The sequence below is a fragment of the Chloracidobacterium sp. genome (genome assembly GCA_025057975.1).
GTDB lineage: Bacteria > Acidobacteriota > Blastocatellia > Chloracidobacteriales > Chloracidobacteriaceae > Chloracidobacterium.
This window is the reverse complement of sequence record JANWUV010000019.1, coordinates 1-57,671: the sequence shown is the minus strand read 5'-3', so window position 1 is coordinate 57,671 and position 57,671 is coordinate 1. Positions and strand designations below refer to the sequence as shown.

The window sequence follows — 57,671 nt, the reverse complement described above, 5'->3', positions numbered from 1 at the left end:
GTTGACCCAAGCGTGCGCTAGCGCGCGTTCCGAGAAAACGCGCTAGTTTACGACGTAAAGATGAAACCCGCCGTAGATGGCGAAGCGATCCTGAGCGAAGAGTTCCATCGAGCGTTCACGCTCGTACCGGACACGCGCTCGTAAGTCGGGCGGCAGCGCCGCTTCCACCGGCGAGGCTTCCGGCGCGGTACGGAAGATGACTCGTGAGCCCGGCGGCGCCACCCGTACCACCTCGCGCCACAGCGCAACAATCTCCTCGTCTTTCATCCAGTCTTGCGCGTCAAGAAACACAAAGCGGTCATAGGCTCCGGCCGGCTGCCGGCGTAAGTGAGCCGTCAATGATGTGACCTCCGTCGTCACCCGCGCGACATTGGCGCGCAGCGTCTCGAAATGTTCCGCCTTGAGGTATTCGGGAATGGCCCGACGGTGTTCGGTGTCGTAGCGCCGCGCCAAGGCCTGCCACGCAAAATAGTTCTCCTCAATGGGAAAGTCGCAGACAAAGCGCCGAACACGCCGCCGATACATCGCCAGAATGTTTTCCGGCGTTTCACGACGCATCGCTTCGTACTGACGCGGCGGAATACCGAGACCAAACACGATGAACGGCAGCTTTGACAGCGCCCGCACTAACCAGTGGTCGAAGTAGCGACCAATAGTGGCGTCAAATACTTTGGCGCGCTCAACCGGATCGGTCAGGCCAATGATGCGGTCGGGATAAATGCCCATCAGATGGGCGAGCTTCTCTAGAAAGCGGAGGTAGAAGCCGTTGCGCGCGTGGTCGTAAAGATTGTCCGCAAAGAAGTGAATGCGCCGCTTCCCAAATATCGTCAGGCCTTCCCAGAAGGCGCGCGTCGCCTCGTCAAGGTGTGGACTCAAATACACATCGTACGCTGTGACATTGCGCGCATCGTTGGCTGCGCCAAACATCCGAAAGAAGGCTTCGTGGTCTGGTAAGTGGCGGACGGCGGCCAGCTTGAGGCGCAACAGAGCTAGGTGATAGCGGTTTAGGTCAACGGCTGTAATGTGCGCCGGGCCATGCACCAAGTAGTTGAGAACATTGCAGCCGCCGGATGAGATCGTCAGGATGCGGCTTTCCGGCGTGAGTTCCAGCGCCGCCAGATCAACCTGCGGGTCTTCCCAGATCTGGTTATAGACGAACGCATCGAAGTAAAACGTAAACAGCCGTTCCAGCAGACCCTGCTTGGAGGTAATGGGGCTTTGGTGAACCGCCGCACGGAGGAGTTGAGCCGTATCAGTCGCCACAGACAAATACCCTCACAAAGACGTTCAAGATGCGTGCGCCGCGCTCGGTAGGGCGGTTTCAAACAGCGCGATAAACGCATAGCGCCCACCCACCGCTTCAATCGTCAGGTTGCCTTCGCCCCGATCACGGCGGGCGGCTAGCTCGTCCAGAATTTCCGGACGCGGCGTCACGTCAAAGCGTCGAACCCACGCCCCCAGCAGCTTTTCAAACCACCTCGGCAGTTCCTTCTGGTCCCAGAAGTCCACCACGCCCAGCCAACCGCCGGGACGAAGGCTGGCGAGCGCCGCTGCAACAGCCGCCCGCCAGTCGGGAATCATCGAAAGCGAATACGAGAAAAAGGCAATGTCAAACGGCGTATCAAGGCCGAACACCGCCCGGTGGTCGAAGCCTTCGGCGGCGGCGGTCGCAACGACGACATTCTCTAGTCGGCGGCGGCGGATATTGGCGCGCGCCGAAAGCAACATTTCGCTAGAGATGTCCGCGCCGTAAAACTGCGCCTGCGGATGCCGGCTCGCCAAAATGACCAGATTTCGCGCCGTGCCGCAACCAATTTCAACGACGCGCATGCCGGGTCGCACCGGAAGTCGAGCCAGCAGGGTGTCGCGTCCAAACAAAAAGTACTTGCGGGATAAGTCGTAGATGTATCGTTGCCGCCGATACATCGCATCCATCTTTGCGGCGTGGGTGTTCTTCATCAGGCACCGGGGGTAAGGCGCAGATAGGTGGTAATCTCGGTATGTCACCAGCGTAACTTAGTCGGACGCACAGACCGCCGTCAATTCGCCGTCTGTTGTTTCGCTAAGGCTTCGGCGAACATCTTGCTAGCTGTTGTGATACCGTTTTCGACCGCCTGTCGCGTCATGGATTGAGTGTCGGCTTTCAGGAGGTGCTCCGTGCTATGCGTGCTTCGCAACTCACAGCCAAGCTATACCTTGCTGTCGCCTTGTTACTGTGCGGGATTGGTTTCACGCCGGCGCAGTCACCGACCGGCGGAGCGGATCAAACCCGTGACGCCTTCATCCGTACGCGCCCGGCCACAGCTAGGTCAACCCGTCCGGTCAGCGCGCGCCACCGGCCGGCCAAAACTGCGCCATCCACACCTGAACCGCTGGGCTTCGGCTACACGCTCTATATCAGAAATCGTCATGGCCTTCCCGAACGCGCTGATCCCAGCCAAGTTTTCTCCACTGGGGACGAAATTCGCTTCGTTGTGGAAGCCAATCAGGATGCATACCTGTACGTTTTCAACGCCGACTCCAAGGGCACGCTGCGGATGATCTACCCCCACGCGCGCCTGCAAAACGGCGACAACTTTATTCGCGGCCACGTCCCCTACCAGATTCCTTCCGCCAAAGAACCCGACCCAGAGGCGCAGTGGTTCGTCTTTCTGACGCCAGGCGAGGTGCGTGAGAAAATTGTCTTTGTGCTGTCGCGGTCGCCGTTGCCGGACATTCCGACCAACGAGCGACTGATCCAAGCCGTCCGCCAGTCGGGTCATGAAGTGTGGACGCCTCCGGCGGGTGTTTGGTCGCGCGTTGTGCTGGCGCTGGAACAGCCCGTCAAGCGGACGCTGCTGCGGCAGGAGTTCGGACGCCTGCAAGAGCCGGCTGAGGCGTTGGCGATCACCCGTGAAATCGGGTTGCGTCCTAGTGCGGCGGCGCCGTCCGTCATTCATATGAGCGAATCGGCTACGGTGGACGTGCTGGCTACCGGTGTGGAACTCGTCAAGCGATAAGTAACGACTTTGCCGCTGCGCCGATATGGGCGATGTGACACAGCTTTTGATGGACTGGCAAGCGGGCGATAAAAGCGCGCTGGCGCGTTTGATGCCGATCGTGTACGGAGAACTGCGTCGCATTGCGGCGCGCGCCATGCGGCGTGAGTTGGTTGGACACACGCTTCAGCCGACGGCGCTGGTCAACGAAGCCTATCTGCGTCTTATTCGGCAGGAGCGCGCCGACTGGCGCAATCGGACGCACTTTTTCGCCATCGCGGCGCAGCTTATGCGGCGCATCCTCGTTGATCACGTTCGCGGCAAGAAACGTCTTCGGCGCGGCGGTGAACAGGTTTTGGTCACACTGGAGGAACTGGGTGGTGTGGCTTCACCCGACACGGTGGGCGAAGTGGACGTGTTGGCGCTCGATGAAGCGCTGAACAAGCTGGAACGTCTGGCGCCGCGCCAGTGCCGGATTGTTGAGCTGCGCTTCTTCAGCGGACTGACGGTGGAGGCGACGGCCGAGGCGCTCGGCATCTCACCAGTGACGGTCAAGCGGGAATGGGCGGTGGCAAAGACGTTTCTGTACCGGGAACTCCGGCCGACACGCGGAGGATGACCGCCATGACACCGGAACAGTACCAACGCATCACGGATGTTTTCAGTCAGGTCATTGAAGCGCCGCCCGACAAGCAAGCCGAACTTTTGGCGGCGCTCTGCGCCGGCGACCAGACGCTCCGGCGGGAAGTGGAGTCATTGCTCCGCGTTCATCCTGCGGCCCGGAGCTTCATTGAAAAGCCGCTTCAAGTGTCTCTGCCGGACGAGTTACCGACGGTTCACGACGTACTCCACACGCAATCCTTCTTTCATCTAGACACCGAACAACAGGCGCGCGGTTCAAGCGTCAGCGACCGCTACGTCGTCGAGCGGGAGTTGGGACGCGGCGGCAACGGCGTCATCTATCTGGCGCGCGACCAACAGCTCCATGGGCGGCTTGTTGTCGTTAAAGTGCTGCTCGACAAGCAGCAACATGACCCCCTGGCGCAGCGCATGTTTGAGAGTGAGAGCGAGGCGCTAGCGCGAATCGCCCACCCTGGCGTGGTCAAGGTTTTGGATCGCGGCCGTCTGCTTTCAGGGCAATCCTACTTTGTAATGGAGTACATCCGAGGCGTCACGCTCCGGGATGTTCTCAAAGAGCGCAGTTTGTCGCGGGCGGAGATCGTCGACATCGTCACTCAGATAGGTCGTGCGTTGGGCGCGGCGCACCGCGAAGGCGTCTATCACCGCGATCTCAAGCCGGAAAATGTCATGCTGGAGGACTTGGGCGACGGCGCACTGCACGTTAAGTTGATTGACTTTGGAATCGCCAAAGTCACCAACTCGGTCGTCGGTCAGGAGGCGCCGGACGGCTTGGTTGGGACGTTGCCCTACATGGCGCCGGAGCAAATGCTGTCCAGCGGATGCTCGGCCGCAACGGACATTTACGCGCTGGGCGTCATCGCCTATGAACTGTTGGCTGGCGAACGCCCGTACAAACCGGCGTTGTCCACGCTCCGCGACGCCATTCAGTCGTTGACGGCCATGCAGCGCGCCGGTTTCGGCTCGCGTTTGCGCGAGCGGTGTCCTGACCTGGATGAGGAAGTCGAGCGGGTGCTCCGCAAGGCGTTGGCGTATGACGCTGAAGCGCGTTACGCAAGTGCGGAGGCGTTCGTCAACGCCTTCCTGCAAGCGATGGAAATCTCAGCGCGGCAGGAGGCGGCAGTGCGCGCCCTCGAAGAAGAACCGACCATTTCAATCTCCAATCTGCCTCCAGTCGGCGGTGCGGCCGAGGCGGCGGCGGTTGGCGAGACCGTGATGGTGACAACCGGCGATGCGCCTCCGCACGTCCCATCCGCTCAGGGAAAATGGGTGGAGCGCTTAGTGGTGGCGGCGAGCGTTTTGATACTGGTGACGGCGGTCGTTGGCGTTCTGCTGTGGAGAGGACGGCCGATCAGCCACTCGGCGACGGTTGAAACCAAAATGCGGCCACAGCCGACGCTCGATGCGATGCGCGCCGTCCCGGTGCGGACGCCAGCGCTCACGTACGACATCGAACTTGTCATGCCAGGCGATCCGCGCCGAGGAAAAGCGACATTCAATCCTGAAGACACCGTACCGGCCGGCAAGGACATTGTGTTTCACATGACGCCGCATCGCACTGGCTATCTCTACATCTTTGCGCCGTCCAACGGGCGGCTGACGGCGTTTCGCGTTCCCGATGAACCCTCCCCGGCCGAATATCCGCTGACGTTTCCCAAGGACGCCTCGATTGGTCTGACGCGCACGGCCGTTACTCGGTTCACCGTCATTCTCGCAAGCGTCAAGCTGACGGTCTTTGACGGCTTGCGTCCGGGGCAGGCGCTTTCGGCGGCCCAGCAACGGGAACTGGCGACGCTGGTGGAACGCTTGACCCCACAGACGGTAGTCACTGGCGACGGCCTCCGACGAGCGGTACAGTCACCGTCCGCGGCCGATCCGGTGGTGTTTGAAATCGTCGTTCGACACTAGACGCGCGCACTGCACAGTGGTTGTCCGTTCAAAAACGCCGCCATGGGTGTCTTGGCTGTGGTGCTCATGTCCGCCTGCACGGTTTGCTGGCTGGTTGGTCTAACGCCCTTGTGTACGCCGGCCCAAGCCAGTCAGACGCCGGGAAGCGCGTCGCTGGAAAGTTTGGTACGGAAAGCCGAGACGCTGGTTCAAGCGGGGCAGTATGATGCTGCGTTGCAGGCAGCGCAGGAAGCCGTCGCCGTGAGCGAAGCCGCCACCGGCGGGTCGCCGCCTCTCACGGCGCGGGCCTACCGCGCCCTCGGCTTGGCGCAGGCTTACAAGCAATCTCCGGAAGCCGAGGCCGCGTTGCGGCGAGCGCTGTCCATTTGTGAAGCGCACTTTGGCGGAGAGCATCCGGAAGTCGCCCACAGTCTGGCCGGGTTAGCCTTGTTCTACCGGCTGCGCGGCGATTATCGGGCGGCCGAACCGCTCTACCGGCGGGCGTTGGAGGTGATGGAGAAAACCTGCGCCCCGGAGCATCCCGATTTGGCCGCGATCCTCAACAGCGTCGCGCTGTTTTACAAAGTCAAAGGCGACTACACAGCGGCTGAACCCCTTTACCGCCGCGCCTTGGCGATTCGAGAAAAGGCGCTTGGCGCAGAACACCCGGATACGGCGGCGACACTGAACAACTTGGCGGAACTGCTTCGGGCGCGGGGGGACTACGCCGCCGCCGAACTGCTCTACTACCGGGCGCGCGCCGTTTGGGAAAAAACACTAGGGGCGAAGCACCCGCATGTCGCCACGGTTTTGACCAACCTCGCACTACTGCACAAGGATCGGGGTGATTACCGTCGCGCTGAAAACGACTTCCGGCAAGCCCTGACGTTGCGTGAAGCAATCTTCGGCCCAGAACATCCTGAAGTCGCTACGGCGGCTTCCAACTTGGCTGAACTGTACCGCGTACGCGGCGATTATGCCGCCGCCGAGCCGCTTTACCGTCGGGCCGTCGCTATCCGCGAGCAAAAACTAGGACCGGAGCATCCCGAACTGGCCATAAGTTTCAACAACATGGCCGCGATGTACCGCGACCGGGGCGACTACGCGACGGCTGAACCGCTTTACCAGCGCGCTCTGAGCATCTGGGAAAAGGCGTTAGGGCCAAACCACCCGCTAGTTGCGCATGCCCTCAACAATCTAGGTGATCTATGCCGTTTGCAGGAGCGACTGGCGGCGGCCAAATCCCTCTTTGAACAGGCGCTTCGGATTCGTGAAAAAGCCCTTGGCGAAACGCATCCGCTCGTCGCCAGTACGCTGGCCAACCTTGGGGCGGTCGAGTCAGCGCTGGGCGATGACGCGGCGGAAGCGACGCTCAAACGTGCGCTAAACATTGCTGAACGGACTGCCGGCCTCGACCATCCGCTGACGGCGTCGGTGCTCACTCATCTAGGCTGGTTGTACCAACAACGCGGCGACTACGCTGGGGCGGAGGCGCTTTACCAGCGCAGCTATCACATCCGCGAAAAAGCATTGGATCGGGGACATCCCGACTTGGCGCTGTCAGCGGGGCGTTTGGCTTGGCTTGATTTGGCTCGCGGACGCCCTCGGCAGGCCGGTGACTGGCTGGCGCGCGTCTCCGAGTTGTTAGAGGCCGACTTTCGGCGGAACTTGGTTGTCGGCTCTGAGCGGCAAAAGACGCTCTACGTGCGACGCAGCAGTCAGTTGGCCGAAGCGACGGTCGCTTGGCAGGTGAAGTACTTTCCCAAGGAGGGGCCGGCGGCGCGGCTGGCCTTGTTGACCATCTGGCGTCACAAAGGGCGGGCGCTAGATGTTTTAGCTCATCAGACAGCCGTCCTCCGCGCGCGCGCCGACCCCGACGACCAACGCTTGCTGGACGACTTGGAAGCAATGCGCAATCGATTGACGCAGTTGGCCGGAAAGGCCGAGTCCCAAGTCGAACGCGCGCGTTTGGAGCGCGAGATTGAACGACAGGAAAGCAAACTAGGAGAACGCTTCACGCAGCTTGGCGCGCAGCTCCAGACCGTTTCCTACGAGGCCGTCCGAGCGGCGCTCCCCAAGGACGCCGTGCTGATCGAGTACTTTGTCTATCGTCCGCTTGACCCTGAGCGCCCAGGACGACTGGCGGCGGCGTATCACCTTGCAGCCTATGTTCTATCGTCGGGTGATGGTGCGCCGCGCGTCGTCGAACTAGGGGCGTTGGAAGCGATTGCGTCGCGCATTGAAACCTTTCGTTGGGCCTTGCAGGAGCGGCGGCCGGACGTGCGGACGGCGGCGCGCGCATTGGATGAAAAACTCTTCGCCCCGCTCCGACCGTTGCCGGACGGAACCCGGCGGCTTTTCATCGCGCCGGATGGAGACGCCAATCTGATTCCTTTTGAGGCGCTGGTTGATGAGCAAGGGCGTTATTTGGTTGAGCGGTACACCATCAACCTGCTGACAAGCGGGCGTGACTTGGCGCGCATCAGAGGTCTGAAAAGCAACACAAAGACCCAGCGTGGGTTGGTGTTGGCCGACCCGCGCTATGACCTAGGTGGCGGCCCGGCGGTGCATCCAGCTGATGGGCTACGGTCAGTGGATTTCCAGCTGGCGGACTACCCACCGCTGCCAGGAACGCGGCGCGAAGCCAGCTTGTTGCAGGGGATGTTGCACAACATTGAAGTGGTTTTCGGCGACAAGGCGACTGAAGCGCATTTGAAGGCGACGCGCGCGCCGTGGTGTTTGCACGTCGCCACCCATGGCTTTTTTCTACCTGGACGGCGCATCGGACAGGCGAACGTTGAGACAAGGGAGCTTGGAATGGCGGCTGAGGGTGCCGTCGCTGAGGAAAATCCGCTGTTGCGGTCGGGCCTTGTCTTGGCGGGCGTGCGGCAGGGACAAAGCGGCGCGGGTGAAGACGGCATTCTGACGGCGCTTGAAGCCGCCGGCCTCGACCTTATGGGAACACAGCTCGTCGTCTTTTCCGCCTGCGAGACCGGTCTTGGCGAAGCACGCCCCGGAGAGGGCGTCTATGGACTGCGGCGGGCGCTGGTCGTGGCCGGTGCGGAGACGCAAGTGATGAGTTTGTGGAAGGTTTCCGACGCTGCGACGACCGCTCTGATGGGCGACTACTACCGTCGTTTGGCACGTGGCGAGGGACGGGCGGACGCGCTTCGGGCGACGCGGCTAAAGTTTCTGCGCGGCGACATTCGTCCTCAAACAGGCGATCTCAAACGTGAACTGGGGTTGTCGTCGTCTCACTTAGAGCAGCGGCCGGCTACCGATTGGCGACACCCGTATTACTGGGCTGCCTTTGTCGTCTCTGGCGACTGGCGTCCGCTCGACGCTGGGCGCTAAAGCAGCAGTTTTCCATGCGACAGACAGCCGACACCCCGTATGAAGCGCTACAGGCGCGCCATGCGAGGTTGCGTATGTGATTGATTTTAGGTGTAAAAGTGAGGCTCTCAGCTGGTTCAAGCGTGTCATCAGCTTGCCCGGGCGCGACAGCCGTCATTCTGGATGAGGTTTTCGCTGGCGCATTGGCCACAGCGTGGGCCGGAGAGCGACCCGTCATCCTAGCTTCGCGGTGATCCGTTCATCAGCTGTTAGATAGCATTACCCCTCTCCCTGAAAACCGCTCTAGCGTTCGGCGCTGTACGCGAAAACGCCTAGGCGCTGGAAGGCGTCCAGAGCGGTAGCGCGACGATTTCCGGCCGTTTGCGAAGACGGCGCTCCCGCCACGCCAGAAACGGTAAAAACCACTGCGCCATCCGCATGCGCCGGAGCGCCGCATGGGGGTCAACCAGATGGGTTGTTGGCAACTGCGCCCCACTGGCCTCAAACACAACACTCAGAGGCAAAACCATCTCGTCTTGCAACCGGATAAGGCGCGCCAGTAAATCCGCCGCCGGACTCGCTAACGGACCGAAACCGTAACGCGGCTGCGTCGTGCCGAAGATGTACAAATTGCGCGTCCGGGGCGGGATGACGCCGGCATAAAGCTGCGCCGTACTGCCCTTAACCGTTACCAGTCCCGGCGGCAGGAACGGAAAACTCACATAAAAACCCGTCGCACACACGACTAGGTCGTACTCGTCGGCTGCGCCATCCACGAAATGGACGGTGCGTCCATTGAAACGCGCCACGTCGGGGCGCGGCCGGATGCGCCCGTGCTTGAGGTAGTACAGGAGTTCGGAGTTGACCGTTGGATGACGCTCGAAGATTTTGTGATCCGGCTCTGGCAAGCCGTACTGCGCGTATCGCCCCACAATGACGCGCAGCAACAAGCGCAGCAGCGCCCTTTGCGCCGGGACAGGTAGCCACCCGCGCATGATTTCCACGGTTGGAATGCCAAGCATCGTCTTGGGCAAAAACCAGTAGCCGCGTCGCAGGCTTAGGTGGCTGCAAACGGCGACGCGCGCCGCTTCCGAGGCAATGTCGCAGGCCGAGTTGCCGCCGCCGATGACCAAGACACGCTTCCCGACAAGCTGCTCGGGTCGCTTGTAGTCTTTCGAGTGTATCCATTCGCCGGTGAACTGCCCCGGATAGTCGGGGAAGCGCCGGTCCCAGTGATGTCCGTTGCATACGACGACGCCTTTGTAACGTCGTTCCGTCCCGTCGGTGAATTGGACACGCCATGACCAGTCCTCAAGCGGCGTCGCCAGACTCACTTCCCGCCGAAACTCGATGTTGGCGCGCAACGCAAAGTGTCGGGCGTAATCACACAGATAGGCCAGCATTTGGGCGCGGCTCGGAAAGTCCGGGTAGTGCGCCGGCATCGGATATTCAGGAAACGACGTGGTTTTACGGGACGAGATGATGTGCACCGTTTCATAAACCCCATGCCGCCAGTTGCCGCCGACGTCCTCATCGGCGTCAACTTGGTCGTACGGTATGCCGGCCTGTTTGAGCGCGCGCGCCACAACCAGTCCCGTTGGCCCGGCCCCAATGACCAACAAATGGTTTGTCCGGTTCTCCATCAGGCTCCTGTCCATCGCCGTCACAACGGCGGTCGTCTATGCGCCGGTGGGCGCAATCGTCAACTGTTGATGCAATCCCCAACCCAGATCACATGTCCGCAGCGCAAGCCGATATACGGTGTCCTCGCGCGACGGATGCCAAGCATAGAGTTCGCCCGCCTGCGCCCGAATCAGTTGCTCGGTAAACAACGTCAGATGCGCGAACGTTTCATCCACAGTCGCCGCGCTCAGCCGATAACCACGGTCAAGCTCCAGCAACATGTGGAACAAGTCCGCGTTGAGGCGCAACCGTAAGGACGAATCGCCAGATGTGCGGTGCGTCAAGTAGGCGCTTTGATGCAGCCCGCTCCGCTGGTCAGCCGCCGCAAACGGATTCACCACTTGGAGGTCGGCCTCCAGATGGAAATCAGCTACCTGGACTTCCACCCAGAAAACCGTCTCCGTTGGTGTCCGCGACTGAACCCGTAACGGCGCAACCCCGGCGCGGGCGTAGGCGACCGGCGGCAACGACTCGACCCGCGACAGCCCGTGACACAAATGCGCTGTCAGTTCCCGTTTTTCCTTTTCGGAAAGAAAGGGCAGGCGGCGTAGAAGGTCAAGATGCCGGCCGCGCGCCACGTCAAGCCGCGCGTCAGGTCCGCCCGCCGCCGTCACCTCGGCGTCTGTCCACTCGAAGTAGGCTCGCCGTCGTGCATCCGCCAGATCACGTGCAAAGCCGCGCCGCACCGCCTTGAGCAGAACCCGGTCAAGCCGCGCTTGGGCTTCTAGGGCCGGATCAAGCGCCGTCAACTCTTCCAGCAGGCGGCCCTGACGGTGCTTCGTCGCCGCCGCGAACGCGCGCGCCCAATACGGCGGGTAGGGCTTTTCGTCCCAGTAGGTTTTGCAGGAGGCCGTACCGAATAGGATGTACACCAGCGCCCCGCGTAGGTCTCGGACAGTGATGTGCATCCGGCCGCGCAAATGCACTGCTTGAAACGCCGCGTAGAGGCGGCGGCGAGCTAATCGCCGGCGTTCAACGTCGGGGACGACGCCCGGTAGATTAGCTGGGCCGAACAACCGCGCGGCGCGAAACACTTCGCAGTGCGGCTGGGCGATGCAGCTGTGACACTTCGACCAGATTGCGTCGGCCTGATCGCCGCCGTAGAGCTGATCCACCAGCGTATCCAGAAAAGCGACATCCAGCGTCCCGTCCGAGGTGAACGCCCCAACCAACGCGCGCCGGTTCAAGTGAATGAAGGCGATGTGCGGCGCGTCCACTGGACGCCCTTCTAGCAAAGCGCGCAGTGTCGCCGCCAACGGCGTCTGTCGGCGTTCAGCCCATTCCAGCAGGCGACCGTCGTTGATCGCCAGCAGGCGCACCACGTCCGCGTCCGGCGCGCGGCCGTCGGCGAACGGCGCAAGAAAATCGTCCAGCGCCGCGTCGGAAGAGTGGTCATCCCAAGCGGCCGAGCCGTCTAAGTTCATCTCAACCTGCGGCCCGCCCGCCGCCGGGCGAAACGCCACTAAGCCCGGCTTGGCGCGCGGTGGAGTGTAGCCCAGCAACTCAGCCAGGCGCTGAAGCAACGCCGTCTTACCGTCGCCGGCGTTGCCGCAGAGGATGATTAACCGATGACGCCGGGCGAGAATCGCCGCCTTGAGGGTGTCTTCAAAGCCGGTTGGTACGTACGTTCGCCGAGCGAAGTCACTGTCCAAGCCGTGGGTTTCACGGTTGCCGCGCCGCGACCCGGCGTATGCCTGCTGGACTTTGTCAAGCCATTTCAACCTCTTCCGCCCTTTTTGTTCGGACGCCATGGCTGTACGGTTGGTTGTCAACGGCGGCGCTCCGCCTCGGCCTCATCAAATAGGCGACACAGGACGACTTGGCCGCCCTCGTCGAAGTAGAGTGCGTGAAACTTCGGCAACGCCTTGAGTTCGTCCGCTAGCGTCCGTTGCCGACTGGACGCCGCGACGTTTTGGGTCAGCGCTCGTGCGTCGGCTTCGTTGACGCGCAGGACGAGCTGCCGCCCGATAGCGGAAAACAAGCTGCGATCAAAGTCGCGCGCTTCCTGCGACGCCAGCACCAGTGAGACGCCGAATTTGCGGCATTCTTTCGCCATTGTCGGAATCAGCGTCAAGCGGCGCGCGCGGTGGGCTTCGTCAAAAATGACGGCGTGTGTGATGCGCGCCGCCGGACCACGCCGGAACATGTCCTTGTAAAGCTTGTAAAGCACCAGCGTCGCCAGCCCGGTTTGCAGCGTCTCGACCGGTTGCCGGTGCAGCGGGACGATTACTGGGCGTTCCCGCGTCCACAGACTTTGCGGCTCTTGGCCGAGTGGGGCGTCGAAAAAGCCGTAGTCCTCCAGTTCATCCAAGCGCGCCAACAGGTTACGCAGGCCGGCGTCGGGGCGTGGCGTCCGGCGCAGCAGATCAACAAAGCTTCTGAAGGGCGGAATACCGCCCGTTGTCGTATCGTCCCACCCCGCCGCCCGAAAACTCTCAACAATCGCCTTTCGTAACGCATTGAGCTGCAACTCGCCCAAATCTGGGTAGATCGCTGCGAAAATGTCTCGAACCATCCCAGCGACTTGGACATAAGCTCTCGGTGTTGCATGGTCGTTGATTTCCAAGGGGTTGAAATCTAGACGGCCCACTTCAATGAAGTCCACGCGGCCGCCAACCGCCATTTTTTCGTCGAAATCCGGCGCGTAGGAAAACACAATCGGACAAATCCCCTGCGCGTACATCCGGCGCGCAATGTTGACAAGACAGGTCGTCTTGCCCATGCCGGGCAAGCCAACCACCAGTAGGTGTGGATTGCCCTGAATGGTCAGCCGCCAGTTGACGGGAGCGCCGTCCGGCGTCCAGCCCAACGGAATCATCACTTCCTCATAGTCCCCACCGGTCGCGTTGGATGCCGGCTCCCGTACGAGCGCCGGATCGCCGTCACCTGTGAAGCCTCCTGCCGCATGCCGGTTTAGTGCAGGTAGGTCAGTCGTTGCAGCTTGGCGGACTTCATGGTGCAGCGGCTGGGCTGGCGAGTGCAGTGGGCGTCCGGTGAAGGTCGTCCCGTGCGGCCCGAAACAAAACGTCGGCACAGGCCAGCCGGCGTGCGAAAGCTCTAGTGGACGCACTTTGTCAAACGCTGGACAAAATACCCAACCTCGGTCGCCTCCTTCGGGCGTATCAAACTCATAGTCGCCAGCAGCGGCAAACGCACGGTCAAGTTCAGCGCAGAGCGCGTCATACGCTGCCGCTTCAAGGTGATGCCGTACCGACTTGTCGGCATAAGACTTGATGACGCGCAAAAGACGCGCCTGATGCAATGCACGGAATGATTTCGGAAGTGACCTATCAAGGTAGTGGGCGCGAAAACGCTCTCGCGTCACTTCGACTTGGGCGCGAATGTCGGTCAGCAATTTTGCTTTCTCTTCAGCCGAAAAATCGGCTAAGTGACGCCGGTACTTGACTTCGATGACGCGCATCTGCAACCGCGCGTCGGAAGCCAAGGAAACGTACAGGAAATCCGCCCGGCGTTCTGGGCCCCGGTTAGTCTGTGACCGATTGGACGCGGGCAGTAAGTCGCGGACATCGTCTAGCGGAACGAGGACGCCCTGCCGCAGAGACACCCAGCAAGGGTCGTCGGCTTCGGCGGCAGCGCAAGACGCGGAGGCGTAGGCCAACGCCAGCAACTCTTGCGCCGGCGGCCGTGCGCCTGCCAATCGAATCGGCAGCCGCCGACTCAACGCCTTAAGTCGCTCCAGCAGAAACTGCGCTGCCGCTGCGTCTTCCGGCAGGCCGACCTGCTTGAGCAACTCGCCCAGCAACTCAACGACTTCCGTCATAAGGGCGGTTGAGACAACGATCCGTGCGTCGCCTAAGTCGTCGCGCTCCGGCAGGTAGTCAATGACATAGGTTTCATAAGCGTCTGGGTGCGCCCGTGGATGATCGAGGTATTCCGCCCCGGCGAAGCGGTCAAACGTCACCACCCAGTCGCACAGCGCATGCAGGCGATCAAGTTCGGCTTTGCTCTCCGGCGACAGCGCCGCCCGCAATATCGGTGATGCCCCTGGCCTCCCCAGCGTCAGCCAAGCCGCGATCCCGCGTTGAAGTCGCCGCAGGCGCTCGGTATGAACTTCTCCGGCCGGATGGACGGCCGTTTTTTCATCGTTCGGTAGGAAAGCCTCCCAGGTAGGCGTCGGTGACGCGCGATACGTTCGAATCAAACCTGAAAGCAAGCCGTAGAACGGCTGGGCGTCGCCTTTGAGCGGCGGGCGAACCGCCGTGGCGACCGCCGACGCAAAGGCGTCGAATAGGACGCCCAGATGAGCCGGCGTTTCCGGCAGCGCCACCGGCCGCTGCGCCCACTGGAATGTGGGTTGCAGGTGACCTCCAACGCCCGGCCGCACCTCTGTTATCCACCGGTCTTCCGCTGGAATGGCGGCGCGGCCACGGGCGCGGCGACGGATGGTGATATGGTCAAGAAAACCACCATCAATCCTCGTTCCACCAGGCGGGGCGTATAGCTCAAGCATGAAGGTGAGCGCCGCTTTATCCGGCGACGGTTCAGCGTCATCCGTCTCCGACGCCGGCGACGCCTCTTGCGCCGCCTGGGCCCAACCCAGTGCGCGAGTGATGGTCCTTCCGTCCCCGGCGCGAAGGGCGTGGACGTGCAAGCGTCGTTGGTATGGGTGTCCGTCAGCGTAGGCTTTGATTTCCGCCCCCAATCGCTCGATGATGCGCCGATCAACCGTTTCCGGCGGTACAGCGTCATCGGGGCGTTCTTGGTTTTCCAACGCGCGCGCCAGCAATAGACAGTCGGCTTTCGGCTCAGTTGCGTTAGCGCGCGTCATGGCGACGGCATGCAAGCTAAGCGTCTCAGCGAAAACAAAAGCCGGCGTGTTGTCGACGCCGGGCAGCCAAGCCGGAAACCAAGCGCCGTCCAGAACATGGAATTCCCGGCGGATGGCTTCAGCGGGAGCGCCTTCCGTCCATCGGGCGTGAAAGAGCAGCGCGTCATACGCCGTGAGCCATGCCAGACGCAACGGATGCAACGGGGAGACGATCAGACCGACGGTTTGGTTGTTCGACGTATAAACCTCAATCGTGCCAACCAGTGGCAGCGGCGGCCCGTTGAATGCCTTTTGGGCGGCGACGGCTTCCAGCAACTCGCCCCAAGCGTCGAGATACTCGCCGATGATTTGAGTCGAGGGCGCCCCTTCGGCGTAACACAGCCCGTAAAGCCCGACGCGGCGGACGTACTCCGCCAAGCGTCCGCTGGCGCTGCAGACTCGATGCCAAGCGCGCATAGGCGTCCCAACGATGGGGGAGTAGGGGACAAATTCGATGTCGCGCGCCCACCGTCCGGAGGCGCGTATCATCAACCGCCACCGTCCAATCTTTTTCCCGTGGTGGTTTGACCACAATCTAGCGACTTCACGGAGCAGCGCCGGCGCGCTGATGCTCAACCGGCGGTTGCGGCTAACAATTAGCGTCGCCCACCCTGTCATTCCTTCCTCGGTGAGGTCGTTTTTGAGCGCCTCAGCGACGGCGGCTGGTTCGTCGAGTTCAATCAGTCCTTCGCTCAACGTACGGACGCGCCTTCCAACTGCACGCTGCACGGCGGCGACTTCCACACGGCCGGAACGGATGACAAACGACTCGCTTTCCGCCCGCTGACCTTCGGCCTCCACCACGACTTTAGCCCGCACCCATACCGAGCCGTTCAGCGCCAAGTCGTCGGCCGTGAAGGCGGTCTTTTCCTCAGCCTTGCCGGTATGCGTCACTTCGCGCTCGGCCAGCGTTTCGTCTAGATCGCTCACGACGGCCACGCGGTACTGAACGCTTTGCGGCTTGAGCGTTTCCGGTAGGACACGCCATTTGACTGTCAGCGGCGGGGCGTCGTCGGCGTCAGGATCAACTACCCACAGCAGCGTTTGATCCGCCGGGTCGAGATGCAAACCTGACCACTTAAGCGGCTGTGCGCCGCGTACACTACGCCAACCAACCAGCTCAATCCTGTCCAAACGATCGTCCGGCGGTTCAAGGTGGAGCGGCCCGAGCCACAAATCGGGACGGTCGCGTAGTCGCCGCAGCGCCTCGTCGGTTGACTGTCCTCGTTGTTCTTCAAGAAAGGCCCGCAGGGCGTCCAAACCTTCCGGTGATGGCGCGCGAACGCCGACTTGCGCCATACGCGCTTCAGGCGTCAAACGCTCGCCGCCAACGCCAAGCAGGGCGTCCGCCATAGTCGCCGCTTCCTTCAGAAGATTTTCTTCATCAGCCTTGCGCTTGATGTTTTGCAAGCGCGAAGCGGCGCAAGGCCACAAGCCAAGCAGCCACAGGTATTCGGGCCACTGTTCGGGATGACCGACAACGCGCGCCAAGAAATCAAACTGAAACCAGCCAGGACGCTGTGAATCGCGCTTTTTGGCCAACGCCAAGACGCGCTTGAGGCTAGGATGGAATGTTTCAGGGATGGCCTCAAAGGCGTGCTTGCAGGCCCTGTCTATGAGTTCTTTTTCACTTAGTTCCGTACCGGCGCTGTAGATGCCGTCCATGCCGGGGCCGGCCTTTTGGGTGTCCACCAGAAAGAGGACTGCCTGCTGTTTGGTCTCTCGAATCGCTACGGCGTGGTCGGAGGTGATGGCGCGCGCCCGTAGGTCATACTGGTCGGCGACGCGAAAAACCTGCCAGCCTTCTCCCTCCAGCGCCTCGCAAAAAAGATCATCGTTCGGCAGGCGGTAAAGCACATCCGGCGATGGGTTGCGGAGGAAGTACACCTTGCCCGGCTTCGCCTTTCTCATCATTTTCTTGAACGCCTCGGCGAGGTGTCGAGCATGCGCTTCCGTCCAGTCGTGGATAGGGGTTAGGGGTTTTTGCGTCATGCAGTACCACCTGTCGTCAATGGCGCAACCACAAAGCGCGCTTGAAGACGCTTCATGGCTTCGGCGTCGCTGACGCTCGCCAGCAGCCCAAGGTCGCGCAGTCGCATTTCAAGGTGCTGTTGGTTTTGATTGAGCAACTTGCCCGGCAGCCTCACCGCGCTGGGCGATGTCACCGTATAAAACCCGTAGCGTTCGCGCGTCATGTTGAGAAAGTGGTTGAAGGTCGCTGGCAGGCGACGGCGTGCGGCATGGGCGCACCAAAGGTGCGCCAAGTAGTCCAGAACATCGTCCGTCAGCAATGTGAGGCGGGGCGGCTGGCGTCCCCCGGCTGCCGCAGCGCGCTTGACGGCCAGGCCGCGCGGATGATCACACAGTAGGCAGGAATCGAACAGCGCAAACCACTTGTTAGCCTGCTTCGTCCCACGCAGTTCCACCAATGTTTCCGCTAACACGCGGACACGCGCATGCGGCGACATCGGCGCGCGGAGTTTTTTCGCCAACATCGGCGCATCATCAGCCCATACCTCGGCGAGGCGCAACGCCTTTCGTCCTAGTTCATCAAGGATGCGCCCTGCGCCCACGCGCCGCTCGAACCACACATCGCCCAGCAAGTTGATGCGTTCGTGCGCATCGGGCGCATCCGGCGGCAGTTGCGGACCAAGCTCCGCGTCGCAGCGCGCTTCGTAATCCAGCAGGCGCAACGTCATCAGCACGGCCGGGATGTTCGCCATTTGCTTGACGGCCTCATCCATAACCTTTTTCGAGGCGGCGCGCAGTTCTTGGTCGCGCCCGTTTGAAGCGTCCAGAAACAGCGGCATGGGGTGTTGGTCAGTGGGTACGCTTCCGGTTTCCGCCCAGTCAAGTATGAGCTGCGCTGTGCTCGTCAGAAGTGTCGTCATCCCGATTGCAAGGGCGGATTCCAGCAGGTTGAGTAGGACGCCGCGCGGCATCGTTTCGCCGTAGGCGCTCATAAACGTCTCTAGGTCGGTGCGAAAGACCCGCGCTGCACGCGCCGCCAACGGCCGCCGATTCACAATGGGAGCAAACCTGCCCACCATGGATTTGGGGGCTCGTTCTAGTAGGTCGGCTAGCCGAATCATCAGCCATTCCTGAAGCGTGACGGGCGTCGTCTCGTCAAAACGGTCGGCCGTCAGGTCGCCAGCCAGGCCATGGACGGTCACGCCGGTGACGAACGGCTTCAGCAGCAGGTTCTCACGAAACCGCGCACCGACGGGGAACGGCGTGGCGAGGCCATCAGGGGTTGGCTCAACAACCGGCCCTGGTTGGTCGGCGAGAAGCGCCACAAGCATTTCCGGCACATACCGCAGGTCGCTACTGTCGGGCGGCAAATCAAGCCGGCTTGCGAAGTAATGAACCGGCAGGGCGCGCTGAATGGGTTCATCCTTTCGCTCCGAGCGGTCTCTGTTTTCGAGGCAAAATCCCAACAGCAGATCGCCAAGGATGGTCTGCGTCGGTGCGTCGTCAAACCCCTGACAGTACCGGCTCGTCGCCAGTCGTGCGGCGACGTGTTCGACAGTTGCACGTTCGCCGAAAACCTCGGCGAAGCGTCCTTGTCCGCGCCGCCGTCCAAAGCGGAAAAGATAAAACAGCGTCGGCAGGACGGCTGTAAGGTCTACGTCCTGAATTGAACACGGCAAAACAGGAAAGTAATCGCCTGTGAGAACAGCGTCGCACCAATCTTTGCCAAACAGGTCGCGCAGACGCGCCTTATAACTGGCTTCGGCCATGGGACGATTTTGTCTCAAAGCCGGGATTTGCGCCTGAGCACAGGCGGCAGGGAGCGTGATAATAGTACAACACAGCTTGCTTTCCAGCCGTCGCGTCTTGAAACACAGGGTTTTTCATCCGGGAGCTTGCTGCGAGTGGCTTCAATCTTCACGGAAGCCACTTCTGCGTAATCAGCACAGATAGCCGCCGCGCCTGAGACGCCGGGCAAACTTTTACGGTGTATCGCAGGGTTTGAATGCGTTATTGTGCGCGGCCAAATCTATTTCCAGATTCCAGCTCAAGGAAGCTCACACCATGACGGCTGCCGTTGCAGAGGCCTCGGAAGAGGCTACGTCAAAAAAGCATTTTTTCGGGCATCCAATTGGCCTGATGACGCTGTTTTTCACCGAACTCTGGGAGCGTTTCAGCTACTACGGCATGCGCGCCTTGCTGATGCTGTACATGACCGCCAAGCCCGAAAGCGGCGGGCTGGGGTACAGCAACGCGCGCGCAGCGCTGATCTATGGCACATACACATCGGCTGTCTATCTGCTGGCAATGCCGGGCGGTTGGGCGGCTGACCGACTGCTGGGCCTTAAGGCCGCCGTGTTTATCGGCGGGATCGTCATCGCCGCCGGCCACTTTACGATGGCTTTCGAGTCGGAAGCCGCGTTCTACACCGGGCTGGTACTGATTGTCCTTGGTACGGGTTTGCTCAAGCCCAACATCAGCGCCATCGTCGGTCGTCTCTACACGCCTGAAGACCGCCGCCGCGACGCCGGTTTCTCGATTTTTTACATGGGCATCAACATTGGGGCGTTCATTGCGCCGCTGGTGTGCGGCTTTCTAGCACAGTCGGAGGTCTGGAAGGCGACTATTGCCCGCTGGGGCTTTCAGCCGAGCGCCAGTTGGCACTGGGGGTTTGCGGCGGCCGGCGTCGGCATGACGCTGGGACTGGTACAGTTCATCGTCGGCTTCAAGTACCTCGAAGGCGTCGGCGAGCGTCCCCAGCGTGAAGACGGGGCGACGACGCCGGTCTGGCAGGGGCTTTTGTCCTACCTCGGCGTAGCGGCGGCTTTGTTCGCCGTAGTTGCCGGGCTCCAGCAACTCCACGGCGTGGTCGTCGGCAAGCTGGGCAACAAGGCCGGCTACGCCTACATTGCACTGGTGTTCGCCGGCATTATCGCGTTGGTCTGGTTCTCGTTCCTGCGGACGTTAGCCGAAGAGGAACTCAAGCGCATGCTGGCGATTGTGTATTTCTTCCTTGCCTCGATTGTCTTCTGGGCGCTGTTTGAGCAGGCGGGATCAAGCCTGAACCTCTACGCCGACCGCCTGACCGACTGCCGCATCTTCGGCTTCGAGTTTCCTTCGAGCTATTTCCAGTCGCTCAACGCCCTGTTCATCATTTTCCTCGCGCCGGTATTTGCGTGGATGTGGGTGCAGTGGGGCGAACGGCAGCCATCCAGCCCACTGAAATTCTCGGTCGGTATTTTGCTGGTTGCCGTCGGTTTCATTGTCGCAGCCGTGGGTGTCGCTTTTCTGGGCGGCGGCCGGTTGAGCCCGTGGTGGCTGGTGGCCGTTTATCTGATTCATACGTTGGGTGAGTTGTGCTTGAGTCCGGTCGGGTTGAGTACGATGACGAAGCTTGCCCCGGAACGCCTAAGCGGTTTGGTCATGGGGATTTGGTTTCTAGGACCGACCTTCGGCAACTACATCGGCGGTCTCATCGCCGGCCACTTTGATGAAAACCGGCCGGAGTCCGTCGGCGCGTTGTTTTACCAAGTAGCGGCGACCGGGATTGCCGTCGCCGTGGTTGCGTTTGTCCTCACACCGTTTATCCGGCGGCTGATGGGTAACGTGCGGTAGCGCCACCGTTTGCGCAGGGGCGCGGTGACCTACGACGACTCGTGGTTGAACATGGACGCCGAAACCCATCCTGAACCGCTGATGCGGGCGTGTTTTGCGGTGCGCCGTCCGTGGGCGGCGCGCACGCTGCGCGTGCTTGTGCTGTTGTTCGCAGCGGCTTTCGTGGGGTACGTCGGCGCGGGCGGTTACTTTTACGCCGTTCAGCACTCGATGGTGTTTCGCGCGGCGGCCCGTGAGGGCAAGGCGCGGCAAAAGTTTCCGCCGCCGCCAGGCGCAAGTTATGTCGAATTTCAAGCCGAACGCGGTGAGACCATCATGGCGCTGTTCGGTCCGGCGCTGGACGCGCACAGCGAAGCTGTCCTGCCCGATGCCCCCCGCCGGCCGACGCTGCTGTTTTTTTACGGCGTTGGCGAGTATCTCAACTATCCGTTCCTGCGCCGCCAGGTGGAGGTTTTTCGCCGCGCCGGGTTCAACGTCTTTGTCCCGGAGTATATCGGGCTGGGGCTGAGCGGCGGCGAGCCAAGTGAGCAGGGGCTGTACGACACGGCGACGGCCGCCTTTGAACACCTCAAACGGCGGACGGACATTGACCCGCAGCGGATTTTCATCGTCGGGCACTCACTGGGCGGCGCTCCGGCGATAGACCTTGCGGCGCGGGTTGAAGCCGCCGGCCTTGTGACGTTGGCGACGTTTACGACGCTGTCGGACATCGCCGCCCTGCGTTATCCGATGTTTCCCGCCCAGTCGCTGACCCGAATTCGCTGTCCCAACATCGAGAAGATCGGGCGCGTACGTTGTCCGGTACTGATTCTGCACGCGGAAAACGACACGACCGTACCGCTCTGGATGGCGGAGGCGTTGGCCAAGGCGGCGTTTGAGGGCGGCAATCGGCGCGTGATACAGATCACTCTACCAGGCGGCAATCACGATACGACGTTTGCGCTGCCAGATGGCGACGCCGTACGCGCGATGCAGGCATTTACCGGCGTTGCTTCGCGCTCTGAAGAAAACTGCAAGGAAACAGTATCCCTGCTCCGAACCGACTTCCGATAAGACCCTAGCCCTCTATTTCGAGAAAAAGAGGCTTCCCAGGCGACTTTGCAGCGGTGCTGTAGAGCCGTCGCCGCTGTTTGGCGTGCAGCGGAGCGTCGCTACACACCAAACGTTTGGTCGCCTCTGAGGTAGGAGCACCGCCGTGCTCGCTGGAGGGCAAGTTCACTGGCGCAACGCCTGCAAGTACGCCTGTGCGTACGATGCAATTAGGTCGGCCCGATCCAGACCGTTCACCGTACGCCGCGCATTGACAAAATCCACTTGGTTGCCGTTGATGTAATCCGACAGCTTCCGGCCGGTGAACGTCCCATCGCGCATGCCGATGACCAAAATCCGCGCCGCGATTTCCGGCCGCGTCGCTAAGTCGGGTTGCCCAACTAAATCCATTCCCAGTCGCCGCGACCAATCCGTGTAGTTGGCGCGGCCGGTGATCTGTACGTAGCCGCGCCCACGGTAGCGATACCCGTCGCCCGGCTGCGTATTACCCAAGTCGCGGCGTCCCTCGTAGCCGCGCTGCGCCGCCGTCGGTCCCCAAATTTCAGTCATCCACCGACCCATGCCGGATTCATACTGCGCCGTTGCTAAAACGTAGGCGGTTTGTTCCAGCGTCAGGCCGGCGCGCTGGGCTTCAGCCAGAATGCGCGGCACGGCGTCCTGCGCGTAGCTACGCAGCGACGCGGGTACGACGTTCAGCACCCGCTGTACATCGTAGGTTGTCTGCGGCGGCATCCCACCGTTGGCCGGAGGCGGCGTCGGGGCGGTTGCTCCACTCAGCGCCCGCGTCAGCGCCGAGCGCGTCAGCGGCCCGTAGTAGCCCGTCGCTGGAACGCCGTTCGCGCTTTGAAACGCCTTCAGCGCGGCTTCCGTGCGCGGGCCAAAGACGCCGGGGCCGGTGTTCATATCGGCTTGGCTCATATAGCCCAACCGTACGAGCGCCGCTTGAAGTTGTTGGACGGCCTCGCCGCGCGAACCGCGCTGCAAATCCACCTGGGGCACGGGCAACCCTGTACGCGGCGGTGTACCGCCGTTCGTTGGGGGCGGCGTGGGGGTGGGTGCCGGATTGTTCCCCACCGTACCCCGGTCGTTGACGAAAAACTGGACGCCGCGCGCGTTGCCAAAGCCATCCTGAAGCTGCCCGTAGTTGAAGTTGCGTGCACCGGCTTGAGCAATCGCCGGGCCGCGACTGGTCATTTCGCCGGGGCGTACTATGGCGATGTGTCCGATGCCGCCGGGATTGCGCCACGACGCCACCACCGGATGGCCTTGATTCGCCAGCCGTTGCGCCTCCTCGGCGCTGACTTCGCGCCAGCCGAACCGTCCGCCATGGGTATTGAGCCACTGGTTGGTTGCGTTGGCGTCCAGTTCGCGTCCGCGCCCAACCGCCGTCGGATTACCATTGGCGTCCACCCAATGCGGGATTTCAGCCCGCATCGCACGGGTTACGTCCCACACGAAAATGTTGCAGTAGGTGTTCCCCTCGCGCCGCGCATACCGCGGATTGACCCCAACGGCGAACTGATTGATCACGTTGTCATAGGTGGCGCGGTTGCGGTTCGCCGGATCGCCTTGTAGCGGCGCATTGATCGGCTCCCAGGCGCGGACGTTGGTCGTCCCCGGCGCTGGGCGCGTCCCGTCATAAATCAGCGCGCCGGGCGGCGTCGGTGGCGTCGGCTGGGTGGGTTGCGTCGGGTTTGTCGGCCGGGTCAAAGTCGGCGGCGGCGTTGGCGATGCGCCGCCGGGAACGATGATCCGCTGACCGGGGTAAATTAGGTTCGGGTTTGTAATGCTCGGATTGGCGCGCAGCAGGGCGTCTACGCTTGTGCCGTACCGCCGGGCGATGCCTGACAACGTATCGCCGATGCGCACCCGATGTTCGCGGGCGGCCGGCGGCGCGGGCTGGGATGGTTGCGTCGGCTGGGTGGGTTGGGCTGGCGTCGTCACCGGCTGCCGACCATTGCCGCCGCCGGGAAGGTTGATGACCTGTCCGGGGTAAATCAGGTTGGGATTGCGGATCTGAAGGTTCGCTTCAATCAACCGCTGCAGGTCAATGCCGTTGCGGGCAGCGATTTCGGAAAGCGTGTCGCCGCTGCGGACGACGTACTGCCGGTCGCCGGTTGAAGACTGTGGCGGCGTCGTGGAGGCGTTGCGCGGGATCGTCAGCGTCTGGCCGGCGTAGATGAGATTTGGATTACGGATTTGCCGGTTCGCTTGAACGATGGTTTGCACCGTCACGCCGTACTGTCGGGCAATGCCGGAGAGGGTTTCGCCTCGCCGGACGACGTGCTGAACACTGTTGGACTGACTCGCCGGGGATGCGCCCCGCGTCGCATTGACTCGCATAACACACACGCCTCCGCTTCGGATGTTTCATTTGTGTTATCGGCGGCGAGTCCGAAATGTTGCGTGTTTGTCAGCGACAACAGGCAATTTTTTCGCGCGGCGTCATGGGTAGGCGGTCGGGTCGTCGTCGTACTTCCAGAACATCCGCCCGTCCAGCTTGACGCGCCGCCGTCCGGTTTCCTCATCCGGCGGCTGCGCTTCGACCTTGAGACGGGTTTCGATGGGGACAAACAGCGATTCGACGCGCAACTCGCCGTCCACAATCTCGGTTTCCGAGGCGCAGGAGCCGGTCGCTGGAACTTCGCGGCCGCCGACGATGACCTCCCGCTCGACGGTTTGCAGGATGAGTTCCGTCCCATCGAGCCGCCAGCTCCCTTCGCGGCGACGCTCGCGGGCGGCGCAGTTCATTTGGCTTGTATGAAAGCAAAAGCGTCCGTCGGAAAAGAATTGATAGGCGTCGTTCCATCCTGCGCCCATAGACGGCGATGCCTGCCAGACGCCGACGAGCATGGTTTCCAAGGTGTTTTTTCCTCCGCGTGGGCGTTTTTGACGTGGCACAGCGTCAACCGGCGGCGCGCTCTGCGAGGCGACGATGCCGCAACCAACCGTCAAGCCGCCGACCAACACGACCAGTATTACCGGCAGGACAGTCCGCTTAGAGCCTAGAGCTGGTGCGCCGCCTGCGCCAGTGGCGCGCCGCAGACCAGAACCGCCCGGATGGGCATCCGCGTTTACGTCATTCACGTTGCACGTCATCTTTTGCGGCGCATCGAGCATCGCATTCTCGCCTCCTCAGCGACAACCGCAAGAGGATCTACAGAGGCAAAGATTAGGTCACTTGAAAAGATTGACCAAGCGGCTGAAACTCCGCAACGTCTTGGTCAGCTAATTTCCGCCGAATCTGTTCAAAACGCATAACGGTTTCAGCCGCGTATAGTCGCTCGCCGCATCGCAGACATATATCTGCGCGCGCACTGCACACGGCGGTGTGGATACCGCCTCTGAGCAGCTTCTCCATGTCTTTCTCAACTACTTCGCCACCGCAAACGGGACACTTGTCAAAAGGCTTCATTGTTCCAACTTTGATCTGCGCTTCCCGTGCGGGCAACACTCATGCCGACGGCGGCGATGTATCTGTTCCTTCTAAAGCATTCTTGAGCATCGCCGTCGGGACGACCACCGCCGCCACAATGAACAGGCAGTAGCCAAGCGCCATCAAGACCGCGCTGCGCTCGCCATATTGGCCGCGCGACAGAAAGAACGTCCAAAATGTCGCCACTGCGACTTCAACGACCGGCAACAGGAGCAGCTTGCGATTGGCGACAGGGTCAAGACCGATTAGAAAGTACGCCGCCGCAATAACGCAAAGCGCAATGCCGTACTGCTGCGTCATCGCCGGGTCTTTGATGTCCCAACGGTAGAGGTTGGCGGCGGCGTCCTGAAAAAACAGCGCCATCAGCCCGTTGGCCAGCTCGACGCCCGCCAAGATGAAGAAAACACCTTGCAGCCAGTAACGGACGTAAGTCGCTGATTTTGAGAACGTGGTGGGATTCGCGCGTTCCATATTTTCAAGCTACATTTGCCCGTGCGCTGGCGACAACCCGCCTCGCCGTCGGCTGCACTGTCACTTTGCCAAACTGGAGTTCACACCCATGACCGAATCGCACGCTATCGAGTCGCACCAGCACGAAACGCGGCGTTTCCCACCGCCGCCCGATTTTGCACAACAGGCCAACGTCACTGCCGAGCAGGCCGCCCAAATGTACGCCGAGGCCGAAGCCGACTTTGAAGCCTTCTGGGCCAAGCAGGCGGCGGCGCTCGACTGGATGACGCCGTGGACGCAAATCCTCGACTGGCGTCCGCCTCATGCCAAGTGGTTTGTCGGCGGCAAGCTCAACATCGCCGCCAACTGCCTCGACCGGCACCTGAAAACGTGGCGGCGCACCAAAGCCGCTATCGTATGGGAAGGCGAGCCTGGCGACACTCGGACGCTGACCTACTGGGAACTCCACCGCGAGGTGTGCCGCTTCGCCAATGTGCTCAAGAAGTTCGGTGTCCGCGCAGGCGACCGCGTAGCGATTTACATGCCGATGACGCCTGAAATCGCCGTCGCCATGCTAGCCTGTGCGCGCATCGGAGCCACGCATTCGGTCGTTTTTGGCGGGTTTTCGTCCGAGGCGCTGCGTGACCGCATTAACGACGCCGGCTGCAAGCTCGTTGTCACCGCCGATGGCTGTTGGCGGCGCGGAACCGAAGTGCGCCTCAAGCCGGCCGTGGACGCCGCGCTCGAACATGCGCCGACGGTAGAAACCTGCATCGTACTGCGGCGCACTGGTTCGAAGGTGGATATGCGGCCGGGCCGCGATCACTGGTGGGACGACATGCTGGAAATCGTCAGCGACGACTGCCCGCCGGAGCCGCTCGACGCGGAACATCCGCTGTTTATCCTGTACACAAGCGGCACAACCGGCAAACCGAAGGGCATCCTGCATACGACGGGCGGCTATCTGACCCAGGTGACGGCAACGGCCAAATGGGTGCTTGACCTCAAGGACGACGATCTCTACTGGTGTACGGCGGATGTCGGCTGGGTAACGGGTCACAGCTACGTCGTCTATGGGCCGCTAGCGAACGGCGCGACGGTGATGATGTATGAAGGTGCGCCGAACCACCCCGAACCTGATCGCTTTTGGCGCATCATTGACCGGCACGGCGTGACAATTCTCTACACCGCGCCGACGGCCATTCGGTCCTTCATCCGGTGGGGCGAACGGTGGGTACTCAAACACCGGCTCGACACACTGCGCCTGCTCGGTACGGTGGGTGAACCCATCAACCCGGAAGCTTGGATGTGGTACCGGAACGTCATCGGGAAGGGGCGCTGTCCGATTGTAGATACGTGGTGGCAAACGGAAACCGGCGGGATGATGATTGCGCCGCTGCCGGGCGCGACGACGACCATGCCGGGAACGGCGACGCGCCCGCTGCCGGGCATCAGCGTGGACATCCGCGCCAAGGACGGGCGCAGCGTCAGCCCGAACGAAGGCGGCTATCTGGTCATCACACGCCCGTGGCCGGCGATGCTGCGGACAATCTGGGGCGACGACGAGCGTTACCGGCGGCAGTACTGGAGCGAAATTGAGGGCGTTTACTTTACCGGGGATGGCGCGCGCCGCGACGAACACGGCAACCACTGGATTATGGGTCGGGTGGATGATGTCATCAACGTCAGCGGCCATCGTCTGGGGACAGCCGAGATTGAAAGCGCGCTGGTGTCGCACGAAGCCGTCGCCGAGGCGGCCGTCGTCGGCCGGCCGGACGAACTGAAAGGTTCGGCGATTGTGGCGTTTGTCACGCTCGAAGGCGGGCGTTCCGGCGATGATGCGCTGCGGGCGGCGCTGCGCGAGCATGTCGCCAAAGAAATTGGCGCGCTTGCCAAGCCGGACGACATCCGCTTTACGGACGCGCTCCCCAAGACGCGCTCTGGCAAGATTATGCGGCGCTTGCTGCGCGAAATCGCCGCCGGCGGGCAAGTCGTCGGCGACGTGACGACGCTGGAGGATTTTTCGGTGCTTGAAAAGCTGCGCGCCGATGAAGAATGAGGCGGAACATGAAGGAATGGTTTGGAAAGCAACAGTGGCGCCGGTGGGCGGCGGCGCTGTGTTTGGCGTGGCTGGGCGTGTCAACGTTGCAGCCGACGGCTGCGCCGGTGGAAAAGCCGCATGTCAAGGCGGAACTCATCGCCGAAACGACAGCGATCCGTCCCGGTACGCCGTTTTGGGTGGCGGTCCGCTTTGAGCTGGAGGAACACTGGCACACCTACTGGCGCAATCCCGGCGATTCCGGGCAGCCGACTTCCGTCAAGTGGAACCTTCCACCGGGCTTCACCGCCGACGACATTCAGTGGCCGATTCCGAAGCGAATTGAAGCCGGCGGGTTGGTTGGGTACGGCTACGAGACGGAAGTACTACACCTGATTCGCATCACGCCGCCCACCGATTTACCGGTCGGCAGGCCGGTGACGTTGGTGGGCAAGGTCAAGTGGTTGGTGTGTAAAGAGGCGTGCATTCCCGGCGATGCCGAACTGAAGCTGACGTTGCCGGTGACGAACGACGCGCCGCTGCCGTCGGCGTGGGTTGAGGCGTTTGCGCGGGCGCGCGCGCAACTCCCCCTGCCGACTTCCGACTGGAAGCTCCGGGCGACGGTTGAGGGCGAGCAGGTGGTGTTGCTGCTGACGCCGCCGAAGCCGGAGATGCTGCTGGCGGAAGCGACCTTCTTCCCCTTTGAAGAACTCATCATCGAGGGCGCGGAGCCACAGACGCTCACGCGGGTCAAAGGCGGCTATGCGCTGCGCATGGCGCGCTCCAAGGTGGCGGAAGCGCCGCCGGCGCGGTTGACCGGTGTGGTGGTAACGCCGAACGGCTGGCGCGGCCCCGGTACAGAGCCGGGCCTCACGGTGGACATTCCCATCGAGCCGCTGACGGCGCTGGGTGATGCGCTTGCGCCGGTCGCCGGAACGACGAAGCCGACCACGCCGCCGCTGAACTGGACAGCGCTTTTGGCGACGCTGGGCGGCGCATTTGTGGGGGGGCTGATTTTGAATCTGATGCCCTGTGTCCTGCCAGTGCTTTCCATCAAGGTGCTGGGATTTGTGGAACAGGCCAAGGCGGGACGCGGCCGAGCATGGCAACACGGCGTCGTCTTCACGGCCGGCGTGGTTTTGTCATTTTGGGCGCTAGCCGGAGTGTTGCTTGCGCTGCGGGCCGGCGGGCGACAGCTCGGTTGGGGCTTTCAGTTGCAGGAGCCAGCCTTTGTCGCCTTTCTGGTCGCTATGCTGTTTGTTTTCGGGCTGGCGCTGCTCGGCGTCTTTGAGGTCGGCGTCGGGCTGACGACCATTGGACAGACGGCGATGCGTCGGGCAGGAGTAGCCGGGTCGTTTTTCATGGGCGTGCTGGCGACGGTTGTGTCCACACCCTGTACTGCGCCGTTTATGGGATCGGCGCTAGGCGTGGCGCTGACGCAACCAGCGGCGACGGCGCTATTGATTTTTACGGCGCTGGCGCTGGGTCTGGCGTCGCCGTACCTGTTGCTGGCGGCCGCGCCGCAGTTGCTCCGGTTTGTGCCTAAGCCCGGTGCGTGGATGGAAAGCTTCAAGCAACTGATGGGCTTTTTGCTGATGGGATCGGTCGTCTGGCTGCTGTGGGTGCTGGGGTTGGAAGTCGGCGTGGACGGCCTCGCCCTAATGCTGGGCGTCATCGTGTTGATTGGGTTGGGCGGATGGATTTGGGGACGCTGGGGCGGTTACGACCGTAAGCCGCTGACGCGCCGCCTCGCCTTCACCATAGCGACAGTCATCATCGTTGGAAGCACAGCAATCGGCGTCAGCGCCATTCGTCAACTGCCGCCTCTGGCGAGCGCGGCTGGCGGTGCGCCAACCAGCAAGAACAGCGCAAGCATTCAGTGGGAACCCTTCACGCCAGCGCGTGTCGCAGAGCTGCGCCGGACCGGTAAGCCGGTCTTTGTGGATTTCACCGCCGCGTGGTGTCTGAGCTGTAAGGCGAATGAAAAAGTAGCGCTAGAGACTGAAGAAGTACGGGCTGAGATTGCGCGGCGTGGGATTGTCATGGTCAAGGCCGACTGGACAAACCGCGACGAAACCATCACCCGCGCGCTGGCCGAGTTTGGGCGCAGTGGCGTACCGCTTTACGTGTTTTATCCACCCAACGGCGGTGAGCCGAAGGTGTTGCCTGAGGTGCTGACGCCGGGGCTGGTACTGGAAACGTTCCGCGCAGCGTCGTAAGCGCCTAGGTCGTTGCTTTGTTGTGCCGGGTCACGTGCGCCTTCCAAGGGGAAGGAGCGCCGCCGAGATGACTTGGCGGTTGTATGCGCGAGTGATTAGTCCACCTGCGACAAGCGCGCCGGCTGCCGGTGAATCTTTTTCGACATTTTCAGCCAATGCGCAGTTACAGATTTGATAAACTTCCGTTTCAAAGAAAAAACGCCCGGCATATGCCGGGCATTTTTATTTTGTGTAAACTAGGATTGTTTTCGGTTTTACTGGTTGGGCGCAGCTTGGGCGGCGGCTACCGTGAAACGGTCGCGCGAGCCGCTAAACTTGACGCTTTTGAGAATGTTGGTATCACCGCTCTGGGTGAGCGCGATTTCGTCGCCGTTGGCCTTACGCTCGTCCAAGGCAACTGTAACTGTCGCTTTTGCAACGACTTTCTTGCCGTCAAGGATGGTCATTTCACCGGTTTCCCTATTGATCTTCACCCTGTAGACGCCCTTCTTCACGACCGTACCATTGACGGATATGTCGCGGTTGAGGGTCAGGGTTTTGGTGATTTCGCCTGCTAGAGCGGAGATACCAAGCAAAGCGGTGAGTGTGAGGCTAAGGGCGAAGGTCTTCCCGAAGAAACGCATAACAGCTCCTGTAAAAGCCTTACGAAGATGACGGTAGGTGCAACCTTGGGTTTGCACCTTACCGGTGTCTTTCGACACCCACCATTAACGAGACTCGACTGGGCCGGGTTCGACAAACTTCCGAAGATTTTTCCGTCCGCCAGTCACTGCGCCCAGCAGACGCGCTTGGTCGCTCAACTCAGAATGACGACTTCTGGCGTTACGACTGACTTGGGGAGAAGCGCTGGGAAGTAGGCGACGATTTCTTCCACTTTGGGGCGTCCCGACCCGAAGCCAGTCACGGTTGGCGGGCCGTTGAGCGCCAGTGGCGCAAGCTCTTTTGTGAATCGCTCGACACTTGCCTGATCCTGTGACCGAACCGCCACGCGCAACACAACTTCAGGAAGATCGCGCGACGGCTCACCGGAAAGGCGCGGGCCGTGACAGGCGCTGACGCCAACGTACTCAGTCCAGATTTCATCGAACGTGAGACCCAAGTCGGCTAGTCGCCGCCGCAGCATGGCGTCCGCCTGTTGCGCCTTAGCGTAGGCGTCAGGCCACGCATAAATCAGGCCCCCGACTGCTTTGTAGCCAGCAAAGTAGCTAGCGGAGACCTTGTAAAACTCGGTCGCCGGCCGTCCCTCAATACCCCACACGCGCACACGGTCGTCGCCTTCCTGCGCCAGCCGAATCGTCGTGAAGTCGGCGATACAGTCAGGCGTGATATAGCTCTTAGGGTCGCCTATCTCGTACATGAGCTGCTCCTTGACTGACGCGACCGTGACGCGCCCACCTGTGCCGGGATGCTTGGTGACGACGAAGCTCCCGTCTTCATTCATTTCGACGACCGGAAAGCCAATGTTGGCGTAGTCCGGCATAGTTTCCCAATCTACGAGGCAGTTCCCACCCGTACACTGCGCGCCGCACTCGATGATGTGTCCGGCGATTGTCCCGGCAGCGAGGCGATGCCAGTCGTCCGCTGCCCAGCCAAATTCGTGAATGCAGGGCGCGAGGGTCAGCCCCGTATCGGTGCAGCGTCCGGTAATAATGACTTGCGCTCCTTGGCGGAGCGCTTCAACGATCGGCTGCGCGCCGAAGTAGACATTAGCGCTTTGAACGCGCTCCCGAACCGCAGATAGCGGCTCGCCGGTGTCGAGGTTTTCAAATCGGTGGCCGGCAGCGATGAGTTCGTCTAGGCGAGGTAGGATATCGTCTCCGGCGACGATGCCAATGCGGAGTTGGCCGGCAAGGCCGTGCTTGGCGGCGACCATTCGCACCGCTTCCGCGCAGGCCTGCGGATTGACGCCGCCGGCGTTGGCAATGACGCGGATGTTCTTCGTCAGGATGCGGGGCAGGATACGGTCCATCAGCGCCACGAAGTCGGTGGCGAAGCCGGCTTTCGGGTTGCGCGACTTTTGTTTCTGCATGATGGACATTGTGACTTCGGCCAAGTAGTCCAGCACGAGGTAATCCACAGGGCCGCCTTCAACGAGCCGAACTGGCGCTTCCAGCCAATCGCCCCAAAAGCCTTGTCCACAGGCAATCCGAATGGTTTTCATAGCGGTAATCCTGTACAGATGACGGATATGGCGCGCGGCGGGCGCGCGCCGGAGGACAAGCTGGACGATACCCAACTCCAACCTTGTGGGAAAGCAGGACGTACATTGGGTGACGCAAACCCGCCACTTTGCCTAGGCAGGGAACATCCCATGCAATCTCTTGGTTACTTTGGCCCTTTTGGGGGTGTCTACGCGCCGGAAACACTCATGCCGGCGCTTGAAGAGCTTGAAGCCGTTTTTCTGGCGGCGCAGACGGACGCCGCGTTTCAGGCCGAACTACAACGCCTCTCGGCTGGATTTTCCGGCCGTCCGACGCCGCTGTTTCACGCCCGAAACCTGTCGCGGGAACTTGGCATCGAGCTGTATCTCAAGCGCGAGGATCTCCTTCACGGAGGCGCGCACAAGACCAACAATGCGCTGGGGCAGGCGTTGCTGGCCAAGCGCATGGGTAAAACGCGCCTGATCGCCGAGACCGGGGCAGGGCAGCACGGCGTAGCAACCGCTATGGCCGGAGCGCTGCTGGGCTTGCAAGTCGAGGTGTACATGGGCGAGGTGGACATGGCCCGCCAGCAGCCAAATGTCTTTCGCATGGAACTGCTAGGGGCAACTGTACACCCGGTCAAAACTGGCGGGCGCACGCTCAAGGACGCTATCAACGACGCGCTACGCGATTGGATGACCAACGTCCGTACAACGCATTATGTTCTAGGGACAGCCGCCGGGCCGCATCCGTTCCCAACGATGGTCAAGTACTTCCAGCGCGTTATCGGCGACGAGGCGCGGGCGCAGATGCTCGAACGGCTTGGCCGTCTGCCGGACAAAGTCATTGCCTGCGTCGGCGGCGGTTCAAACGCTATTGGTATATTCACGGCGTTTTTCGACGATGAAAATGTGGAGCTGATTGGCGTAGAGCCGGCTGGGAAGGGGCTGGAGACAACGGCGCACGGCGCGGTGCTGGCACGCGGCACACCGGGGACGCTCCACGGCATGCGGAGTTATGTCTTACAGGACGAAGATGGGCAGATTCACGAAACATACAGCATTTCTGCTGGACTGGATTACCCATCGGTCGGCCCAGAGCACGCTTACCTGAAGAGCATCGGGCGGGCGCGGTACGAAGCCGCGACGGACGATGAAGCCATTGCCGCTTTTCACCATTTGTCGCGGTGTGAAGGGATCATCCCGGCGCTGGAGCCAGCGCATGCTGTCGCCTATGTCCTGCGCGCGGCGCGGGACTGGCCGCAGGGGACGGTCGTGTTGCTCAACCTATGCGGGCGCGGCGACAAAGACCTCCAGACAGTGATGAGAGTTTCAATCCGCTTGTAGTTTCAATCCGCTTGTAAGCGCGTCTTCAATCCAAAGGGATTGCCTAACCCCCTTTTTTGGGCGTGGATAGGGTTAGCCAACTGGTTGGCCGGCGGGCGGGGTACGCCTGCCGCAAGCCGGCGCCGGCACAGTAAGCGTCTTGGTTGCTGTGAGCAAGCGCTGGCGGCGGAAGCACGGCCGCTGATGTCGGAAACTCTCCGCCGCTACGCCTTTCCTCTAGTACCTCCACTCCGGCGCAGCTTTTTTGGAGAACTCAAGCCGCAGCATAGGTTCGTTGAGTCTCGGCGACCTGCCAAACCCACTCGCATAGTGGGTGCAGCCTACAGCCCAGCGTGAAGCCGCCGCCGGTGGCGACGTCAGGCTTTCTCCACCCTCCCCTAGAGCCTGCGTAGCAGGGACACACCACCATCCCCGCCGAGCAGGTCAGGGGTGAGCGTAGTTTTCCCAGCGCAAGCCGCCGTCGTTCCATTGTCAAAACTCGCTTCCCTGCGCGCTGCCTTTTCAGGCCTCATCGGGCCCGAGTGCTTTGCGCGGTGACAAAACGCCGACTCACTTGCCATTCTCATTCCGAAAACGTGCGCCGCTTTATTACTACTTGGTTTTGCTGGCTTGTCCCTGCCACAGGTGAAGAAATCCCCATGTCGCCTCCGTGCAGGCTGTTTTGCCTAACACGTCGTAGCCGCTTCCCTCGCAGCGCCAGTTGGGGGGACTCGTTCCATTTTTTCGGGAAGTGCAGTAAGACTGCGAATTGTGTTGGGTGTCTCAATCCGAAACACTAAGGCTATCTCCAGAACGCAGTGAGCTGTCACTGAAAGTCTGAACTAGGCTTGTACTTGTGAAGCCACTCCATAACACTCCTCGATGAACTTCCTGCGGTACGGATGTTCGACTTTTCTTATCCTGATTGGTTTAGTTGTTGCGTTCTTGGCCGTCTATGACGCCTTTCAGCCTGACCGTAGCTGGTTGACGGTCGGCGGGATGTTTGTCGGCGGTGTCATAGCGTTTCTAGGTGGAGCGACTGTGATTGAAATTGCCAACGCTCGGCGGCGACGGCGCGGTGAAGCGGAGGCGGCTGAATGGTTGCCGCGTTTGGCCGCCGAATATGGCGTTATCACCGTGCAAATGATTGAAGACCGAACGCCGCTCAGCGCTGCGCAAACACGCCGGTGGTTGGAACGCGAAGTCGCTGAAGGCCGCCTTGAACGGCTTGGTCCGGAACGCTATGCGCTAAAATCCCCACCGCCGTCCGCTTGAGCAACCCGGAAGAGGTGGCAGCCTGCCTCCAAGCCAAAGCCAAGGAAGCCAGCCTCCATGTCGAGCCTGCCGCAGCCCCGCCTGACGCCTGCCGAATATCTCGCCGCTGAGCGGCGCGCTGTCATCAAGAGCGAGTATGTCAATGGCGAAGTCTTCGCCATGTCAGGGGCAAGCGAAGCGCACAACCTCATTGTCGCCAACCTGATTGCAACGCTTCACCCACAACTCAAACAGCGTGATTGCCGGATCTATCCAAGCGATCTCCGTGTCGCCAATCCTGAAAAAAACTTTTTCTATCCCGATGTGACGGTTGTCTGCGGCCCGCCGCGTTTTACCGACCAACAGCGCGACACGCTACTCAACCCGACGCTCATCATCGAAGTGCTTTCCGATTCGACACAGGACTACGACCGGGGTGGTAAGTTCGCGCAGTACCGCAAGCTGCCGTCACTGCGGGAGTACGTAGTCGTCGCGCAATCCACACCGCACGTTGAGCAACATACACGCCAAGCTGACGGACGCTGGCTGCTTTACGAAACGACCGACCTTGCAGCCGTGCTAACGCTCGAAGCGATGGGTTGCCGATTGCCCTTGGCGGAAATCTACGACAAAGTGACCTTCGACGCCGCGTAGCCGGTCAATCTTGCTGAAGGGGGCAATCACCCCAATGAAACACATCATAACGCTGATTCCGGGCGACGGCATCGGGCCAGAAGTGACCGCCGCCACGTTGCGCGTCCTGAGCGCCGCCGGTGTGGACATCACATGGGAACGCTTTCCAGCCGGCGCGCAGGCGCTCGCCGAACATGGCACAACGATTCCCGACGCCTTGCTGGCTTCAATTCGCCGGACGCGCGTCGCCCTCAAAGGGCCGGTCACGACGCCGGTCGGCGGCGGCTTTACGAGCGTGAATGTCGGGTTGCGCAAGGCGCTTGATCTCTACGCCAACGTACGCCCCGTCAAAACGATTCCGGGCGTCAAGACGCGCTACGAAAACGTTGATCTGGTCATCATCCGTGAAAACACCGAAGACCTATATTCCGGTTTAGAACACGTCGTCGTACCGGGCGTCGTCGAAAGCCTTAAAGTCATCACTGAACGCGCCTCAACCCGAATCGCCCGTTTCGCCTGCGACTATGCACGTAAACACAAGCGCAGGAAGGTCACGGTCGTCCACAAAGCCAACATTATGAAGCTTTCCGACGGGCTGTTTCTGGACTGCTTCCGCAAGGTCGTTCAGCACTACCCAGAAGTGCAACCAGAAGAAAAAATCGTGGACAACATGTGCATGCAGCTTGTGATGCAGCCCGAACGCTATGACGTGCTGCTGATGGAAAATCTCTACGGCGACATTCTTTCCGACTTGGCGACAGGACTAGTCGGCGGGCTGGGCGTTGTCCCCGGCGCAAATATCGGTGATGGCATGGCGGTTTTCGAGGCGGTGCACGGCAGTGCGCCGGACATTGCCGGCCGTGGGTTAGCGAATCCGACGGCGTTGATTTTGAGCGCCGTGATGATGCTGCGCTACATTGAGGAAAACGAGGCCGCCGACCGCATTGAAGCGGCGCTATTCGCCGTCCTTGGCGAAGACCAGATCAAAACACCCGATTTGGGTGGGACGGCGACGACGACGGAGTTTACGGAAGCCATCGCCGCCCGCCTGACGGAAGCGACGGCCAACTAGCAGTTTTATTTTGCGCCACCGGTACTCGCTCACCGAACGTAACTGTCCCCCCCGTTAGTGACTGGAAAAGGAGCAGGTTATGTCCTCACTGCGTTACCGATGGAGCGTTGTTGGTTTTGTTCTTGGTTTGTTGACGCTTTTTGGATGGTCGCCACGCCCGGTCGTTTCACACGGCCAGTCGCTAAGAGACGCGGAAGGTGCGGCTGCCCTTCTGAGCATCCAGCTTCCCGCCGCTAATCGCGGCGACGCGCTGTATCGCCCGCCGGCGTTGCCAAGCCTTCGGACGCGCGGCGAGCGGCTGTCGGCCGAAACCTGCGCCAGCGTGGCGTATGAACTGCCACCGTTTACGGCCAAGGGGTTGGTGATTGCGCCGAACCAAATCGGCGCGAATCGGGCGCTCGCGCCGACGTGGATGGAAAACGCCGTCCGACTCGGTGCGACGCGCTCAAAGGCTTCCGGGCGCGAGTTGGTCGCCTACGCGGCCGTGGTTCGGTCACCCAAGGCGGCGGCGCTCCGGTTGCATTTTGAACAGGTTGCCTTACCGCCGGACGCTGAGCTGTACGTCTATGGCGCACACGATAAAGCCGTTTCTGGCCCCTACACGGGAAGGGGGCCATTCGAGAGCGGTGAGTTCTGGTCGGACGTGCTGGCTGGTGATACAGCCGTTGTCGAGTGGCTGACGCCGCCGAATACGCCGCCCAGCTTCCGCGTTACTGAACTGGCTCACATCTGGGACAGCCCGCTGCCGCCGACGGTTTCCGACGGCAGGAAAACGAAAGCTGAAGGCGGGTCGGAAGCCGGCGCGTGCAACCTCGACGCCATGTGCGGCCCCGAACCCGAAAAAGACAGCGTAGCGCGCATCGTTTTTCAGTCCGCACAGGGCGCGTCGGTTTGCACCGGCACGGTGCTCAACACGCGCAATGGCGACTTCGCGCCGTTTTTTCTGACGGCGAACCACTGCGTGGAAACACCGGCTGAGGCGCAGAGTGTCCAGGCGTTTTGGTTTTATCGTTCGATGGCGTGCAACAGCGGCGTCGTGAGCAGTAACTTTTTCCGGTCGCCGACCGGCGCGACGCTGCTGCAAACAAACGAACCAAGCGACCACACGCTGCTGGAAATCCTCGGCGTCATTCCGCGCAACCTGTTCCATGCCGGATGGGACACCAACACGCGCCCCGACGGCACAAACGTCTTCGCGCTGCACCACCCGGCCGGCGGGACGCCAATTGCCAACCCCCAGCTCTCGTTCCTGCGCCGCTCGCTGGGAGTGGTCGCCGGGCAGAACAGCAGCTGCAGCGGCACAGGCTTGCAGGGTGGCTACCGCGTCAACTGGAATCAGGGTGTGACCGAGCCGGGATCGAGCGGGTCGGGCATCTGGTACACGACCAGTCAAGGCAGTTTCCTTATCGGCGTGCTGAGCTGCGGCCCAGCGGCCTGCGACGTCCCGCCAAGCCAGCTGTTTGACAACTACGGCAAGTTTTCCGCCTTTGCGCCCAGCATCAACAACTTTCTCAACGGCGGCTCCGACGACGCTTTTGAACCAAACGACAATCGCGCCGGGGGACGGTTTGTTACATTGCCTGTCAACGCCGGCAACCTCGTCGTCAAGCAGGTTTCTGAAGACTGGTACGCCGTTCAGGCCACAAACGGCGCGCGCATCATGGCGACGGTCAACTTCACGCACAACTTCGGTGACGTTGACATCGAGCTGTATCGCAACCAAGAGCCGAACCCGGTCGCCGCCTCGCGCGGCGTCGGCAACAGCGAGACGATTGACTTCACGAATCCGGGCAACCCGAACGTGTTTTTCCTGCGCGTCTATCTGGCGAACGATACGCGCAACACCTACCAACTGACGCTCAACGTCACCGGCGGGGCTGCGCCGCCACCCGCCGATACTGTCGCTTGCTTCCGCCCGACGGACGGCTTTGTGTATCAGCGGTTCAGTAACACGCCTGGCTTCGCTGACAATAGCTTCTTCTACGGACAGGCGGGTGACCGCCCCATTGCCGGCGACTGGGACGGTGATGGCGTGGATACGGTCGGCATCTTCCGCAATGGCGTGTTTTTCCTCAAAAACAGCAACACGCCTGGCTTCGCCGACCTGTCGTTTGCTTATGGCTCGCCCGGCGACATTCCGCTGGCCGGCGACTGGGACGGCAACGGCGTGGATACCATCGGCGTGTACCGCAACGGGCAGTTTTTCCTACGCAACTCGAACAGCGCCGGCAATCCGGACATTGTGGTGAACTACGGCAACGTGGGCGACGTGCCGATTGTTGGCGACTGGGACGGCAACCGGACGACCACCGTCGGCTGCTTCCGACCATCGAACGGCTTTTGCTACATCCGCAACAGCAACACGTCGGGCTTCGCCGACAGTGACTTCTTCTACGGGCAGGCAGGCGATATTCCTGTGGCGGGTGACTGGACAGGTAAAGGCTTTGACAGCATTGGCATTTACCGCAACGGCGCGTTCTTCCTGCGGAACACCAACAGTGCCGGCTTCGCCGATCTACAGGTCAACTACGGCAATCCTGGCGATATTCCGATTGTCGGTCGCTGGCGACGGTGAGGTATGCGGCTTGAGGCGGAGGTTATTGTCCCGGAGACGGCGCACTGGCAGCGGCTGGATGAATTCGTCCGCGCGCAGCTCGGCGAATGGCCCGTGGCGGCGATTCGCCGAGCGGTCGCCGAAGGGCAAATTCTGGTTAATTCGCGTCCGCGGACAGCCGGCTGGCGCTTGCGGACAGGCGACCGCGTAGCGTGGCGACTGACCGCCGCACGCAGTGTTGCCGTACCGCCGGAGGCGGTGGCGCTCCCAACGCTCTACGAGGATGACTTCATCCTTGCCGTCGCTAAGCCGCCAGGGATGCTGTCGCACCCAACGCCTAAAGAACGGACGGGAACCCTCATCAACGCGCTGCTGGCGCATCCAGCGTTTGGCGGCGGCGACCGCCCGATGCTGTTGCACCGACTTGACCGTGATACGTCGGGCGTCGTTTTGGTCGCCAAAAACGATCGGGCGACACGGGCGTTTGCGCCGCTTTTTCAGGCAGGCGCTGTCACTAAGACGTACTTGGCGCTCGTTATTGGCGCCCCTGAAACGGAAGCCGGTCTGATTGACGCGCCGATTGGCCGCACGCCGTTTCTCTGGCCGCGTTGGCGTGTCCTGCCGGACGGCAAACCGGCGCAGACGCGCTTTACGGTTGAGCAAGCCTTGGTGGGGCTGACGCTGATGCGATTTGAGCCTCTTACTGGGCGCACACACCAGATTCGCATTCATGCCGCGTATTTGGGCTGTCCGCTGGCGGGCGACATGGTTTATGGCCGAAAGGCGAATGAGCAATGCTTCACCGAAGCAGGCAGTCGTCCGTCACGCCACCTGCTGCATGCGGCTGAAATGACCCTGACGCACCCGATAGAGAAGCGAGAAATCACGCTCAGAGCTGACTTACCGCCCGACATGGCGGCGTATCTAACCAGCCGGACAACACGAATCTCATGACGCTGACGCTTACACCGCACGCCTTATCACGCCGTGCCTTTCTGACGACGACTGTCGCCGCTGCAACCAGTGCCGTCCTGCGCGGCGCAGAAGCCAAGCCAATTGCTTTTGCCATTCACGGCGGGGCTGGTGTGATGGAGAAAGGCTCGATGGCGCCTGAACGCGAAGCGCTCTATCGGGCGAAACTGTCCGCCGTTGTGACAGCCGGACATGATGTGCTCAAGCGCGGTGGTTCGGCACTGGACGCCGTTGTCACGGCGATTGTGTTGTTAGAGGATTCGGGCGTCTTTAACGCGGGCAAGGGATCGGTTTTCACCAACGCCGGGACGTGTGAACTTGACGCCTCGATTATGGACGGTGCGACGCGCGCAGCCGGGGCCGTGGCAGGCGTCAAGCGTATCAAAAATCCCATTCGTGCAGCGCGCGCCGTGATGGAACGCTCTCCGCATGTCCTGCTGACGGGCGTCGGCGCGGAAGCGTTCGCCGCCGAGCAGGGACTGACGCTGGTTTCGCCGAAGTACTTCGGGACGGAGGAAGGTCGCCGTGAGTTGGAACGCGCAAAGGCGAGGGAGCGCAGAAAAACGGCGCAGGGCGTCCCCTTGTTGGTTGTGCCGCAATGGAAGTTCGGTACGGTCGGCGCTGTAGCGCTTGATGCCCGGGGCAACCTTGCGGCTGGCACGTCTACTGGCGGGATGACAAACAAGCGGTTTGGGCGCGTTGGCGATTCGCCGATCATCGGCGCGGGCACCTATGCCGACAACGCCACCTGCGCCGTGTCGTGCACGGGACACGGTGAGTACTTCATTCGGTCGGTTGCAGCGTATGACATCGCGGCCCTGATGGCTTACAAGGGATTGTCGCTGGCGGAGGCCGCCGAGGAAGTTGTGATGCGGAAGTTGGTCGCCGCCGGCGGTATGGGTGGTGTCATCGCTGTTGATCGGTTGGGCAACATTGCTATGCCGTTCAACTCGGCGGGGATGTTTCGCGCCTGTATTGATCCTGCTGGGAAGATGTTCGTTGGGATTTACCGTGGGGAGGGCTAACGGCGATGCTCATTCCCCGCATGACCCAAAACCGCTAGGCTGTCGTGGCAAACGCCACTGGGTTTTGGGAAGCCTGATGACCAACGTACACGCCAACGCCAACTACTTGCGCCCGACCTTACGCGACGCCTACGGGCGTGTCATCCGCGACCTACGCATTTCCATTACCGACCGCTGCAACTTCCGCTGTACGTACTGCATGCCGGAGCAGGGCGCAGCGTGGAAGTCCGCCCCGGAGTTGCTGACGGCTGACGAAATTCTTACGCTGGCGCAGGTTTTTGTTAGTCTGGGGATTGAAAAGATTCGCCTCACCGGCGGCGAGGCGCTGCTGCGCAATGACGTGGTGACGTTAGTGCGCGGCTTGGGGCGGCTGCCGGGCGTGGTGGATTTAGCGCTGACAACCAACGGCTACCGGTTTGAAACGTATGCGGCGGCGCTGGCGGAAGCCGGTTTGCGGCGTGTCACCATCAGCTTGGACTCGCTTCGGGACGACACCTTCCAGCGTCTGACACGTGTCCGGGCGTTGGATCGGGCGCTGCGCGCCATTGCGTTGGCGCAGCAGTACAAACTGACGCCGGTGCGCGTCAACTGCGTTCTGATCCGTGGCGTCAATGACGCCGAAATCGAGGCGTTCGCCGAGTTTGCCCGTGCGTGGGGGGTGAGCGTGCGGTTTATCGAGTATATGCCGCTGGACGGTCCTGGCGCGTGGCGGCGCGAGTTGGTCGTGCCGGGGCGCGAGGTGTACGCCCGTGTGCACGCGCGGTATCCGCTGAGGCCGGTTGTAGGTCAAGCGCCGAGTGAAACGGCGCGGCGGTATCGCTTTGCCGACGGCGCGCCGGGTGAAATCGGCATCATTGCGCCGGTGACGGAGCCGTTCTGCGGGGCGTGCAGCCGCTTGCGGCTGACGGCCGACGGGAAACTTCGGACGTGCCTTTTTTCGGTGGTTGAGTATGATTTGCGGGATGCGTTGCGCGCCGGAGCAAGTATGAGTGAGCTTGCCGAGCGGATTGTCGCAGCAGTGGCGCGCAAGGAAGCCGGACATCGCATCAATGAACCAGACTTCACGCCGCCGGGGCGCACGATGTCGTGCATTGGCGGGTGAGCGTCCGTTGTGGGACACGTCAGGATGGATGGGAGCGCCGCCGATGCCGACAAAGCCGACCTCGCCGATTGCCGCCATTTTTCAGGAGCTGGCCAAACAATACCGCGCCGGAGTCTTCACGAAACCGACGACGTTTTATTTTTCGCTGGACGACGAGAAATGGACGGTCACGCTTGACGCGCAAACGTGCCGGGTGACGCAGGGGAAGGCGACGGAACAGGCGGATGTGGTGCTGAAGACTTCGGCCGAGCTTTTTCTGCGCATGTGGCGAGGCGAGTACCAGCCGAGCGCCGGAGATTTTTTCGCCGGACGCATCAAGTCGAATGATCCGGCGGCGCTCAAAAGCTTTATGAAGGCGTTTTCTGGGTGACGGGGATGACGGCGCAGGCAAGCAGTGACTGGAAATGGTGCGTGACGGGTGTCGTTGCGGCCGGTTGGTTGGGATTGGCGTCCGTCGCTGGGTTGGCGCAGGGGTCGGAGCCGGGAACGCGGCCTACGGTTCAGCAGTTGGCGGCACAGCTTGCCAGTCCGGAGACAGAGACGCGCCTGCGCGCTGTGCTCACACTGCGCAAGCTAGGTGCGGCCGCCGCGCCGGCTGCCGCCGAGTTGGTCAAGGCGCTGCGCGACGAAGACCCCCGTGTGGCGGAACAAGCGATGTGGGCGCTTGCGTTTGTGGGTGCGCCGGGGCTGGCGGCGGTACCGACGCTGACGGCGATGGTCCGCGATGTGGACGAACCCAACCGAGTGACGGCGGCGGCGGTGTTGGGTTTGCTGAAGACCGGCGACGCGGAAGCGGTTGCGGCGCTGGTGGAGGCGACGCGCAGCAGCGACAGCGAACTGCGCCGGGCGGCGGCGTTGGCGTTGGGGGCGCTGGGATCGGCAGCGCTGCCGGGTGTAGCGCCGTTGGCGCGCTTGACTGGCGATCCGAACGGCGAGGTGCGTCAGGCGGCGGTGACGGCGCTGGGGCGGTTGGGCGGGTACGCCGCGCCGGCGCTGCCGACGCTGCGCGCATTGGCGACAGGCGATGACGCGGCGCTGCGGGGGCCGGCGGCAGCAGCGGTCAAGCGGATTGAGGGTGAGCTAGCACGGCCAGTTCAGCCAACGCCGTCAGCCTTTGTTTTGACGCCGACACCGGCGGCGGGTCGCGTGGAAGCGTCGCCGGTCGACTCGCCGCCCAAGCCGCTGGAGTCTCCGCTGGTTCAACCGACGCCGGAGCGTGTAGAAGCGGCTTCGGCGACGAACGCCGGAGGCGGTGTCACCGCCGGCGCTCCAACGACGCGGACGGGCGTCGTCATTCTTGCGCAGGACAAGCCTCGCTACACGCCGGAAGCGGCGGCGCAGCGCCTCACAGGGGTTGTCGTCGTCCGGGTGGAGTTTCGCGCCGACGGGCGGATAGGCGAAGTCAAGCTGGTTTCGGGTTTGGGCGGCGGGCTTGATCAGGAAGCGTTGCGGGCGGCGCGGAGCATCAGGTTCACGCCGGCGCAGGAAAGCGGACGTCCCGTTACGACGACGATGGACATCAAATACCGCTTTGTCTGGCAGTAAGTTAGGTAAGGTTGGTGCGACACCAAGGGTTGGTGTGACACCAGGGTATGAAGCCCACCAAACCTGCAGGCTGGCGCACTATGGTGCTACGGATACCGGCGGCGGTTTGGGCTGTCCATCCCAGTTCCCAATCAACGGCACATCCCCCGGTACACCATAGTTCACCCGAATCTCCGGCGGTCCGCTCGTGTTCGAAGTCCGCAACTGAAACTGGATCGTCCCGCCAAGGTTCACCACCACCCCCACCGTCGCAAAGCCCTGCCGCGTCCAGTCCCCGACCACCGCCGCCACGAACGTCCCCGTCGTCGTCAGCGTGAACGTCACGTCCGGCGCCCCGCTCGTGTTGGCGTTCTTCAGCAAAAACTGCCCCGTACTCGGCCGATACAGCCCCAGCCCCGTCACACCGCTCCCGGCCGTCCACCGCCCCGCGACCGGCACGTCGGTGGCCTGCGCCCCTGCAATCACCACCGTCACATCCGGATTCCCCGCCGCCAATGCATTCCGCAGGAAAAACGTCTGCGCGCTCGGTCGGTACACCCCCACCGTCACCGTCCCGTTCCCGTCCCAGTCCCCGGCCAGCGGAATGTCCCCCACGCCCCCAAACGCAAACGACACATCCGCAAAACCGCCCGTGTTGTTGTTGATGAGGAAAAACGTCATCGCCCCGTTCACATTCCGGTAAATCCCCGGCGTGTCAATCCCGTCCCCGTCCCAGTCCCCGGCCAAGGGCACATCGCCCGCCAGACCATAGAAGAAATCTTGGTCGGCGAAATCCGAAATCAGCCGGTTCTTCAAGTACATATACCCGTTCGACGGCCGAAACATCGCCATCGTTGAGCCGATGGGCGCGCCCGTCCCCGCCGACCCGGCTTGGGTGACGGTGACGACCTGTCCGGCGACGAAGAACGTGCCTGTTCGGGGTGTGGCGCGCGGGTTGCGCCCGACGGCGAAGGTCAGCGTCGCGCTGCCGGCTGCGGAAATGGCCAAGCGGCGATTGACATCGCCGAGTTGGCCGACCATGCGGGGCGTGACGACCTGCCCGCTGGCCAACTGGGCCGAAATCAGCTTGATCCACGGCGCGTCAATATTGCGCACCGTCGCTTCCCACGGGCAGTTCGGACTCGTTGTAACGGTGAGCGTCGCGCTCGGCACAACGTCCCCCGGCACATTCAACGTCAGAGGTGTAATGCTGAAGTCACACCCTGTGCCTGCCGCCGCTTGGTTGATGACAAACGTCTGACCAGCAATTGTCAGTGTTCCGCTCCGGGCTGAACCAGTGTTGGCTGAAATCGCATAGCCAACCGTCCCATTCCCGCTTCCGCTTGCACCGAACGTGATGGCTGCCCACGGCATGTTGCTAGTCGCCGTCCATGTACAACCCATGCCGGTTGTCACGCTCACAACGCCGCCGCCGCCGCCCGCCGGGGCGTTCACGGATGTCGGTGCGATGCCAAACGTACATGCGCCACTCTGGTTGATGGTGATGGACTGCCCGGCGACCGTCACCGTCGCCGAACGCGCCACCCCGCCATTGTTTGCCACGGTGAAATCCACCACGGCGCTTCCGCTTCCGCTTGTTACGCTGGCAAGTATCCACGGCGGCAAGCCCGTGATTATCCACGGACACCCTGTGCCCGTCGTAATCGTGAACTGTCCCGTCCCGCCGCCAGCTCCAAAACTCGTCGGCGACGCCGTCGCCGTGTAGCTGCACCCAGCCGCCTGCGTAATCGTGATGGGTTGCCCAGCGACCGTCACCGTCGCCGACCGCGCCGCCCCACTGTTCGCCGCCACCGTAAAGTCCACCACCACGCTCCCGCTCCCACTCGTCTGTGCCGCCGTAATCCACCCAGGCAAGCCCGTAATCGTCCACGGGCACCCCGCGCCCGTTGTAATCGTGAATTGCCCTGTGCCGCCGCCGGCTGCAAAACTCGTCGGCGATGCCGTCGCCGTGTAGTCGCAAGGCGCGGTCGGCAGTTGTGCCTCCAACCGCAGCCCAGCTGTAATCACCCCCTGATTGAACGAAAACTGCGTAAACCGATTCCCGCTCTCTGCCGCCTGCACCCCCACTGTCGCGCTGTTCCCATTCCCAGGACCCGTTTGCGCATACCGATACTCAAACCGGTTTGACCCCTCCCGCAACACCACCGCTACGTGAATCTCCTCATTTGTCCCAAACCGCACCCCGCGCCACTCCACGATCCACTGCCGGTTCGGCGCGGTCCCTGTCACCTGTGTGAAAATCCCCCGCGGCCTGCCGCCCTGCTGCGCCGTCAGGTCAATATCATCCCAGAACACAAACAATGCAGGCGCGCTCCCCGTCCCGGACACCGGCAGCGGCTGATTGTTGAACAAACTCTCCCCTCCACCCACCAACCGCAAAATCCCGTTTGTGTCCGCCGTCAATGTCGCCCCACCGGCGACGTTCGTCTCATACACCGAAAACCCAAACGGCACCGTCAGCGTCACCAGCGCGTCATCCTGCTGACTCCCCGCCACCAACTGTCCCCCTATTGGAATCGTTCCCACGCCTGACGTGAACACGTAATTGCCGCTGAAACTGCCGGCTTGTGTAATCGTGATGGGTTGCCCGGCGACCGTCACCGTCGCCGTCCGCGCCGCCCCGCTATTGGCGGCAACCGTGAAGTTCACCACCGCGCTCCCGCTCCCACTCGTCTGCGCGGCCGTCATCCACCCCGGCAAGCCCGTAATCGTCCACGGACACCCTGCCTGCGTCACAATCGTGAACTGTCCCGTCCCCCCAACCGCCGCAAAGCTCGTCGGCGACGCCGTCGCCGTGTAGCTGCACCCAGCCGCCTGCGTGATGGTGATGACCTGCCCGGCGACCGTCACCGTCGCCGTCCGCGCCGCCCCACTGTTCGCCGCCACTGTGAAGTCCACCACCGCGCCCCCGCTCCCGCTCGTCGGCGCGGCGCTGATCCACCCCGGCAAGCCCGTAATCGCCCACGGACACCCCGCGCTGGTTACAATCGTGAACTGTCCCGTCCCGCCGCCAGCCGCAAAACTCGTCGGCGACGCCGTCGCCGTGTAGCTACATCCACTACCCTGGGTAATGCTAAAGTTCGTATCTGTAATATCGAAAAATGTATTGCCACTTCCCACACCCACCCCATTAGCTGCTTCCACCCTCACCCGCGCTTGCGTTGTCTGGGGTGCACTGGACGGAACGATGACTGTTGCCGTACCGGTGTTGGGGACATTAGCGGCGATCGTTGTGAACGTCGTGCCGCCATCATACGAGAGCTGAATATTGACCAGCGTGCAGTTTACCGGCGACTGATTCGTGCCAGCGACCGACCAACTGACCGTGCGCGTACTGCCCGGCGTCCACGGTGTCGTGATGTTCGTAACCGTGAAGGGGCCAGCACCCCCGGCAACACTGACCACTGTGTCTGCCTGCCTGACCCCACCCCCGCCAGCGCGGTTGTCGCGTGCTGTGACACGAAATCGCATCTGCCGGGTTACCCTTGGCAGATTCTCACCCGTTCGGAAATCTCCTACAAAGTCTGGTGGGACATTGGCGTTGTTGAGAATGAATTGTAGGCTCGGAAAGATGCGCGTTGGTGAGGTGGTTGGTGGAAAAGATCGGAACAAGGGGCGCGTTGTGGTTGAGGGGTCGTTCGGCTGGTCACCGTATGGTGGATTGACAAAGGTGTTTCCGCCCGCGTCAAGTTGCTCCCAGGTGTAAGTGAGTGAGTCGCCGTCGGGATCGCTACCAGCAGCCGTAAGTTGGAAAGGTGTGTTACGTGGGATAGTCAGTGCAGGAACGGTATTGACTGTAGGCGGCGTATTGCCGGTTGCTACAGGATTCACACAAATGCCACCTGTTGTCCCACTTAAGTATGAATCCATTTGGGTAATGCTGCCGGCATGAAAATTTAGGGGCTGATGCCCAGGGTATGGAGCAACATTGTCTGAACCACATGAGCCACCATAGGACATGATGGTTGAGCCACTGCCGACTTCCCAAGCCGTTCCTGGCGAACGCTGATTAGATGTACAAAAACCTAGTGTGCCGTTGAATGTGTGTGTAGCAGCGCACTGGTGTCCCAGTTCATGACAAAATATTGACAAGTCACTTGTATTTGCTGGCGGCCGTGAGCTGCTGACCAAGGTTACCCCGCCGCCCTTGAGAGGTCTGTCAGGCGGGTTGTTGCGGCACACAACACCAATATTGGCTATCCCACCCCCACCAACCCCTAGGACATGACCAATGTCGTAGTTCTCCACGCGAATCTTGTTCTCCAAGTCTTCTCTGACAGCATCCAACGTGCTAATTTCTGTATTGTTTGGGCTGGGATACGGGTCAGTTGCCGGATTGGTATAAATGACGCTTGTGTTGTTGTTGACAAGCACAAAGCGCACCGCTAGGTCACGCTCATAAATTGCATTAGCCCCGTTGAGATAAGTCACAATTGCAGCCAATGCGCCTGCTACTGTACCACCGCCTAAGTTCGGCGCGTTGGTAAACTCCCCCGTTGCCGCAATAGCAATCCTATAGCGTCGTAACTGGCTTCCGAAGTTTACAGTTTCCTGCGAGATATCTTGACTTTCCCGATGCTCGGACTCGGGTGGTAGGATCGGGTTGCAGCGAAACTCTTTGAGGTCTTCCGCTCGAAGGACTTGAACGCGGTACCATTGGCTCTTGGGCGCTTCGGGCAACACGGTATAAGCGCCCTCCGTACCGCCCAGCACTATGGCGTGAAACCCCTGTGGCGTCACATCACACCGCATGGTTTGGGTAGGGTCTTCCACGCCTTGACCGACGTATGTCCGGATTTCAGGAAAACGTGCGGCCAGCTCCGGCTCTAAAATCGGAGATACGGCTACACGGAAACGCGCCATCGTCCCTGAAGGCGTTGGCACTTCCAGGATCACCGGCGACAAAGCGGCGCGGCTGTAGCTTCGTTCAAGCGGTGCCGTTGAGAGGAGGCGTGCCATAGCGTCCAAGTCGAGTTCAAACCGCCGAGCATTGGGATCATTGGGTGTAGCCTCACTTCGCCAATAGCCGACCACTTCCTGGGTCGGGGACCCGCCGCCGGCAGCCATCAGTTGGCGTCCCGCCAAACTCAAAACAGCACAGCCCACAACAACCAACAACATCCAACGCATCCTAGCCATTGCTCACTCCACCTTATCTTGCTGTGGACTACCACTTTCCAAGCCGGCGTGTTCAGGTACGCGCCCGGAGCATCCTTTTGCGCTTCTCTGTCACACAACCAGCGGTTGAGGGTGTCGGGACGCTCCTCAAGTGTTGCTCCAGCCGGCGACAACACCTAGTTGCGCTACCGCATTCGGCGTGGTCAGTGTTTTTATGGGAATTGGTAATATAGTCAGTGCCTTTTGGGTCAAGGTTTTCTTAGAAGTCGCCAACGTTCTTTCGGATATCTCAACCTCAACTTCCAACCAACAAAGACTTGTGCCCTGACTCAACGAATACGCGAACACCCCTTCACTGTCTTTGACAAGCTGTGGCCCTCAGAAGCAGCTCTATAGACTGCACGAAACAATCCAGCCAAAGGCTGTCAAAACGTCAATGAGACTGAAAACTCAGACGGTATCCTAACAGTCCGGAAAACAAGGGAAGGCAAACGGCGCGCTTCCACCGCAAGAAGCCCGCTTCACTTACTGCCATTTCCCAACGACCGGACGGTCGCTCGCCAGCCCGTAGTTGATGGGCGCGGGTAGCGGTCCCGACGCATTGGCGTTGCTCAAAAAGAACTGCGCGCTCTGGCCCGTCACGCGAAACACTCCAATCGTATCGCGGCCGTCGCCGTCCCAATCGCCCGCCAGCGGGATGTCTCCAGCCCCGCCAAACGCCGCCTCGATGTCTGGGAGACCCGGCGAATTACTGTTGCGCAGGAAAAACCGTCCTGCCCGGAAAACCCCGATGGTTTCTACACCGTCCCCGTTCCAGTCGCCGACAACCGGTGCATCACCGACGCCGCCGTACGTGACGACCACATCCGGCGCGCCCGACGTGTTGCTGTTCCTGAGCAAAAACAGCCCGTTGCGGAATAAGCCGACGGTCGCCGTCCCGTCCCCGTCCCAATCGCCCGCCAGCGGGATGTCGCCCGGCTGCGTTCCGGCGATGGCGATAACGGGCAGGTCGGCGAAGCCCGCCGTGTTGCTGTTGCGAAGGAAAAACTGTCCCTGCCGAAAAACGCCGATGGTTTCCACGCCGTCGCCGTTCCAATCGCCAATAACAGGCGCGTCATCCGCCAGCCCGTAGAAAAAGTCTCGGTCGGCAAAGCCCGGCGTATTCGTGAAGCGCAGGTAAAAGAAGCCGTTCGCCGGACGGAACATCCCGACGGTCGTAACTCGGTCGGCGCGCGCTTGATTGACGGCGAAGGACTGTCCGGCAATCGTCAGCGTCCCGCTGCGCGCCGGGCCGGGATTGGCGGCGACCGTGTAGGCGACCGTCCCGTTGCCGACCCCGCTCGCGCCGCTGGTAATCGTCACCCACGGCGCGTTGCTCGTCGCCGTCCACGCGCAGCCCGCGCCGGCCGTTACGCTGACCGTCCCGCTCGCGCCGCCCGCCGGCGCGTTGAACAATGTCGGCGTCAGGCTGAACGTACAACCACCGACGTTGCTGATGGCAAAGTCGGCGTCGGTAATGTCGAAAAAGGCGTCGCCGCCGGTGACGCCCGCGCCGTTGGCCGCCTCAACCTTGAGCCGCGCCCGCACTGTCGTCGGCGCTTCAGGCGGCACGGTAATCGTCGCCGTCCCGGTGTTTGGAATGCCCGCTGCGACCGTGACGAACGTGTTTCCACCGTCGTACGACAGCGCGATGTTGACGGCCGAACAGTTGATGGGCGGCTGATTCGTCCCGGCGACCGCCCAGCTCACCGTCTGTTGACTTCCGGCAGGCCATACTCCGGCGATGTTGTTCACTTGGAAGGGGCCGGCCGTACCGACCACATTGACCGTCAGTTCCGCCTGTGTGACCCCGCCCCCGCCCGCACGGTTGTCGCGGGCCGTGACGCGAAAGCGCATGGTGCGTGTCACGCTCGGCAGGTTTTCACCTGTTTGCAAACCATTCATGACCGGCGGCGGCGCATTCGCGTGGTTGAGGATGTACGGCAAACTCGGAAAGAAGCGCGTCGGCGAGGCCGTCGGCGGATAGTGCCGAAACAGCGGGCGCGTCGTGCTTGGCGGATCATTCGGCTGGTCGCCGTACGGCGGGTTGATGAAATCGCCGGCGGCGTCACACTGCTCCCACGTGTAGGTCAGCGCGTCACCGTCCGCATCGCTTCCCGCCGCCGTCAACTGAAACGGCGTGTTGCGCGGAATCGTCAGCGGCGGGCCGACGCTCACCACGGGCGGCGTATTGCCCGTCGCGGCCAAACTGACGCAATCCGCGCCGCCGCCAGCGGCAAGATACGTCAGCATTTGCCCTAAGCTCCCGGCGTTGAAGCGTAAGTCGAAGTTGGTCACAATGTTGTCAGCTTCACAAACGCCGGGGTACGCCATAATCGTCGAGCCACTGCCGACTTCCCACGCCGTCGCAGGGTTGCGGTTACGGCGGCAGCCGTCGCGCGTCGTACCGTTGAAGGCATGATCCGCCCCGCACTGATGACCCAGTTCGTGGCAGAACACACCTAGATCAAAGGCATTGCCCGCCGGAGCCGTCGCGCTGACCATCGTGACGCCGCCCCCCTTAATCGCGCCCGGGCCGCCGCCGAAGTCGGGCGAATTGCTGCAAACGACGCCGATAAAAGCCCGTCCGCCGATACCGACGCCAAGGACGTGTCCGATGTCGTAGTTGTCCACGCCGATTTTGGCCGGCAGGTCGTTTCGTACGCCGATCATCATCCCAATGCTTTCATTCGGGCTTGGGTAGGGGTCAGTCGCCGGGTCGGTGTAAATGACGTTGGCGTTGTTGGCGACCAGAACGAATCGGACAGCAAGTTCACGCTCGTAAATAGCGTTCGCTGCATTGAGCCACGTCGTCACGGCGGCCAGCCCGCCGACCACCGTACCACCGCCCAGATTGGGCGAGTTGGTAAACTCCGCCGTGGCGGCGATGGCGATGCGGTAGCGCCGAAGCTGGTTTCCAACCGGTATGGCTTCCGCTCCACCGGCCGGGCCGCTTGGCTTCGTCCCAGCCACTGCTGGAAGCGCTTCACATGGAAAACCTCTGGCGAAGTCCGCCGTTCGTGGGGACGCCACGGCGTAGAGCGCCCGCCCCGGCGTCACCGGCAAAACAGTGAAAGCGACATCCGTCCCGCCGAGAACGATCGCATGAAAACCCTGTGGCGTCAGGTCGCAGCGCATGGTCTGAGTTGGATCATCCAGCCCCTGCCCCGCGTAGGTCTTGATGTCTGGGAAACGGACCGCCAGTTCAGGTTCCATCACGGGTGACTCGACAAGGCGAAAACGTGCGAACTTTCCGTCCGGCGTTGGAACCTCAAGGACATGTGTCGAATTCCGGGCGGCGCAGGCGTTTTCCGGTGGAACGCCCGCCAGTCGTCGGCGCAACGCCGCGTCGTCAAGTTCGAAAAAAGTCCCCCCGCGTACACCGGCGCAGGCGGCTTGTTCTCTCGGCGATGGTGTGACGGAACGCCACAGCGGCCGGTCGTCCGACTTTTCCGAGCGCCACGCCAAGCGCAACGGCGTGACCGTCAGCGGGTGGACGCCGGGCGGCGGTGGGATCGTCAGCGTTGCGGCGGATCGAGCTGGCGTCCACTCCCCCACCAGAGCCAGCGTCGTCGCCAAGCCGAAAACCAGCCATCCAATCAGGCTTCTTCCCTTCATAATTGGAGTCGGCTTCCGCATCCTATGACCGGCATAGGTGATGGGCATTGGACAAGCTGACATATGCTCGGCAGAGAGCCGTTACCAGCGGTCAAGGAGCGGCGTCAAAGAGACGGCGCAGGGTAGCTCATGCGCTGCCAAGCCGTGTTACAGCAAAAAACGACCCAAGAACTTCCCAAACAAAAGCAGGCGCAGCACACTGTTTGATGTGCGGCGTCCAACACACTAAACCATTCGCTTCGGGGATAGGGGTAAGAAAAACACTCCTGTTCGCAAAGCGCTTGCCCATGCCGCGCCTGTACTTCGAGCTCTGGTTACTCTACGCTCATCCGTCAAAAAGCAAGCGAGGTTTTGTCTCAAGCGTCTTGAGCGCGAATATCGGGCGGTACGCCGGCGGCCTCCGCCGACCGCGCGTCACTCGGATGGTGCAGGATACGCCGGCGAATAAACCAGCGGGTGAAGAAGTGCACGCTCAGAATGACAACGACCACGCCGACACCCAAGAAAAACCAGCTGGTGTTCTGCTGGATCAGGTTTAGGGCCTCGCCGCCATAGCGCTTACTTAGGTAAGCCAATACACCGTACCGAATGACGCGGCCGATGAACAGCCCAGCCAGAAGCCGCCCTTGGTGAAACTCCAGTAGTCCGGCGCAAATCACAAAAGGCTTGAAAGGGAAAGGAGGCGGCATGACGGCGGCGGCAGCTAGGACGGCCACATCGTACCGCTGAATCAGCGCCTCGATGCGCGCGCGGCGTTCCGGCGAGAGTTGCCGTGCAAGGAGCGTCCGTCCTAGAAAGCGTTGGCGCAGCCGCCGGACGAGCCAGTAAACCGTCCAGCAGCCGAGCGATGAACCACACGCCGCCACCGCCGCCGCCCACCACCACCAGACCACCTTATGCGCACAAATCAGCGCGAGCGTCGCGTCTGGGATCGGCGTTAGTGGGATAATGGCGTCTGCGTAGGCTAGGAGGAACAAGCCGAATAGGCCAAAGCCGGCCAGCCACGCCCCGAAGAGTTGGAGTTTGCCCGGCAGGGCTTTCCAAAACGGTGCGGAGACGCCGGTAAAGGTCATGCAATGCAACTTGGAAACGGTCAAGCCCGGTCGGCGAAGGTGGTCGGGGCGGCAAGATTTGAACTTGCGACCCTTCGCTCCCAAAGCGAATGCTCTACCAGGCTGAGCCACGCCCCGACAACACTAGGTTGGTAATAAACCTTGACGGTCAAAGTCAAGCCGATTGTGAGTGCGCCGTACCCAGCGGGTTTTCCACAACCTGCTGGGGGAAGCAAAAAAACCAGTAGACACGTCCCGTACGGCGCGTTTGAATAGTGGAAAAAGCCACAACACAAGGATGGCAAAGACTGGCGCGGCGACCTGCCGCCTGCGCGGTCTCAATGGCGAAGGCATGGACTGGGTGACGGCTCCTGAAGCGTTCATTGAGCGCTGCATTCTGGCGATTGGCGGCCGTACAGCGCTGTACGGTGCGCGCACCGTCCTGATGCACGTTCGCCGAGCGTATGTTGACCCGCCGGAAACCGTCGAGCTGGAAATTCTCCGCGCTTTTGGTGGGCGCATGCGCCTAACAGAGCGCCATACGCACGGCGAAACCACCGTCACCATCATCAATGGTTTCGCCGGCTGCTTTCTCCACCAAGGACAGGCGTCGCCCCTTTCCGCCCTACAGCTTGAGTCTATCAAGCGTCGGGTTCGGCTATACCCGCGCAACTTTCTGGCGCATGCGGAAGAATATGATTTCGCTGCGCCGGTTCCCGACCGCGACGCCGACGGCGATCCCATCTGGCGGCTTGATGTTACGTCCGAGGAAGTCAGCTATGGCTTCGACGCCGCGCATTTCCAGTGTCGGTTCTTTGACGACCGGCGGATGGGTGAGCGCATCATTTACAGCGACTATGCCGCGACGGATGGTATTCTGACGGCGCGGCGGGAGCAGTGCCTGCGCGCTGGGCAACTCGTTTACGAAGATGCCATCACGTATCTGGTGTTCAATATCCCTTGCGACGACGCCGATTTTCTCATTCCGTGAAGGTTTCAATCGTATGACCTGTCGTTCCTTACGTCCTCCGGCCCTAGTGCGTTGTTCGGCCTACTTGGGGTTGGCGTTCCTGCTAGCCGGTTTGCTGACGACGGCGGACACCCTCGCCGCCCAGCGCAGAAGAACGCCGCGCCGCCAGCCGCCTCAGCCGGTGAGTCCTATGGTCGGCAAGGACATCCGCATTACGCGCACCGACGGTCTGGAAATTGTCGGCAAGCTGGTCAAGCTTGATTTGCAGGCTGTGACCTATCTCAACGCGGGTGGGGAGCAGGCGACCATTGCGCTGGAAAACGTCGCCGTTCTGATGTTTGGTGAACCCATCAGGCGGATTGACGCGCGCTTCATCAACGACGCCCGGCAGGCGGTGGACGCCCTTGGGCGCGTCAACACGCTGGTCAACGGTAATCCGACCTTCAGCCAGTATGACGGACTGGTGGTGGACGCGCGGGTGGCGGTCGAGACGTTTCTGAACAAATACAACGACTATCAAGATCAGTCGGATTTTTTTGACGGCATCCGCGCCGTACTGCGCAGTTACGAGTTGGTGCGTCCGTTGTGGATGACGATGCAGGGGGCGGACCGGCGCATCTCGCTGACGGAGTCCGCGCCGGAGTTGGCGGCGATTCTGCGGATGTACCCTGATTTGCGCACAACCGAATACAACCAGAACGGCCGCTACCCGACGGACAAGGTCATCGCGTACGTGTGGAATCGGACGGCGCAGCGGTTGCGGCAGGTGCGCGCCCAACTCGACCAACTGGCGACGAAAGCAATGTAGCGTCAGGCTGTCAGACGGAGCGGGCCATGGCTGAACAACTGGTCGGCGGACGCTATCGGCTGGTTCGGGAACTTGGCGCCGGCGGGTACGCGGTGGTCTATGAAGCCGAAGACACGGCCGCCGACGCCGCGCGGCGGCGCGTCGTCGTCAAGGTCCTGAACCGGCTGGACGAAGCGACGCGGAAAAAATTTCGGGAAGAACAACAGGCGCTGTTGCGGCTAAGTGCGGAAGGGCATCCGGGCCTGTGTCCGATACACGATGTGGGCGTGTTGGAGGATGGTCGGCCGTACTTGGTCATGGGCTACGTGGAAGGCGAATCGCTCGCGGCGCGGCTCAAGCGCGGGTTGCCGCCGCTGACCGAGGCGGCCGCCGTCTTGGAACAACTGGGCGCGACGCTGAGCGTGGCTCACGCGCGCGGCGTCATTCACCGGGACATCAAGCCGGACAACCTGCTGCTGACAAAGGAAGAGTCCGGCGACCTGCGGGTGACGGTGGTGGACTTCGGCATTGCGCATGTCGGCGAAGCCGGAGAAAGCCGCGGGCTGACGCAGTATTTCGACGGCACGCTGCGGTACGTCGCCCCCGAACAGTTGGAGCGGCGGGAGGTCGTCACGGCGGCCTGCGACGTGTACGGGATGGCGGTGACGGCGTACGAGCTGTTGACGGGGCGGTGTCCGTTTGAGCTGACCGATGAGCGCAGCTTGAGCAGCGGGGCGTTGCTCACCGAGCGGAAGGGGGGACCGGCACGGCCGGCGTCGGCGTACCGAGCCGAATTGTCGCACGGCGTGGATCAGTTGTTGCTCAAAGGGCTCCGGTACGAGCCGGAAGCGCGGCCGGCGTCCGCCGAAGCGTACGGGCGGGAACTCGGAGCGGCGATCCGCGCCTGCGCGGCGGGGTCAAAGACGGCCCCGGTCGCGCCGGCGGTGGATAAGGACAAGACTGCGCCAGCCGTGGTCGGCGGCGGCGACCCAACCCAACCGGCTTTTCTCCCTGACGCCGGCGCCGGGGCGGAGCGATTGTCGCCGGAGGAAAAACGAGCGCGGCGGAACTTGATGATAGGCGCGGCGGCCGTGCTCCTGTGTGGCGCAACGTGCGGACTGATCTACTGGATGGCCATGTGGACAACGCCCCCGCCACCTAGAAAGAAAACACCGAACCCACCGCCAGAGCAGTTGGCCCCGGAGCAGTTAGCCTATGCGCTGTTGTGCGACGGCGAGCCGGGCGGGCGCTGCCGCGAGCCGTACGAGTTGCGTACGGGAAGCGTGTTTCGCCTGCGCCTGACGCCCCGGCGGGACGGGTATCTGTGGGTGTTTGACGAGGGACTGGACGAGCGCGGGCGGACACAGTTTTTTCTGCTGTTTCCGACGCCGAGCGTCAACGGCGGGCAGGCGCGGGCGACGGCCGGAACGGCGGTGGAAACCGCGCCGATTGCGCTGACCGGGGTGCAGCCGCGCGGGAAGCCGGGCGAGCAACGGTCGCACGAGGAGCGACTGTATGTGGTGTGGACGACCCGGCAGGAAGACACCGTAGTTGCGGCATGGCGCGGCGCGCTGGCGAATCGGTACGTCGTGCCGCAGGCGGCGGCGACCAAGCTGCGCGAGTTTTTGGAACGCCATGCGGGGGTGACGCAAACGGAGCAGCGCGGCGACGAGACGGTGGCGCGCGCGCCGGAGCAGGAGAAGCTGGTTCACCAGTTGCGCATAACGCATCGGCCGTGAGAAGCGCGCTTGGAGTAAGCGCGGGCGGCGCGCATTGCCCCCTCCGATTCAAGCTTCCGGGGGCAACCCCAACTGCGCGCGCAGGCGTGTCAGTTCTTCCAGCAAAGCTTCCTTGGCTCGCCGTTCCGCTTCGGCGCGGGCTTCGGCTTCGAGCTTGGCTTGGCGCTCGGCTTCGGCGCGGGCTTCGGCTTCGAGCTTGGCTTGGCGCTCGGCTTCCGCCCGCGCCTCCGCCGCCTCCCTCGCCGCCTGCTCCGCCAACAGCCGCTCCAGCTCCGCCCGCTGCAAATCCTCCGCAAACACCCCCGCCAACACCTCGCTCACCGGCAACCGACACCCGCCCAACGCCTCCAACTCCACCTCCTCGCCCTCTTGATAGGTTTTCTCCTCCACGTACCGCCCCGTCACTACATCCGGTCGCCCGTACACCACCATGCACCGCCGCCGCCGATCCACCACCACGTACACCTCCACCCCGCGCCGCGCATACGCCTCACGCTTCTTCCCATAGTCGTCCCGCCGGCTCTCGCTCGCCACCTCCACCGCCAACACCACCGGCACGCCTACCCGCACCACCCCGGCTTCCTCCTCATCCGCCCCC

At 61.9% G+C, this 57,671-nt stretch carries 38 protein-coding genes and 1 tRNA gene (1 of these 39 running past the window's edge); 22 read left to right on the top strand and 17 right to left on the bottom strand.

Annotation, left to right across the window (positions count from 1 at the left end; translation table 11 throughout):
- Window positions 1-21 carry the 3' end of a hypothetical protein gene (locus NZ585_14160; protein MCS7081178.1) on the top strand. The gene continues 663 nt to the left of window position 1, outside the view, so only the last 21 of its 684 coding nucleotides appear in the window; the start codon falls outside the window, past its left edge; the stop codon is at window positions 19-21.
- A gap of 21 nt (window positions 22-42) precedes the next feature.
- Here the strand turns inward: NZ585_14160 and NZ585_14155 are convergent, their stop codons facing one another.
- Both NZ585_14155 and NZ585_14150 read right to left on the bottom strand, forming a co-directional pair.
- Window positions 43-1,263 (bottom strand): DUF3419 family protein, encoded by a 1,221-nt coding sequence (locus NZ585_14155; GenBank protein MCS7081177.1) that lies wholly within the window; start codon window positions 1,261-1,263, stop codon window positions 43-45.
- Between the two features lie 24 nt (window positions 1,264-1,287).
- Window positions 1,288-1,959, bottom strand: a complete 672-nt coding sequence (locus tag NZ585_14150; protein MCS7081176.1) for a class I SAM-dependent methyltransferase — start codon at window positions 1,957-1,959, stop codon at window positions 1,288-1,290.
- 203 nt (window positions 1,960-2,162) lie between these two features.
- Between NZ585_14150 and NZ585_14145 the strand changes: the two genes are divergently transcribed.
- From NZ585_14145 to NZ585_14130, 4 genes are read left to right on the top strand one after another with little or no spacing between them, the layout of a single operon-like run.
- On the top strand, window positions 2,163-2,999 hold the full coding sequence (locus NZ585_14145) for a DUF4384 domain-containing protein (GenBank protein MCS7081175.1): 837 nt from the start codon (window positions 2,163-2,165) through the stop codon (window positions 2,997-2,999).
- Window positions 3,000-3,024: 25 nt separating this feature from the next.
- The gene (locus NZ585_14140) at window positions 3,025-3,597 is read left to right on the top strand and encodes a sigma-70 family RNA polymerase sigma factor (GenBank protein MCS7081174.1); all 573 of its coding nucleotides are present in this window, start codon (window positions 3,025-3,027) and stop codon (window positions 3,595-3,597) included.
- Window positions 3,598-3,602: 5 nt separating this feature from the next.
- The gene (locus tag NZ585_14135) at window positions 3,603-5,525 is read left to right on the top strand and encodes a serine/threonine protein kinase (GenBank protein ID MCS7081173.1); all 1,923 of its coding nucleotides are present in this window, start codon (window positions 3,603-3,605) and stop codon (window positions 5,523-5,525) included.
- A 42-nt stretch (window positions 5,526-5,567) separates the two neighbouring features.
- Window positions 5,568-8,858: a CHAT domain-containing protein gene (locus NZ585_14130; protein MCS7081172.1), complete on the top strand. Its 3,291-nt coding sequence runs from the start codon at window positions 5,568-5,570 to the stop codon at window positions 8,856-8,858.
- 311 nt (window positions 8,859-9,169) lie between these two features.
- Here NZ585_14130 and NZ585_14125 read toward each other — a convergent pair whose 3' ends face one another.
- The 4 genes from NZ585_14125 to NZ585_14110 are packed head-to-tail and all read right to left on the bottom strand — an operon-like array spanning window position 9,170 to window position 19,088.
- Window positions 9,170-10,495: an NAD(P)-binding domain-containing protein gene (locus NZ585_14125; protein ID MCS7081171.1), complete on the bottom strand. Its 1,326-nt coding sequence runs from the start codon at window positions 10,493-10,495 to the stop codon at window positions 9,170-9,172.
- Between the two features lie 21 nt (window positions 10,496-10,516).
- Window positions 10,517-12,271: a hypothetical protein gene (locus tag NZ585_14120; protein MCS7081170.1), complete on the bottom strand. Its 1,755-nt coding sequence runs from the start codon at window positions 12,269-12,271 to the stop codon at window positions 10,517-10,519.
- Window positions 12,272-12,288: 17 nt separating this feature from the next.
- A complete protein-coding gene (locus NZ585_14115) occupies window positions 12,289-17,340 on the bottom strand; it encodes a hypothetical protein (GenBank protein MCS7081169.1) in 5,052 nt (1,683 codons plus the stop codon).
- Entirely contained in the window at window positions 17,337-19,088 is a 1,752-nt protein-coding gene (locus NZ585_14110; GenBank protein ID MCS7081168.1) for a hypothetical protein, read from the bottom strand. Before NZ585_14110 ends, NZ585_14115 begins: the two co-directional genes overlap by 4 nt.
- Window positions 19,089-19,383: 295 nt before the next feature.
- Between NZ585_14110 and NZ585_14105 the strand changes: the two genes are divergently transcribed.
- Together NZ585_14105 and NZ585_14100 are read left to right on the top strand one after the other, a co-directional pair.
- A complete protein-coding gene (locus tag NZ585_14105; protein MCS7081167.1) occupies window positions 19,384-20,934 on the top strand; it encodes a peptide MFS transporter in 1,551 nt (516 codons plus the stop codon).
- Window positions 20,935-20,985: 51 nt separating this feature from the next.
- Window positions 20,986-21,987: an alpha/beta fold hydrolase gene (locus NZ585_14100; GenBank protein MCS7081166.1), complete on the top strand. Its 1,002-nt coding sequence runs from the start codon at window positions 20,986-20,988 to the stop codon at window positions 21,985-21,987.
- Window positions 21,988-22,149: 162 nt separating this feature from the next.
- Here NZ585_14100 and NZ585_14095 read toward each other — a convergent pair whose 3' ends face one another.
- The 4 genes from NZ585_14095 to NZ585_14080 form a co-directional block, all read right to left on the bottom strand.
- Window positions 22,150-24,327, bottom strand: a complete 2,178-nt coding sequence (locus tag NZ585_14095; GenBank protein MCS7081165.1) for a LysM peptidoglycan-binding domain-containing protein — start codon at window positions 24,325-24,327, stop codon at window positions 22,150-22,152.
- A 102-nt stretch (window positions 24,328-24,429) separates the two neighbouring features.
- Entirely contained in the window at window positions 24,430-25,104 is a 675-nt protein-coding gene (locus NZ585_14090) for a hypothetical protein (GenBank protein MCS7081164.1), read from the bottom strand.
- Between the two features lie 52 nt (window positions 25,105-25,156).
- Entirely contained in the window at window positions 25,157-25,399 is a 243-nt protein-coding gene (locus NZ585_14085; GenBank protein ID MCS7081163.1) for a YgiT-type zinc finger protein, read from the bottom strand.
- A gap of 39 nt (window positions 25,400-25,438) precedes the next feature.
- On the bottom strand, window positions 25,439-25,891 hold the full coding sequence (locus NZ585_14080; protein ID MCS7081162.1) for a hypothetical protein: 453 nt from the start codon (window positions 25,889-25,891) through the stop codon (window positions 25,439-25,441).
- Between the two features lie 88 nt (window positions 25,892-25,979).
- Between NZ585_14080 and acs the strand changes: the two genes are divergently transcribed.
- Both acs and NZ585_14070 read left to right on the top strand, forming a co-directional pair.
- Window positions 25,980-27,929: an acetate--CoA ligase gene (gene acs / locus NZ585_14075; GenBank protein ID MCS7081161.1), complete on the top strand. Its 1,950-nt coding sequence runs from the start codon at window positions 25,980-25,982 to the stop codon at window positions 27,927-27,929.
- Window positions 27,930-27,937: 8 nt separating this feature from the next.
- Window positions 27,938-30,127: a protein-disulfide reductase DsbD family protein gene (locus NZ585_14070; protein MCS7081160.1), complete on the top strand. Its 2,190-nt coding sequence runs from the start codon at window positions 27,938-27,940 to the stop codon at window positions 30,125-30,127.
- 254 nt (window positions 30,128-30,381) lie between these two features.
- Here NZ585_14070 and NZ585_14065 read toward each other — a convergent pair whose 3' ends face one another.
- Entirely contained in the window at window positions 30,382-30,828 is a 447-nt protein-coding gene (locus NZ585_14065; protein MCS7081159.1) for a hypothetical protein, read from the bottom strand.
- A 95-nt stretch (window positions 30,829-30,923) separates the two neighbouring features.
- On the bottom strand, window positions 30,924-32,288 hold the full coding sequence (locus tag NZ585_14060) for a DUF1446 domain-containing protein (GenBank protein ID MCS7081158.1): 1,365 nt from the start codon (window positions 32,286-32,288) through the stop codon (window positions 30,924-30,926).
- Between the two features lie 150 nt (window positions 32,289-32,438).
- Here NZ585_14060 and trpB point away from each other — a divergent pair, with 150 nt between their 5' ends.
- The 10 genes from trpB (at window position 32,439) to NZ585_14010 (ending at window position 43,750) form a co-directional block, all read left to right on the top strand.
- Window positions 32,439-33,614, top strand: a complete 1,176-nt coding sequence (gene trpB / locus NZ585_14055) for a tryptophan synthase subunit beta (protein MCS7081157.1) — start codon at window positions 32,439-32,441, stop codon at window positions 33,612-33,614.
- An 861-nt stretch (window positions 33,615-34,475) separates the two neighbouring features.
- Entirely contained in the window at window positions 34,476-34,868 is a 393-nt protein-coding gene (locus tag NZ585_14050) for a hypothetical protein (protein ID MCS7081156.1), read from the top strand.
- A 57-nt stretch (window positions 34,869-34,925) separates the two neighbouring features.
- Window positions 34,926-35,501 (top strand): Uma2 family endonuclease, encoded by a 576-nt coding sequence (locus NZ585_14045; GenBank protein ID MCS7081155.1) that lies wholly within the window; start codon window positions 34,926-34,928, stop codon window positions 35,499-35,501.
- A gap of 34 nt (window positions 35,502-35,535) precedes the next feature.
- On the top strand, window positions 35,536-36,552 hold the full coding sequence (locus tag NZ585_14040; GenBank protein MCS7081154.1) for an isocitrate dehydrogenase (NAD(+)): 1,017 nt from the start codon (window positions 35,536-35,538) through the stop codon (window positions 36,550-36,552).
- A 79-nt stretch (window positions 36,553-36,631) separates the two neighbouring features.
- Window positions 36,632-39,127, top strand: coding sequence for a PPC domain-containing protein (locus NZ585_14035; GenBank protein ID MCS7081153.1), 2,496 nt, complete (start codon window positions 36,632-36,634; stop codon window positions 39,125-39,127).
- A 3-nt stretch (window positions 39,128-39,130) separates the two neighbouring features.
- Entirely contained in the window at window positions 39,131-40,060 is a 930-nt protein-coding gene (locus NZ585_14030) for an RluA family pseudouridine synthase (GenBank protein ID MCS7081152.1), read from the top strand.
- On the top strand, window positions 40,057-41,103 hold the full coding sequence (locus NZ585_14025; GenBank protein ID MCS7081151.1) for an isoaspartyl peptidase/L-asparaginase: 1,047 nt from the start codon (window positions 40,057-40,059) through the stop codon (window positions 41,101-41,103). Before NZ585_14030 ends, NZ585_14025 begins: the two co-directional genes overlap by 4 nt.
- A 76-nt stretch (window positions 41,104-41,179) precedes the next feature.
- Window positions 41,180-42,205 carry a GTP 3',8-cyclase MoaA gene (moaA, locus tag NZ585_14020; protein MCS7081150.1) on the top strand — a complete coding sequence of 342 codons (1,026 nt, stop codon included), beginning with the start codon at window positions 41,180-41,182 and terminating at the stop codon, window positions 42,203-42,205.
- A 43-nt stretch (window positions 42,206-42,248) separates the two neighbouring features.
- A complete protein-coding gene (locus NZ585_14015; GenBank protein MCS7081149.1) occupies window positions 42,249-42,575 on the top strand; it encodes an SCP2 sterol-binding domain-containing protein in 327 nt (108 codons plus the stop codon).
- Window positions 42,576-42,580: 5 nt separating this feature from the next.
- Complete coding sequence (locus NZ585_14010) at window positions 42,581-43,750, top strand: TonB family protein (protein ID MCS7081148.1); 1,170 nt, start codon at window positions 42,581-42,583, stop codon at window positions 43,748-43,750.
- A gap of 78 nt (window positions 43,751-43,828) precedes the next feature.
- Here NZ585_14010 and NZ585_14005 read toward each other — a convergent pair whose 3' ends face one another.
- The 4 genes from NZ585_14005 to NZ585_13990 all read right to left on the bottom strand — a co-directional run bounded on the left by NZ585_14005 (window position 43,829) and on the right by NZ585_13990 (window position 53,715).
- Window positions 43,829-48,889 (bottom strand): M12 family metallo-peptidase, encoded by a 5,061-nt coding sequence (locus NZ585_14005; protein ID MCS7081147.1) that lies wholly within the window; start codon window positions 48,887-48,889, stop codon window positions 43,829-43,831.
- A gap of 504 nt (window positions 48,890-49,393) precedes the next feature.
- Complete coding sequence (locus NZ585_14000) at window positions 49,394-52,525, bottom strand: M12 family metallo-peptidase (protein MCS7081146.1); 3,132 nt, start codon at window positions 52,523-52,525, stop codon at window positions 49,394-49,396.
- Window positions 52,526-52,881: 356 nt separating this feature from the next.
- Window positions 52,882-53,598, bottom strand: a complete 717-nt coding sequence (locus NZ585_13995; protein ID MCS7081145.1) for a VTT domain-containing protein — start codon at window positions 53,596-53,598, stop codon at window positions 52,882-52,884.
- Window positions 53,599-53,638: 40 nt separating this feature from the next.
- Window positions 53,639-53,715 (bottom strand) — tRNA-Pro (locus NZ585_13990).
- Window positions 53,716-53,875: 160 nt separating this feature from the next.
- On the opposite strand from NZ585_13990, the gene NZ585_13985 reads away from it, so the two are divergent.
- From NZ585_13985 to NZ585_13975, 3 genes are read left to right on the top strand one after another with little or no spacing between them, the layout of a single operon-like run.
- Complete coding sequence (locus NZ585_13985; protein MCS7081144.1) at window positions 53,876-54,568, top strand: hypothetical protein; 693 nt, start codon at window positions 53,876-53,878, stop codon at window positions 54,566-54,568.
- Between the two features lie 13 nt (window positions 54,569-54,581).
- Window positions 54,582-55,355: a hypothetical protein gene (locus tag NZ585_13980; protein MCS7081143.1), complete on the top strand. Its 774-nt coding sequence runs from the start codon at window positions 54,582-54,584 to the stop codon at window positions 55,353-55,355.
- A 26-nt stretch (window positions 55,356-55,381) separates the two neighbouring features.
- Window positions 55,382-57,073: a serine/threonine-protein kinase gene (locus NZ585_13975; GenBank protein MCS7081142.1), complete on the top strand. Its 1,692-nt coding sequence runs from the start codon at window positions 55,382-55,384 to the stop codon at window positions 57,071-57,073.
- 48 nt (window positions 57,074-57,121) lie between these two features.
- Here NZ585_13975 and NZ585_13970 read toward each other — a convergent pair.
- Window positions 57,122-57,671 (bottom strand): Uma2 family endonuclease (locus NZ585_13970; protein ID MCS7081141.1); only part of this gene is annotated, 550 nt, incomplete at its 5' end.

Coding starts and splice junctions, on each gene's coding strand:
- NZ585_14150 (MCS7081176.1), bottom strand. CDS start 1,959: ATGAAGAACACCCACGCCGCAAAGATGGATGCGATGTATCGGCGGCAA.
- NZ585_14145 (MCS7081175.1), top strand. CDS start 2,163: ATGCGTGCTTCGCAACTCACAGCCAAGCTATACCTTGCTGTCGCCTTG.
- NZ585_14140 (MCS7081174.1), top strand. CDS start 3,025: ATGGGCGATGTGACACAGCTTTTGATGGACTGGCAAGCGGGCGATAAA.
- NZ585_14135 (MCS7081173.1), top strand. CDS start 3,603: ATGACACCGGAACAGTACCAACGCATCACGGATGTTTTCAGTCAGGTC.
- NZ585_14130 (MCS7081172.1), top strand. CDS start 5,568: ATGGGTGTCTTGGCTGTGGTGCTCATGTCCGCCTGCACGGTTTGCTGG.
- NZ585_14125 (MCS7081171.1), bottom strand. CDS start 10,495: ATGGACAGGAGCCTGATGGAGAACCGGACAAACCATTTGTTGGTCATT.
- NZ585_14120 (MCS7081170.1), bottom strand. CDS start 12,271: ATGGCGTCCGAACAAAAAGGGCGGAAGAGGTTGAAATGGCTTGACAAA.
- NZ585_14115 (MCS7081169.1), bottom strand. CDS start 17,340: ATGACGCAAAAACCCCTAACCCCTATCCACGACTGGACGGAAGCGCAT.
- NZ585_14110 (MCS7081168.1), bottom strand. CDS start 19,088: ATGGCCGAAGCCAGTTATAAGGCGCGTCTGCGCGACCTGTTTGGCAAA.
- NZ585_14105 (MCS7081167.1), top strand. CDS start 19,384: ATGACGGCTGCCGTTGCAGAGGCCTCGGAAGAGGCTACGTCAAAAAAG.
- NZ585_14100 (MCS7081166.1), top strand. CDS start 20,986: ATGGACGCCGAAACCCATCCTGAACCGCTGATGCGGGCGTGTTTTGCG.
- NZ585_14095 (MCS7081165.1), bottom strand. CDS start 24,327: ATGCGAGTCAATGCGACGCGGGGCGCATCCCCGGCGAGTCAGTCCAAC.
- NZ585_14090 (MCS7081164.1), bottom strand. CDS start 25,104: ATGCTCGATGCGCCGCAAAAGATGACGTGCAACGTGAATGACGTAAAC.
- NZ585_14085 (MCS7081163.1), bottom strand. CDS start 25,399: ATGAAGCCTTTTGACAAGTGTCCCGTTTGCGGTGGCGAAGTAGTTGAG.
- NZ585_14080 (MCS7081162.1), bottom strand. CDS start 25,891: ATGGAACGCGCGAATCCCACCACGTTCTCAAAATCAGCGACTTACGTC.
- acs (MCS7081161.1), top strand. CDS start 25,980: ATGACCGAATCGCACGCTATCGAGTCGCACCAGCACGAAACGCGGCGT.
- NZ585_14070 (MCS7081160.1), top strand. CDS start 27,938: ATGAAGGAATGGTTTGGAAAGCAACAGTGGCGCCGGTGGGCGGCGGCG.
- NZ585_14060 (MCS7081158.1), bottom strand. CDS start 32,288: ATGAAAACCATTCGGATTGCCTGTGGACAAGGCTTTTGGGGCGATTGG.
- trpB (MCS7081157.1), top strand. CDS start 32,439: ATGCAATCTCTTGGTTACTTTGGCCCTTTTGGGGGTGTCTACGCGCCG.
- NZ585_14050 (MCS7081156.1), top strand. CDS start 34,476: ATGAACTTCCTGCGGTACGGATGTTCGACTTTTCTTATCCTGATTGGT.
- NZ585_14045 (MCS7081155.1), top strand. CDS start 34,926: ATGTCGAGCCTGCCGCAGCCCCGCCTGACGCCTGCCGAATATCTCGCC.
- NZ585_14040 (MCS7081154.1), top strand. CDS start 35,536: ATGAAACACATCATAACGCTGATTCCGGGCGACGGCATCGGGCCAGAA.
- NZ585_14035 (MCS7081153.1), top strand. CDS start 36,632: ATGTCCTCACTGCGTTACCGATGGAGCGTTGTTGGTTTTGTTCTTGGT.
- NZ585_14030 (MCS7081152.1), top strand. CDS start 39,131: ATGCGGCTTGAGGCGGAGGTTATTGTCCCGGAGACGGCGCACTGGCAG.
- NZ585_14025 (MCS7081151.1), top strand. CDS start 40,057: ATGACGCTGACGCTTACACCGCACGCCTTATCACGCCGTGCCTTTCTG.
- moaA (MCS7081150.1), top strand. CDS start 41,180: ATGACCAACGTACACGCCAACGCCAACTACTTGCGCCCGACCTTACGC.
- NZ585_14015 (MCS7081149.1), top strand. CDS start 42,249: ATGCCGACAAAGCCGACCTCGCCGATTGCCGCCATTTTTCAGGAGCTG.
- NZ585_14010 (MCS7081148.1), top strand. CDS start 42,581: ATGACGGCGCAGGCAAGCAGTGACTGGAAATGGTGCGTGACGGGTGTC.
- NZ585_14005 (MCS7081147.1), bottom strand. CDS start 48,889: ATGGCTAGGATGCGTTGGATGTTGTTGGTTGTTGTGGGCTGTGCTGTT.
- NZ585_14000 (MCS7081146.1), bottom strand. CDS start 52,525: ATGAAGGGAAGAAGCCTGATTGGATGGCTGGTTTTCGGCTTGGCGACG.
- NZ585_13995 (MCS7081145.1), bottom strand. CDS start 53,598: ATGACCTTTACCGGCGTCTCCGCACCGTTTTGGAAAGCCCTGCCGGGC.
- NZ585_13985 (MCS7081144.1), top strand. CDS start 53,876: ATGGCAAAGACTGGCGCGGCGACCTGCCGCCTGCGCGGTCTCAATGGC.
- NZ585_13980 (MCS7081143.1), top strand. CDS start 54,582: ATGACCTGTCGTTCCTTACGTCCTCCGGCCCTAGTGCGTTGTTCGGCC.
- NZ585_13975 (MCS7081142.1), top strand. CDS start 55,382: ATGGCTGAACAACTGGTCGGCGGACGCTATCGGCTGGTTCGGGAACTT.